58 protein-coding genes (1 of these 58 only partly in view) are annotated in these 54,597 nt (G+C 64.5%); 47 read left to right on the forward strand and 11 right to left on the reverse strand.

The window, feature by feature from the left end; genetic code table 11:
• From EBS11_RS10920 to EBS11_RS11010, 19 genes are all read left to right on the forward strand, one after another.
• Nucleotides 1-437 (forward strand): Tim44-like domain-containing protein (locus EBS11_RS10920; protein ID WP_290602859.1); only part of this gene is annotated, 437 nt, incomplete at its 5' end.
• Nucleotides 438-589: 152 nt separating this feature from the next.
• Nucleotides 590-1,240 (forward strand): SCP2 sterol-binding domain-containing protein, encoded by a 651-nt coding sequence (locus tag EBS11_RS10925; protein WP_290602864.1) that lies wholly within the window; start codon nt 590-592, stop codon nt 1,238-1,240.
• Nucleotides 1,237-2,808, forward strand: coding sequence for a ubiquinone biosynthesis regulatory protein kinase UbiB (gene ubiB, locus EBS11_RS10930; protein ID WP_290602871.1), 1,572 nt, complete (start codon nt 1,237-1,239; stop codon nt 2,806-2,808). The genes EBS11_RS10925 and ubiB overlap by 4 nt, the downstream gene beginning before the upstream one ends.
• A 19-nt stretch (nt 2,809-2,827) precedes the next feature.
• Nucleotides 2,828-3,430 carry a methyltransferase gene (locus tag EBS11_RS10935; protein WP_290602875.1) on the forward strand — a complete coding sequence of 201 codons (603 nt, stop codon included), beginning with the start codon at nt 2,828-2,830 and terminating at the stop codon, nt 3,428-3,430.
• 91 nt (nt 3,431-3,521) lie between these two features.
• On the forward strand, nt 3,522-3,833 hold the full coding sequence (locus EBS11_RS10940) for an FmdB family zinc ribbon protein (RefSeq protein WP_290602880.1): 312 nt from the start codon (nt 3,522-3,524) through the stop codon (nt 3,831-3,833).
• 40 nt (nt 3,834-3,873) lie between these two features.
• Nucleotides 3,874-4,509, forward strand: a complete 636-nt coding sequence (locus tag EBS11_RS10945; RefSeq protein ID WP_290602881.1) for a DUF502 domain-containing protein — start codon at nt 3,874-3,876, stop codon at nt 4,507-4,509.
• Between the two features lie 62 nt (nt 4,510-4,571).
• A complete protein-coding gene (gene aspS, locus EBS11_RS10950; protein ID WP_290602882.1) occupies nt 4,572-6,377 on the forward strand; it encodes an aspartate--tRNA ligase in 1,806 nt (601 codons plus the stop codon).
• A 92-nt stretch (nt 6,378-6,469) separates the two neighbouring features.
• The gene (gene nudB / locus EBS11_RS10955; protein ID WP_290602889.1) at nt 6,470-6,934 is read left to right on the forward strand and encodes a dihydroneopterin triphosphate diphosphatase; all 465 of its coding nucleotides are present in this window, start codon (nt 6,470-6,472) and stop codon (nt 6,932-6,934) included.
• A gap of 19 nt (nt 6,935-6,953) precedes the next feature.
• A complete protein-coding gene (locus EBS11_RS10960) occupies nt 6,954-7,247 on the forward strand; it encodes a hypothetical protein (RefSeq protein ID WP_290602893.1) in 294 nt (97 codons plus the stop codon).
• 70 nt (nt 7,248-7,317) lie between these two features.
• Nucleotides 7,318-7,620, forward strand: coding sequence for a hypothetical protein (locus EBS11_RS10965; protein WP_290602894.1), 303 nt, complete (start codon nt 7,318-7,320; stop codon nt 7,618-7,620).
• A gap of 71 nt (nt 7,621-7,691) precedes the next feature.
• Nucleotides 7,692-8,513 (forward strand): endonuclease/exonuclease/phosphatase family protein, encoded by an 822-nt coding sequence (locus tag EBS11_RS10970; RefSeq protein WP_290602900.1) that lies wholly within the window; start codon nt 7,692-7,694, stop codon nt 8,511-8,513.
• A 9-nt stretch (nt 8,514-8,522) separates the two neighbouring features.
• Nucleotides 8,523-9,686, forward strand: coding sequence for a cardiolipin synthase ClsB (clsB, locus tag EBS11_RS10975; RefSeq protein ID WP_290602901.1), 1,164 nt, complete (start codon nt 8,523-8,525; stop codon nt 9,684-9,686).
• Nucleotides 9,683-10,072 carry an RNA-binding S4 domain-containing protein gene (locus EBS11_RS10980; protein WP_290602902.1) on the forward strand — a complete coding sequence of 130 codons (390 nt, stop codon included), beginning with the start codon at nt 9,683-9,685 and terminating at the stop codon, nt 10,070-10,072. Before clsB ends, EBS11_RS10980 begins: the two co-directional genes overlap by 4 nt.
• 279 nt (nt 10,073-10,351) lie before the next feature.
• Complete coding sequence (locus tag EBS11_RS10985; protein WP_290603089.1) at nt 10,352-10,978, forward strand: TetR/AcrR family transcriptional regulator; 627 nt, start codon at nt 10,352-10,354, stop codon at nt 10,976-10,978.
• A gap of 66 nt (nt 10,979-11,044) precedes the next feature.
• A complete protein-coding gene (locus tag EBS11_RS10990) occupies nt 11,045-12,835 on the forward strand; it encodes an acyl-CoA dehydrogenase C-terminal domain-containing protein (RefSeq protein ID WP_290602903.1) in 1,791 nt (596 codons plus the stop codon).
• A 14-nt stretch (nt 12,836-12,849) separates the two neighbouring features.
• Nucleotides 12,850-15,249 (forward strand): 3-hydroxyacyl-CoA dehydrogenase/enoyl-CoA hydratase family protein, encoded by a 2,400-nt coding sequence (locus tag EBS11_RS10995; RefSeq protein WP_290602904.1) that lies wholly within the window; start codon nt 12,850-12,852, stop codon nt 15,247-15,249.
• A gap of 62 nt (nt 15,250-15,311) precedes the next feature.
• A complete protein-coding gene (locus tag EBS11_RS11000) occupies nt 15,312-15,758 on the forward strand; it encodes a YiiD C-terminal domain-containing protein (RefSeq protein WP_290602905.1) in 447 nt (148 codons plus the stop codon).
• 60 nt (nt 15,759-15,818) lie between these two features.
• Nucleotides 15,819-17,015: an acetyl-CoA C-acyltransferase gene (locus EBS11_RS11005; protein ID WP_046682137.1), complete on the forward strand. Its 1,197-nt coding sequence runs from the start codon at nt 15,819-15,821 to the stop codon at nt 17,013-17,015.
• A gap of 95 nt (nt 17,016-17,110) precedes the next feature.
• Complete coding sequence (locus EBS11_RS11010; RefSeq protein ID WP_290602909.1) at nt 17,111-17,890, forward strand: enoyl-CoA hydratase; 780 nt, start codon at nt 17,111-17,113, stop codon at nt 17,888-17,890.
• Here EBS11_RS11010 and EBS11_RS11015 read toward each other — a convergent pair.
• Nucleotides 17,887-18,486, reverse strand: a complete 600-nt coding sequence (locus tag EBS11_RS11015; RefSeq protein ID WP_290602911.1) for a TetR/AcrR family transcriptional regulator — start codon at nt 18,484-18,486, stop codon at nt 17,887-17,889. The genes EBS11_RS11010 and EBS11_RS11015 overlap by 4 nt on opposite strands.
• Nucleotides 18,487-18,527: 41 nt before the next feature.
• Here EBS11_RS11015 and EBS11_RS11020 point away from each other — a divergent pair, with 41 nt between their 5' ends.
• On the forward strand, nt 18,528-19,082 hold the full coding sequence (locus EBS11_RS11020; protein ID WP_290602914.1) for a dihydrofolate reductase family protein: 555 nt from the start codon (nt 18,528-18,530) through the stop codon (nt 19,080-19,082).
• Here the strand turns inward: EBS11_RS11020 and EBS11_RS11025 are convergent.
• Complete coding sequence (locus EBS11_RS11025; protein ID WP_290602918.1) at nt 19,052-19,855, reverse strand: metallophosphoesterase; 804 nt, start codon at nt 19,853-19,855, stop codon at nt 19,052-19,054. The two genes, EBS11_RS11020 and EBS11_RS11025, sit on opposite strands and share 31 nt — an antisense overlap.
• Before the next feature lie 137 nt (nt 19,856-19,992).
• On the opposite strand from EBS11_RS11025, the gene bla reads away from it, so the two are divergent.
• The 3 genes from bla to EBS11_RS11040 all read left to right on the forward strand — a co-directional run bounded on the left by bla (nt 19,993) and on the right by EBS11_RS11040 (nt 22,624).
• Nucleotides 19,993-20,949: a subclass B3 metallo-beta-lactamase gene (gene bla / locus EBS11_RS11030; RefSeq protein ID WP_290602923.1), complete on the forward strand. Its 957-nt coding sequence runs from the start codon at nt 19,993-19,995 to the stop codon at nt 20,947-20,949.
• 281 nt (nt 20,950-21,230) lie between these two features.
• Nucleotides 21,231-22,439 (forward strand): RtcB family protein, encoded by a 1,209-nt coding sequence (locus EBS11_RS11035; RefSeq protein WP_290602924.1) that lies wholly within the window; start codon nt 21,231-21,233, stop codon nt 22,437-22,439.
• Between the two features lie 11 nt (nt 22,440-22,450).
• A complete protein-coding gene (locus EBS11_RS11040; RefSeq protein WP_290602928.1) occupies nt 22,451-22,624 on the forward strand; it encodes a hypothetical protein in 174 nt (57 codons plus the stop codon).
• On the opposite strand, the gene EBS11_RS11045 is transcribed toward EBS11_RS11040, so the two are convergent.
• The gene (locus EBS11_RS11045; RefSeq protein ID WP_290602934.1) at nt 22,621-23,424 is read right to left on the reverse strand and encodes a metallophosphoesterase; all 804 of its coding nucleotides are present in this window, start codon (nt 23,422-23,424) and stop codon (nt 22,621-22,623) included. The genes EBS11_RS11040 and EBS11_RS11045 overlap by 4 nt on opposite strands.
• A gap of 47 nt (nt 23,425-23,471) precedes the next feature.
• Complete coding sequence (locus tag EBS11_RS11050) at nt 23,472-24,377, reverse strand: LysR family transcriptional regulator (RefSeq protein WP_290602940.1); 906 nt, start codon at nt 24,375-24,377, stop codon at nt 23,472-23,474.
• Between the two features lie 119 nt (nt 24,378-24,496).
• Here EBS11_RS11050 and EBS11_RS11055 point away from each other — a divergent pair, with 119 nt between their 5' ends.
• Entirely contained in the window at nt 24,497-25,363 is an 867-nt protein-coding gene (locus EBS11_RS11055; RefSeq protein ID WP_290602943.1) for a pirin family protein, read from the forward strand.
• Between the two features lie 97 nt (nt 25,364-25,460).
• Nucleotides 25,461-26,162, forward strand: coding sequence for an isochorismatase family protein (locus EBS11_RS11060; RefSeq protein WP_290602946.1), 702 nt, complete (start codon nt 25,461-25,463; stop codon nt 26,160-26,162).
• Between the two features lie 4 nt (nt 26,163-26,166).
• On the opposite strand, the gene EBS11_RS11065 is transcribed toward EBS11_RS11060, so the two are convergent.
• Complete coding sequence (locus EBS11_RS11065) at nt 26,167-26,922, reverse strand: transporter substrate-binding domain-containing protein (RefSeq protein WP_290602950.1); 756 nt, start codon at nt 26,920-26,922, stop codon at nt 26,167-26,169.
• Between the two features lie 248 nt (nt 26,923-27,170).
• Here EBS11_RS11065 and EBS11_RS11070 point away from each other — a divergent pair, with 248 nt between their 5' ends.
• The 3 genes from EBS11_RS11070 (at nt 27,171) to EBS11_RS11080 (ending at nt 31,504) form a co-directional block, all read left to right on the forward strand.
• Nucleotides 27,171-27,932, forward strand: a complete 762-nt coding sequence (locus tag EBS11_RS11070) for a PEP-CTERM sorting domain-containing protein (RefSeq protein WP_290602956.1) — start codon at nt 27,171-27,173, stop codon at nt 27,930-27,932.
• Nucleotides 27,933-28,012: 80 nt separating this feature from the next.
• Complete coding sequence (gene pnuC, locus EBS11_RS11075; protein ID WP_290602961.1) at nt 28,013-28,615, forward strand: nicotinamide riboside transporter PnuC; 603 nt, start codon at nt 28,013-28,015, stop codon at nt 28,613-28,615.
• Between the two features lie 330 nt (nt 28,616-28,945).
• Nucleotides 28,946-31,504 carry a TonB-dependent receptor gene (locus EBS11_RS11080; RefSeq protein WP_290602964.1) on the forward strand — a complete coding sequence of 853 codons (2,559 nt, stop codon included), beginning with the start codon at nt 28,946-28,948 and terminating at the stop codon, nt 31,502-31,504.
• A gap of 24 nt (nt 31,505-31,528) precedes the next feature.
• On the opposite strand, the gene EBS11_RS11085 is transcribed toward EBS11_RS11080, so the two are convergent.
• Nucleotides 31,529-32,335 carry a response regulator gene (locus EBS11_RS11085; protein ID WP_290602966.1) on the reverse strand — a complete coding sequence of 269 codons (807 nt, stop codon included), beginning with the start codon at nt 32,333-32,335 and terminating at the stop codon, nt 31,529-31,531.
• A gap of 410 nt (nt 32,336-32,745) precedes the next feature.
• On the opposite strand from EBS11_RS11085, the gene EBS11_RS11090 reads away from it, so the two are divergent.
• From EBS11_RS11090 to EBS11_RS11105, 4 genes are read left to right on the forward strand one after another with little or no spacing between them, the layout of a single operon-like run.
• A complete protein-coding gene (locus tag EBS11_RS11090) occupies nt 32,746-33,210 on the forward strand; it encodes a spore coat protein U domain-containing protein (protein ID WP_290602969.1) in 465 nt (154 codons plus the stop codon).
• A gap of 11 nt (nt 33,211-33,221) precedes the next feature.
• The gene (locus tag EBS11_RS11095; protein WP_290602973.1) at nt 33,222-33,959 is read left to right on the forward strand and encodes a fimbria/pilus periplasmic chaperone; all 738 of its coding nucleotides are present in this window, start codon (nt 33,222-33,224) and stop codon (nt 33,957-33,959) included.
• A gap of 42 nt (nt 33,960-34,001) precedes the next feature.
• Nucleotides 34,002-36,362, forward strand: coding sequence for a fimbria/pilus outer membrane usher protein (locus tag EBS11_RS11100; protein ID WP_290602983.1), 2,361 nt, complete (start codon nt 34,002-34,004; stop codon nt 36,360-36,362).
• Entirely contained in the window at nt 36,362-37,369 is a 1,008-nt protein-coding gene (locus EBS11_RS11105; RefSeq protein ID WP_290602989.1) for a spore coat U domain-containing protein, read from the forward strand. Before EBS11_RS11100 ends, EBS11_RS11105 begins: the two co-directional genes overlap by 1 nt.
• On the opposite strand, the gene EBS11_RS11110 is transcribed toward EBS11_RS11105, so the two are convergent.
• On the reverse strand, nt 37,366-37,602 hold the full coding sequence (locus EBS11_RS11110; protein ID WP_290602993.1) for a hypothetical protein: 237 nt from the start codon (nt 37,600-37,602) through the stop codon (nt 37,366-37,368). The genes EBS11_RS11105 and EBS11_RS11110 overlap by 4 nt on opposite strands.
• 253 nt (nt 37,603-37,855) lie before the next feature.
• On the opposite strand from EBS11_RS11110, the gene EBS11_RS11115 reads away from it, so the two are divergent.
• The 3 genes from EBS11_RS11115 (at nt 37,856) to EBS11_RS11125 (ending at nt 40,134) form a co-directional block, all read left to right on the forward strand.
• Nucleotides 37,856-38,413, forward strand: coding sequence for a helix-turn-helix domain-containing protein (locus tag EBS11_RS11115; protein ID WP_071326735.1), 558 nt, complete (start codon nt 37,856-37,858; stop codon nt 38,411-38,413).
• Between the two features lie 236 nt (nt 38,414-38,649).
• Nucleotides 38,650-39,084 (forward strand): CHRD domain-containing protein, encoded by a 435-nt coding sequence (locus EBS11_RS11120; RefSeq protein WP_290602999.1) that lies wholly within the window; start codon nt 38,650-38,652, stop codon nt 39,082-39,084.
• Between the two features lie 96 nt (nt 39,085-39,180).
• The gene (locus EBS11_RS11125) at nt 39,181-40,134 is read left to right on the forward strand and encodes an AEC family transporter (protein WP_290603000.1); all 954 of its coding nucleotides are present in this window, start codon (nt 39,181-39,183) and stop codon (nt 40,132-40,134) included.
• On the opposite strand, the gene EBS11_RS11130 is transcribed toward EBS11_RS11125, so the two are convergent.
• Together EBS11_RS11130 and EBS11_RS11135 are read right to left on the reverse strand one after the other, a co-directional pair.
• Nucleotides 40,118-40,765, reverse strand: a complete 648-nt coding sequence (locus EBS11_RS11130; protein WP_290603002.1) for an FMN-binding negative transcriptional regulator — start codon at nt 40,763-40,765, stop codon at nt 40,118-40,120. The genes EBS11_RS11125 and EBS11_RS11130 overlap by 17 nt on opposite strands.
• Nucleotides 40,766-41,227 carry an OsmC family protein gene (locus tag EBS11_RS11135; protein ID WP_290603004.1) on the reverse strand — a complete coding sequence of 154 codons (462 nt, stop codon included), beginning with the start codon at nt 41,225-41,227 and terminating at the stop codon, nt 40,766-40,768. It abuts the gene before it with no gap.
• A 107-nt stretch (nt 41,228-41,334) separates the two neighbouring features.
• Between EBS11_RS11135 and EBS11_RS11140 the strand changes: the two genes are divergently transcribed.
• From EBS11_RS11140 to EBS11_RS11190, 11 genes are all read left to right on the forward strand, one after another.
• Nucleotides 41,335-42,828: a PLP-dependent aminotransferase family protein gene (locus EBS11_RS11140; protein WP_290603009.1), complete on the forward strand. Its 1,494-nt coding sequence runs from the start codon at nt 41,335-41,337 to the stop codon at nt 42,826-42,828.
• A gap of 38 nt (nt 42,829-42,866) precedes the next feature.
• Nucleotides 42,867-43,442: a DNA-3-methyladenine glycosylase I gene (locus tag EBS11_RS11145; RefSeq protein WP_290603015.1), complete on the forward strand. Its 576-nt coding sequence runs from the start codon at nt 42,867-42,869 to the stop codon at nt 43,440-43,442.
• A complete protein-coding gene (gene mnmC, locus EBS11_RS11150; protein ID WP_290603020.1) occupies nt 43,442-45,073 on the forward strand; it encodes an FAD-dependent 5-carboxymethylaminomethyl-2-thiouridine(34) oxidoreductase MnmC in 1,632 nt (543 codons plus the stop codon). The genes EBS11_RS11145 and mnmC overlap by 1 nt, the downstream gene beginning before the upstream one ends.
• A gap of 197 nt (nt 45,074-45,270) precedes the next feature.
• Entirely contained in the window at nt 45,271-45,768 is a 498-nt protein-coding gene (locus EBS11_RS11155; protein WP_290603021.1) for a rhodanese-like domain-containing protein, read from the forward strand.
• Between the two features lie 19 nt (nt 45,769-45,787).
• The gene (gene epsC, locus EBS11_RS11160) at nt 45,788-46,774 is read left to right on the forward strand and encodes a serine O-acetyltransferase EpsC (RefSeq protein ID WP_290603023.1); all 987 of its coding nucleotides are present in this window, start codon (nt 45,788-45,790) and stop codon (nt 46,772-46,774) included.
• Nucleotides 46,775-46,781: 7 nt separating this feature from the next.
• Nucleotides 46,782-47,006, forward strand: a complete 225-nt coding sequence (locus EBS11_RS11165) for a helix-turn-helix transcriptional regulator (RefSeq protein ID WP_034784364.1) — start codon at nt 46,782-46,784, stop codon at nt 47,004-47,006.
• A gap of 103 nt (nt 47,007-47,109) precedes the next feature.
• Entirely contained in the window at nt 47,110-48,042 is a 933-nt protein-coding gene (locus EBS11_RS11170; RefSeq protein WP_092801784.1) for a family 2A encapsulin nanocompartment shell protein, read from the forward strand.
• Nucleotides 48,017-49,816: a family 2A encapsulin nanocompartment cargo protein cysteine desulfurase gene (locus EBS11_RS11175; protein ID WP_290603032.1), complete on the forward strand. Its 1,800-nt coding sequence runs from the start codon at nt 48,017-48,019 to the stop codon at nt 49,814-49,816. The genes EBS11_RS11170 and EBS11_RS11175 overlap by 26 nt, the downstream gene beginning before the upstream one ends.
• Before the next feature lie 171 nt (nt 49,817-49,987).
• Complete coding sequence (locus tag EBS11_RS11180; protein ID WP_290603035.1) at nt 49,988-50,707, forward strand: HAMP domain-containing sensor histidine kinase; 720 nt, start codon at nt 49,988-49,990, stop codon at nt 50,705-50,707.
• 11 nt (nt 50,708-50,718) lie between these two features.
• Complete coding sequence (locus tag EBS11_RS11185; protein ID WP_290603037.1) at nt 50,719-52,449, forward strand: tetratricopeptide repeat-containing response regulator; 1,731 nt, start codon at nt 50,719-50,721, stop codon at nt 52,447-52,449.
• A 64-nt stretch (nt 52,450-52,513) separates the two neighbouring features.
• A complete protein-coding gene (locus tag EBS11_RS11190) occupies nt 52,514-52,729 on the forward strand; it encodes a hypothetical protein (RefSeq protein WP_290603040.1) in 216 nt (71 codons plus the stop codon).
• 21 nt (nt 52,730-52,750) lie between these two features.
• Here the strand turns inward: EBS11_RS11190 and EBS11_RS11195 are convergent, their stop codons facing one another.
• Both EBS11_RS11195 and EBS11_RS11200 read right to left on the reverse strand, forming a co-directional pair.
• The gene (locus tag EBS11_RS11195; protein WP_290603042.1) at nt 52,751-53,467 is read right to left on the reverse strand and encodes a PhaM family polyhydroxyalkanoate granule multifunctional regulatory protein; all 717 of its coding nucleotides are present in this window, start codon (nt 53,465-53,467) and stop codon (nt 52,751-52,753) included.
• 223 nt (nt 53,468-53,690) lie between these two features.
• The gene (locus EBS11_RS11200; RefSeq protein ID WP_290603043.1) at nt 53,691-53,936 is read right to left on the reverse strand and encodes a hypothetical protein; all 246 of its coding nucleotides are present in this window, start codon (nt 53,934-53,936) and stop codon (nt 53,691-53,693) included.
• Between the two features lie 48 nt (nt 53,937-53,984).
• Between EBS11_RS11200 and EBS11_RS11205 the strand changes: the two genes are divergently transcribed.
• On the forward strand, nt 53,985-54,597 hold the 5' portion of the coding sequence (locus EBS11_RS11205; RefSeq protein WP_290603044.1) for a DUF3108 domain-containing protein. It continues 122 nt past the right edge of the window; 613 of the gene's 735 nt are visible here — the first part of the coding sequence; its start codon is at nt 53,985-53,987; its stop codon lies off the right edge, out of view.

Here is a 54,597-nt window from a genome sequence, read left to right on the forward strand (position 1 = left end):
TGCAGCCCGTCTCGTCCGGCGTAGGCCTGGACAAGCCGGCCCCGGCTGCCGCGCCATGGGGCGTACCAGGCGACTTCGACAAGGAAGCCTTCCTGCGCCACGCGAAAAGCAATTTCATTCGCCTGCAAGCGGCCTGGGACAAGGCGGACGTCAACGACATCCGCGAATTCACGTCGCCGGAAGTGTATGCGGAACTGCGCATGCAGATCCAGGAACGGGGCGCGCAGCCGGACTTTACGGACGTCGTCACCATCGATGCCGAACTGTTGGGCATCGAGACGAGCGTCAACGATTACCTGGCCAGCGTGAAGTTTACGGGCATGATCCGCTCGGCGCCTGGCGCGGCAGCGGAACCGTTCGCCGAAGTGTGGAATATGTCGAAACCCGTCAGCGGCAATAGCGGCTGGGTCTTGGCAGGCATTCAACAGTTGGGTTAATGATAATTATTTCCTGAATAGCAGCTTAAGCCCACGATCTATCTGTGGTGCTTGAGGGAGTTTTCCTGCTGAACTGGTAAGATCGAAACCGCCCACCTTGTTTGATGGGCGGTTTTTTCTTTTTGGGGGCGCGCGCGGCGCGCAGTATATAGATGGCACCATTTTCCGATCTCACCCTGATGACGCCCGTCATCGCGACCATCAACCATCTGCTGGCGCAGGAGCCGTGGGCGCGCCAGCAGTTGGCCGTGCACGCGGGCAAGCTGGCCTGCATCGACACGGGGGCCGTCGCCCTGCGCCTGCGCGTCGACAGCGCCGGCATGCTGGAGGGGGCTCCCGGTACGGCGCCGGCGGACGTGCCGGCCAACGTCACCATCCGCGTGAAATTGTCCGACCTGCCGCTGATCCTGCAAAACCGCGAGCGGGCGTTTTCCTACGTCAAGATCGAAGGCGATGCGGAATTTGCCAATGCGATTTCGCAACTGAGCAAGGGCCTGCGCTGGGAAGCGGAACACGACCTGGAAAAGCTACTCGGCCCCATCCTCGCCACGCGCCTCGTCGCCGGTGCGAAGGATGCCGTCGCCTTCGTGCGCACGGGCCAGCAAAAGCTGGCGGAAAACGTGGCCGAGTATTTCCTGGACGAACAGCCCATGCTGATCCGTCCCACCACCTTGCAAGAGTATTCCACCGGCGTGACGCGCGTGCGCGATGACGTCGAACGCCTGGCCAAGCGCCTCGCCAGACTGGAAAAGGCGGCCGCCGCCCTCCAGCCGCAGTCCTCCTTACCGGATTTGTCTACATGATATTGAAATTCCTGCGCCTGTTTAAAATCATCCGTGTTTCCATCAAGTACGGTCTGGATGAAATAGCGATTTCTGGTCTGCAAGTTCCCCGCACCGCCAAGCTGATCGACACCCTGATTTTCTGGCGCGACCTGTCGTCGCCACGGGGCCTGCGCCTGCGCTTGGCGCTGGAAGAGCTGGGACCGATCTTCGTCAAGTTCGGCCAGGTGCTGTCCACGCGGCGCGACCTGATGCCGCCCGACATCGCCGAAGAATTGGCGCGCCTGCAAGACCGCGTGCCGCCCTTCGATTCCGACCTGGCCATCGCGCAAATCACCAAGTCCCTGGGCGCGCACCCGGACCAGCTGTTTGCCCGCTTCGAGCGCGAGCCGGTGGCGTCCGCCTCGATTGCCCAGGTGCACTTCGCCACCCTGAAAGACGGCCGCGAAGTGGCCGTGAAGGTCTTGCGTCCAGGCATGAAAAAGCTGATCGACGAAGACGTGGCCCTGATGCATATCGCGGCCGGCTGGATCAGCCGCCTGTGGGCCGACAGCAAGCGGCTGAAGCCGAAAGAGGTGGTGGGCGAGTTCGACAAATACCTGCACGACGAGCTGGACCTGATGCGCGAGGCGGCCAACGCCAGCCAGCTGCGCCGCAACTTCGCCAACTCGGACCTGCTGCTGGTGCCCGAGATGCACTGGGATTACTGCTCCAGCAGCGTCATCGTGATGGAACGCATGTACGGCATCCCCGTGTCGCAGACGGATCGCCTGGTGGCGGCTGGCGTGGACTTGCGCAAGCTGTCCAGCGATGGCGTGGAAATTTTCTTCACGCAAGTGTTCCGTGACGGCTTTTTTCATGCCGATATGCACCCGGGTAATATTCTCGTGTCCATCGCGCCCGAATCGTTCGGCCGCTACATCGCGCTCGATTTCGGCATCGTCGGTACTTTGAACGACTACGACAAGGATTACCTGTCGCAGAACTTCCTCGCCTTCTTCCGCCGCGACTACAAGCGCGTGGCCGAGGCGCACATCGAGTCGGGCTGGGCGCCGAAGGATACGCGCGTCGACGAACTGGAAGCGGCCGTGCGCGCCTGCTGCGAACCCATCTTCGACCGCCCGCTGAAGGATATTTCTTTTGGACAAGTCCTGCTGCGGCTGTTCCAGACGTCGCGCCGCTTCAACGTGGAAGTGCAGCCGCAACTGGTGCTGCTGCAAAAGACCCTGCTCAATATCGAGGGCCTGGGCCGCCAGCTGGACCCGGAACTGGACCTGTGGCAGACGGCCAAGCCCTACCTGGAAAAATGGATGAGCAATCAGGTGGGCCCGCAAGGCTTCATGGAGCGCCTGCGCGCCGAGGCGCCCCGTTATGCGCACATCTTCCCGCAACTGCCGCGCTTGCTGCATCAGGCCTTGACGGTGCACGGCGAACCGCGCGAAAACGACGTGGAACTGATGAAAGTATTGCTCGCCGAGCAACGTCAGACCAACCGTTTGCTGAGCTTTATCGTGTACTTCGTGGGCGCCTTCGCGCTCGGCGCGCTGGGCTTGCAAGTGTTCATGCGCTGGCACCAATTGCCGTTTTAACTCGCTGAGGACGTAAGTGATGGCTGACTTCCAGACCCGCGATCCGCTCTCGCCCGCCTTCTGGGACGAGCGATTCGAGAAGCAATTCACGCCCTGGGACCACGGCGGCGTGCCGTCGCGCCTGCGCAGCTTTGTGGCCGGCAGCCCGGCGCCGCTGCGCTGCCTGATTCCCGGCTGCGGCTCCGCCCATGAGCTGGCCTTCATGCTGGACCACGGCTGGGATGCCACGGCCATCGATTTTTCGCCGGCCGCCGTGGCCGCCGCACGCGGGCAGCTGGGCGAGCGGGCAGGCCAGGTGGTGGAAGCGGATTTCTTTGCCTGGCAGCCCGCCGCGCCGCTGGACCTGATCTATGAACGGGCTTTCCTGTGCGCCATGCCGCGCACCATGTGGCCGCAGGTGGCGGCCCGCTGGGCCCAGTTGCTGGCGCCGGGCGCCATGCTGGCCGGCTACTTTTTCTTTGACGACAATGCCAAGGGGCCGCCGTTTGGCATTTCGCGCGAGACACTGCAGGAATTGCTGGCGCCGCATTTCGACTGCCTGGCCGACGAGGCCGTCAGTGATTCCATTGCCGTCTTCGCGGGCAAGGAGCGCTGGATGAGCTGGCGCCGCAGGGCGGACTGAGCCTGGCAGGCCCGGCGAGCGGGCAATTTCCGTAAAGGATGATGGAAAAGCTTTATAATTCAGGGTTTTTGATGATTTTCTCGGAGTAGAGATGCCGATTTACGCTTACCGTTGTGACGAGTGTGGTTTTGCCAAGGATGTCTTGCAAAAGATCTCCGATCCAGTACTGACGGTGTGCCTGTCGTGCGGCAAGCCCAGTTTCAAGAAACAATTGACGGCAGCCGGTTTCCAATTGAAGGGCACGGGCTGGTACGCGACCGATTTCCGCGGCGGCACGGCGCCCACCACGGCCATTCCGACGGGCCCGGCCGATAGCGCCAAGCCTGCAGCCCCGGCCGACAGCGCACCGGCCGCCGCGGCACCGGCGCCCGCGCCTGCCGCCGCTGCGCCGAAAGCGGACTGAAACGCGCTGTGCGCCGACCCATTCCATTATCGAGAAACCGATGCGTAAATACTTTATTACCGGATTACTGATTTTAGTACCGCTGGCCATTACCGTCTGGGTACTCAATCTGGTGATCGGCACCCTGGACCAGTCGCTGCTGCTGGTACCGGCACGTTTCCGCCCGAACTCGCTGTTCGGCTTTGACATTCCCGGCCTGGGGACGATACTGACGATAGTCATCGTGTTCCTGACGGGCCTGTTGACGAATAACCTCGTCGGCAATTATGTGGTGAAACTGTGGGAAAATTTGCTGCAGCGCATACCCATCGTCAATTCCCTGTATTCGAGCGTCAAGCAAGTGTCGGATACCTTGTTTTCCTCGTCGGGCAATGCTTTCCGCAAGGCTGTGCTGGTGCCGTATCCGCATCAGAACTCCTGGACCATCGCCTTCCTCACCGGCGTGCCGGGCGGCGATGCGGCGAACCACCTGGTGGGCGATTACGTCAGCGTGTACGTGCCGACGACGCCCAACCCGACATCAGGCTTTTTCCTGATGATGAAGCGCAGCGATGTGGTCGAACTCGACATGAGCGTCGATGCGGCGCTCAAGTACATCGTCTCGATGGGCGTGGTGGCGCCTGCGGAAGTTGTCGCTGTAACGGCCCCGGTCCCGGTACCGGCAGCCAAAGAATAAAGGCAGGCGTCCCGCGGGGACGTGGCCGGATTGAACACTCACTAACCTGAACTGAGAATTTTATGTCTATGCGTACTCAATATTGCGGCCTCGTCACTGAAGCCATGCTGGGCCAAACCGTCAGCCTGTGCGGCTGGGTACATCGCCGCCGCGACCACGGCAGCCTGATTTTCATCGACTTGCGCGACCGTGAAGGCCTGGTGCAAATCGTCTGCAACCCGGAACAGGCGGAGATGTTCAAGGTCGCCGAAGCCGTGCGCAACGAATTCTGTCTGCGCGTGACGGGCGTCGTGACCGCGCGCACGGAAGGCACCATCAACACCAACTTGAATTCGGGCAAGATCGAAGTCGTTTGCGCCGAGATGGAAGTGCTGAACGCCTCCGTGCCCGTGCCGTTCCAGCTGGACGACGACAACCTGTCGGAAACGACGCGTCTGACGCACCGCGTGCTGGACCTGCGCCGCCCGCAAATGCAGAACAACCTGCGCCTGCGCTACAAGGTGACGATGGAAGTGCGCAAGTACCTCGACGCGCTGGGCTTCATCGACATCGAAACGCCGATGCTCACCAAGTCCACGCCAGAAGGCGCGCGCGATTACCTCGTGCCATCGCGTGTGAACGCCGGCAATTTCTTCGCCTTGCCACAATCGCCACAGTTGTTCAAGCAACTGTTGATGGTCGCCAACTTCGACCGTTACTACCAGATCACCAAGTGCTTCCGCGACGAAGACTTGCGCGCTGACCGCCAGCCGGAATTCACGCAGATCGACTGCGAAACCTCGTTCCTGACGGAACAGGAAATCCGCGACCTGTTCGAGGACATGATACGCGTCGTCTTCAAGAACACCCTGAACATCGACCTGCCGAACCCGTTCCCGGTGATGGATTTCGCCACGGCCATGGGCTTGTACGGTTCCGACAAGCCGGACATGCGCGTCAAGCTGGCTTTCACGGACTTGACCGATGTCATGAAAGACGTGGATTTCAAGGTCTTCTCGGGCGCGGCCAACATGCCGAACGGCCGCGTCGTCGGCTTGCTGGTACCTGGCGGCGGCGCCATGCCACGCTCGGAAATCGATGCCTACACGCAATTTGTCGCCATTTACGGCGCCAAGGGCCTGGCATACATCAAGGTCAATGAAAAAGCCAAGGGCCGCGACGGCCTGCAATCGCCGATCGTGAAGAACCTGCACGATGCGGCATTGGCACAGATCGTGGAACTGACCAACGCGCAAGACGGCGACCTGATCTTCTTCGGCGCCGACAAGGCCAAGGTGGTCAACGACGCCATCGGCGCGCTGCGCGTGAAGATCGGCCACAGCGATTTCGGCAAGAAATCGGGCCTGTTCGAAGACGTGTGGAAGCCATTGTGGGTGGTCGACTTCCCGATGTTCGAGCATGACGAGGAAGCGGACCGCTGGACGGCAACCCACCATCCGTTCACGGCGCCGAAAGACGGCCATGAAGACATGCTGGAAAGCAATCCGGGCGCCTGCATCGCCAAGGCCTACGACATGGTCCTGAACGGCTGGGAACTGGGTGGCGGTTCCATCCGTATCCACCGTGAAGAAGTGCAAAGCAAGGTCTTCCGTGCACTGAAGATCGACGCGGAAGAAGCGCAGCTGAAGTTCGGCTTCCTGCTCGACGCCCTGCAATACGGCGCGCCGCCGCATGGCGGCCTGGCATTCGGCCTGGACCGTATCGTGACCATGATGACGGGTTCCGATTCCATCCGCGACGTGATCGCCTTCCCGAAAACCCAGCGCGCCCAGTGCCTGCTGACCCAGGCGCCGTCGGAAGTGGACGAGAAGCAACTGCGCGAACTGCACATCCGTTTGCGCGGCGCCGAGCCAAAAGTAGCAGGCTAAGCATTAACCGAGGCTGGGGTCAGACGGGGACGCCGAGTCCCGCCGGGTCTGACCCCAAAAGGCGCTGACGAGGCGCCTTTTTCATTGTTGATATGACCCATAAAATTCCCGTTTCCGTGCTGGTCGTCATTCATACGGCCGAACTCGACGTCCTGCTGATCGAGCGCGCGGGCCAGCCCGGCTTCTGGCAATCGGTGACCGGTTCCGTCGACGCCGTCGACGAGCCGCTGCTGCAGACGGCCGCGCGCGAGCTGTGCGAGGAGACCGGCATCGTCGCCGATGGCGAACGCATCGTGCTGCGCGACTGGCACCTGGCGAACGAGTACGAGATCTACCCCATCTGGCGCCACCGCTACGCGCCGGGCGTGACGCGCAACACGGAGCACGTCTTCAGCGTGCAGGTGCCGCGCGACGTCGTCATCACCCTGAGTCCGCGCGAGCACCTGCAGTACGCCTGGCTGCCGTACCTGGCGGCGGCCGACCGGTGTTTTTCCTCTTCCAATGCGGAAGCCATTTTGCTGCTGCCGGCCATGACGGGCCTGGCACGGCCTGCCTGACCCACCGAGAAAGTCTTTCATGTTGAACTGGATTCATTTGACGACGCAGCAGAAACTGCTGGGTACCGTGGGCATCGTTTTCTGCCTGTGTTTTATTTTCCTGCTGTTTAGCTCCACCCTGCCTGGCCGCACGCCGCCCATCGGCATGCCCCTGATGGCCATCGGCTGGCTGCTGCACCCGGGCGCATTTGCCCCGGGCAAGCGCACGGTGGCCTGGCGCGGCGCCCCATTGCTGGTGAAGATCGTCTGGGCGGCCGGCATCACGGCGCTGATCGTCAGCGTGACGGCGGGCGTGGGCCGCATGCTGGCCTGAGGCTCTATAAACTATTGTCATATGGTATTATTGCTTTAATGGTAATTTTACTTCATGACGAAAGGTTTGCATGCTGAACTGGTCTCAACTTTCTTTTCAGCAGCGCCTCTTGGGCGCCATCTTCCTGTCCTGGATTTTTGGCGCCTTGTACGCCGTGTGTTTTCCCGATCAGCCCCAGGTCCGCTTGCCACAGGCCGGTTTGCCCTTGCTGATGCTGGGATTTCTCCTGCACCCCCGCTGCTTTGCCGGCGGGCGGGGCGCCTTCAGCTGGAGCAGCGCCCCCAGGCTGGTGAAAGGCTTGTGGGTGATCGGCATGGTGGTGGGCAGCATCAGCGCCATCGATAGTTTGCTGCTGGCGATGGTCGGCAGATAAAGTGGGACTTGGGTGCGCACGCGCACCTACGCCGGCGCCGCGCGGGGCTTGTCTGGGAGTAGAATCAATGCATGAAAATCCGCGTAGCAACTTATAATATACACAAGGGCGTCTCGTCCGTACGGGGCTTGCCCCGCGTGCATGCTTTAAAGCAGGCGATTGCCCTGTTCAATGCCGATGTTGTTTTTTTGCAAGAGGTGCAGGGCAAGCACGACCGCAATGCGGCCCGCTATGGTGCCGAGAAAAACGGCCACAAGCATTGGCCGGAAGCGTCGCAGCATGAATTCTTTGCCGGCGCCGAACACCATTCCGCCTACGGCATGAATGCCGTGTATGACCATGGCCACCATGGCAATGCTCTGCTGAGCAAGTTTCCCATCGCCTCGCAAACCAACCACGACGTCTCCGACCACGCCTACGAACAGCGCGGCATCCTGCATTGCGTACTCAGGACGCCGCAGGCCGACGTGCACTGCTACGTGGTGCACCTGGGTTTGTTCGAATCGGGACGGGGGCGCCAAACGCAGGCTCTCATCGATGCCGTCATGGAATCGGCGCCGAATGGCGAACCCGTCATCATCGCGGGCGACTTCAACGACTGGCGCAACACGCTCAGCGACAAGCTGCGCAATGCACTGGGCGTGGTGGAAGTGTTCGACCAGCGTGCGTCGAACTCGGCCTTGGGCGACCTCGTGCGCACCCTGGCGCGGCGCCAGACGAAAACCCCCGTGCCCGTGCCGGCACGTACCTTTCCCGCCGCCTTGCCGTGGTTCCGCCTGGACCGCATCTATGTGCGCGGTTTCCACGTGGAAGGCGCGCAAGTGATGCACGGCACCCTGTGGGCAAAACTGTCGGACCACGCGCCGATAGTTGCTGCTTTGAAACTCGCGTAGACTGCCGGCATGCGCACAGTCAATTTCATCGCCCACAACGACATCAAGCTGCTGTATTGCGGCACCGATTACTTTCCCGCCTTGATCGCCGCCATTGATGGCGCGCGCGCGGAAGTCTATTTTGAAACGTATATCTTTGCCGACGATGCGACGGGCACCCTGGTGCTCGATGCCCTGAAGCGTGCCGCCGCGCGCGGCGTGCTGGTGTGCATGATCACGGACTGGTTCGGCACGGGCAACCGCCGGGTCAATGTCATGCATGCGCAGCTGGAAGCGGCCGGCGTGCACCACCGCATCTTCAACCCGTGGTTCCGGCGCGGCATCACGCGCACGCACCGCAAGATCTGCGTGGCCGATGGCGAGATCGCTCTCGTGGGCGGCATCAACATCAACGACGACATGTTTTGCGACTACGACCACAATATCAGCCTGGAAGCGCCCCGCTGGGACTTCGCCGTGCAGGTGAAGGGGCCGCTGGTGGACGCCATCCATGAAGAGGTGCAGGCGCAGTGGGCGCGGCTGGGCAAGATGAACCTGGTGCGGCGTATCAAGCTGTACCGCAAGATGCGCGTCGTCAGCAAGGAGCTGGCGAAGAACCCCGTCGTGGCCGGATTCGTCGTGCGCGACAACCTGCGCAACCGCCGCACCATCCAGCGCGCCTACCTGCAGGCGCTGGGCCAGGCGAGGAAAAGCGTGATGCTGGCCAACCCGTATTTCGCGCCCGGCCACAAGCTGCGCCGCGCCCTGGCCCAGGCGGCCCAGCGGGGCGTCGACGTGGTGCTGCTGATCGGCGTGGGCGAATTCCGCATGCAGGATGCCGTGGCGCACTCGTTCTATCCGAAGCTGCTGGCCGCCGGCGTGAAGATCGTCGAATACCGCAAGACGCAGCTGCACGCCAAGGTGGCCGTCGTCGACGATGACTGGGCGACGGTCGGTTCCAGCAACATCGATGCGCTGAGCCTGTTCCTGAACCAGGAAGCGAACGTGGTCATCAAGGACGTTGCGTTTGCGCAAAGCCTGCGCCAGCACATCGAGCAGGGCGTAGCGGACGGCATCGTCATCCACCAGGATGATTTCAAGCACATCGGCCGGTTCCGCCGCATCGGCTATGAAGCGGCGTTTCTTGTGTACCGGCTGGTGATGCGCATTTTTTCAGTAGGCAAGTACGCATGAGCGAGTTGACAACGGTAAGGCTGGACAAATGGCTGTGGGCGGCGCGCTTCTTCAAGACGCGTTCGCTGGCCAGCGAGGCCGTCGACACGGGCAAGGTGAAAGTGGGCGGCGAAAAGGTCAAGCCGGCGCGCAGCGTGCGCGTGGGTGACGAGCTGGCCATCGACAATGGCGCGGAGACGTGGGAAGTGGCCGTGCTGGGGCTGTCCGACAAGCGCGGCGCGGCGCCCGTGGCGCGCTTGCTGTATGGGGAAACACCGGCCAGCATCGCCCGCCGCGAACAGCTGGCGGAAGAACGCAAGCTGTTCCGCGAGCCGGGCAGTACCATCAAGGGGCGGCCGACCAAGCGCGACCGCCGTCAACTGAACAAGGCTGGCGGCCTCGACTGAGGTACGCCGCCAGCGGCGCTGGCTGGGCAAACCCGGGGCAATCCCGGGCGAAACCCGTGTTTGCCGCCCCGAAAGTAGCACCAATCACGCGGCCGAAGAATGCTGCGCTGCACCAATAGAACGCCGGCTCTAAAGTTCCCGTTTGACTTTTATGTTGTAGTGGATAATAGTACGAGCGTTCGGATTTTTTCGGAGCGTGCTTTTTTTGCCCGCGCTCCCATCCGCCAGATCGGCAACATCACTTTGAGAACGGACCTCTTGAATACTTCAGTCAAATTCATGCGCAAGGGCGAACTGACCCGGGCAGCCATTCTCGACGTGGCGCTGGACCTGTCCAGCCGCGACGGCCTGGAAGGCCTGACCATCGGCTTGCTTGCGGACAAAATGAACATGAGCAAGTCGGGCGTGTTTGCCCACTTTGGCTCGCGCGAAGACTTGCAGATGGAAGTGCTCAAGCTCTACCACTATCGTTTCGAGCAGGAAGTTTTTTTCCCCAGCATGAAAGAGCCGCGCGGCATCGCCCGCCTGCAATCGATGTTTGCGCGCTGGGTCAAGCGGGTCAGCGTGGAAATCGCTTCCGGCTGCATCTATATCAGCGGCGCCGTCGAGTATGACGACCGTCCCGGCCCCATCCGCGAAGCCCTGGTGGCCATGGTGCGGGCCTGGCAGGGCGCGCTGCTGCGCTGTGTCGAGCAATCGATCGCCACGGGCGACCTGAAAGCGGACACGGACGCCCAGCAGCTGGTGTACGAGATGTATGGCCTGATCCTGGCCCTGCATCACGATGCGCGCTTCCTGCGCGTGCCGGGCAGCATCGAACGGGCGCAAGCGGGCTTTGTCCGCCTGCTGGCGTCGTACCAGAATCCCGCAGCAGCCAGTCAAGAAGCAGCCGTCAGAAATCAGTAGTTTTCGCAGCAACGAACACGCAATTTACCAGTACACACTTTAGCCAAACGCCTTCAGGAGAAAATTATGGGTCAATACGTCGCGCCAATCCGGGATATGCAATTCGTCCTGCATGAGTTCCTGCAAGTGGAAGAAGAACTGAAGCAGATGCCGCATTACGCCGAAGTCGACGCCGACATCATCAACCAGGTGCTGGAAGAGGGCGGCAAATTCACTTCCGAAGTATTGTTCCCGCTGAACCACTCGGGCGACCGCGAAGGCTGCCACCATGACCCCGTCACGAAAAGCGTGACCACGCCGAAAGGCTTCAAGGAAGCCTACAAGCAGTACGTCGAAGGCGGCTGGGCGGCACTGGCCTGCGATCCGGAATACGGCGGCCAGGGCTTGCCCGTCGTCTTGAACAATTCGTTCTATGAAATGCTGAACTCGTCGAACCAGGCCTGGTCCATGTACCCTGGCCTGTCGCATGGTGCCTACGAGTGCCTGAAGGAACACGGCACGGACCACCAGAAGGAAGTCTACCTGCCGAAGCTGGTGTCGGGCGAATGGACGGGCACCATGTGCCTGACCGAACCGCACTGCGGCACCGACCTGGGCCTGCTGCGCTCGAAAGCGCTGCCTGAGGCGGACGGTTCCTGGACCATCACCGGTAACAAGATCTTCATCTCGGCCGGCGAGCACGACATGTCGGAAAACATCCTGCACCTGGTGCTGGCCCGCGTGCCGGACGCACCGGAAGGCTCGAAAGGCATCTCGCTGTTCCTGGTGCCGAAGTTCCTGCCGAACGCGGACGGTTCCGTCGGCGAACGCAATCCGATCACCTGCGGCGCCATCGAAGAAAAAATGGGCATCCACGGCAATTCGACCTGCCAGATGAACCTGGACGGCGCGAAAGGCTGGATCATCGGCCAGCCGAACAAGGGCTTGAATGCCATGTTCGTCTTCATGAACGCGGCCCGCCTGGGCGTGGGCATGCAGTCGCTGGGCCTGACGGAAATCGCCTACCAGAACGCGCTGATCTACGCCAAGGACCGCACGCAAATGCGTTCGCTGTCCGGCATCAAGAACCCGGAACTGCCGGCCGACCGCATCATCGTGCACCCGGACGTGCGCCGTATGCTGTTGACGGGCAAAGCCTACGCCGAAGGCGCGCGCGCCTTCACCTCCTACGTGGCGCTGCAGATCGACCGTGAACTGCACCACCCGGACGCCGACGTGCGCAAGGAAGCGGCCGACGAAGTGGCCCTGCTGACGCCCGTCATCAAGGCCTTCATCACCGACAATGCCTGGATCGCCACCTCGGACGCCATGCAGGTGTTCGGCGGCCACGGCTACATTGCGGAATGGGGCATGGAGCAGTATGTGCGCGATGCGCGCATCAACATGATCTACGAAGGCACCAACACGATCCAGTCGCTGGACCTGCTGGGCCGCAAGATCCTGGGCGACAACGGCGCCAAGCTGCGCAAGTTCGGCGAGAAGATCAAGGCTTTCGTCGAAGACAATGGCACCGATGAAGCGATGAGCGAATTCGTCACGCCACTGGGCGACCTGGGCGACAAGGTCACCAAGCTGACCATGGAAATCGGCATGAAGGCATTCCAGAATCCGGACGAAGTGGGCGCGGCATGCGTGCCTTACCTGCGCGTCGTCGGCCACATGATCTACAGCTACCTGTTCGCGCAGATGGCCAAGATCGCCCTCGAAAAAGAGTCCAGCGGCGACACCTTCTACACCGCCAAACTGGCTACCGCACGTTTCTACTTCGCCCGCTTGCAGCCTGAAACGGCAACCCTGATCCGTCAGGCGCGTTCCGGTTCGGCCAACCTGATGGCACTCGACGCAGACCTGTTCTAAGACTTGAGGAAAATATGACCAATTTCATCGTTAAAAAAGTAGCCGTCCTCGGCGCCGGCGTGATGGGTGCGCAGATCGCCGCCCACTGCATCAACGCGAAAGTGCCGGTCGTGCTGTTCGACCTGCCGGCCAAGGAAGGTCCGAAGAATGGCATCGTGCTGCGCGCCATCGAGAACCTGAAAAAGCTGTCGCCTGCGCCGCTGGGCAACAAGGATGACGCCGCGCTGATCCAGGTGGCCAACTACGAAGACAACCTGGACCTGCTGGCCGGTTGCGACCTGATCATCGAAGCCATCGCCGAGCGCATGGACTGGAAACATGACCTGTATCAAAAGGTTGCGCCGCATATCGCGCCGAACGCGATCTTCGCCTCCAACACTTCCGGCCTGTCGATCAACAAGCTGGCCGACGGCTTCGACGAAACCCTGAAAGCGCACTTCTGCGGCGTGCACTTCTTCAATCCGCCACGCTATATGCACCTGGTGGAACTGATCCCGACGACGTCGACGAAGCCGGAAATCCTCGACCAGCTCGAAGCCTTCCTGACGACCACCCTGGGCAAGGGCGTCGTGCGCGCCAAGGATACGCCGAACTTCATCGCCAACCGCGTCGGCATCTTCGGCATGCTGGCGACGATGCATGAAGCGGAAAAATTCGGCCTGTCCGTGGATGTCGTCGATGACCTGACCGGCGCCAAGCTGGGCCGCGCCAAGTCGGGCACCTTCCGCACGGCGGACGTGGTCGGCCTGGACACCATGGGCCATGTGATCAAGACCATGCAGGACAACCTGGCGGACGACCCGTTCTTCAGCGTGTACAAGACACCGGCCGTGCTGGCGTCGCTGGTCGAAAAAGGCACCCTGGGCCAGAAGAGCGGCGCGGGCTTCTACAAGAAGGTCGGCAAGGAGATCCAGCGCCTGGACTTCGCCACCGGCGACTACGTGACCGGCGGCGGCAAGGCTGCCGACATCATCGCCCGCATCCTGAAGGAAAAGGACCCGGTCAAGAAGATGAAGGCGCTGCGCGAATCGACCAACCCGCAAGGCCAGTTCCTGTGGGCGATCTTCCGCGACGCTTTCCACTACATCGCCATCCACCTGGACACCGTGGCCGACAACGCGCGCGACATCGACTTCGCCATGCGCTGGGGCTTCGGCTGGAATGTCGGCCCGTTTGAAACGTGGCAGGCATCGAACTGGCTGCAAGTGGCGAACTGGGTCAAGGAAGACATCGACGCCGGCAATGCGCTGTGCAACGCGCCGTTGCCAGCGTGGGTCTTCGAAGGTCCGGTCGCTGAAAAAGGCGGCGTGCATACGCCGGAAGGCTCGTACTCCGCCGTCTCGAACAGCTTCGTGCCCCGTTCGACCCTGTCCGTGTACGACCGCCAGCCATTCCGCGCGCCAGTGCTGGGCAGCGGCGCCATCGACGGCAAGACGGCCGGCACCACCGTCTTCGAAGACGAATCCGTGCGCGTCTGGCATACGGGCGACGATGTATTGATCATCTCGTTCAAGACCAAGATGCACGTGATCGGCGAAGGCGTGATCAACGGCCTGAAACTGGCCCTGGCCGAAGCCGAGAAGAACTTCAAGGGCCTGGTGATCTGGCACGCCGACGCAGCCGAAGGCGGTGCCTTCTCGGCCGGCGCTGACCTGCAATCGGCCCTGCCTGCATTCATGCAGGGCGGCGTGAAAGCCGTCGATCCGATCATCGCCGAACTGCAGAAGACCTTCATGTCGCTGAAATACGCGAACGTGCCGGTGATTGCCGCGGTGGCGGGCCTGGCGCTGGGCGGCGGTTGCGAACTGGCGCTGCACTCCTCGAAGCGCGTGGCTTCGATCGAGTCCTACATCGGCCTGGTGGAAGTGGGCGTGGGCCTGATTCCTGCCGGCGGCGGTCTGAAGGAAGCGGCGCAGCGCGCCTACAAGGAAGCCAAGGGCAACGACATCCTGCAATTCCTGAAAACGGGCTTCACCAATGCAGCCACCGCCAACGTGTCGAAATCGGCGCTGGAAGCGAAGAAAATGGGCTACCTGAAGGAAGACGACGTGATCGTGTTCAACGCCTATGAGCTGTTGCACGTGGCCAAGGTCGAAGCGCGCGCCATGTTCGACGCGGGCTTCCGTCCGCAACTGCCGTCGCTGATCCAGGTGACGGGCCGTTACGGCTGGGGCACCATCAAGGCGCAGCTGGTCAACATGCGCGACGGCGGCTTCATTTCGGCGCACGATTTCAAGCTGGGCGAGATGATCGCCGAGATCGTATCGGGCGGCGACGTGGACCAGGGCAGCTTCGTCAGCGAACAGTGGCTGCTGGATATGGAACGCAAGGCATTCCTGGAGCTGTTGAACCATCCGAAAACCCAGGAACGGATCATGGGCATGATGCAGACCGGTAAGCCGGTACGCAACTAAGCACAGCGTCGATGACGATCCTGTCCCTCGTATTTACAGTATTACTGCGCGTGAGGCCAAGCATGGTGTATGACCGTATCAAACAACAGATGATGGACACCTTGCCCTTCGTGCGGCTGCTGGGGATCAGCATCGACGAGATCGGCGCCGGCACCTCGAAGGTGTCGATGCCGGAAGATCCGAAACTGAATAATCACCTGGGCACGCAGCATGCGGGCGCCTTGTTTACCCTGGCCGAAACGGCTTCCGGCGCGGCCATGGCGGGCGGCTTCGCCGAGCTGATACTGGGCTTGCGCCCGGTGGCCAAGGAGTCGCGCATCCAGTACCAGAAGGTGGCCAAAGGCGCGACGCGCGCCGAAGGCCGGGTACCGGGCGACCTGGCTGCGCTGAAGGCGCAGCTGGCGCAGGATGGCAAGGTGGCGTTTCCCGTGGAAGTCGATATCTTCGACTCTGAAGGCACGCTGGCGGCACAGGTGACGGTGGACTGGTATCTGTCGCAGAAGCGATAAGCCTCCACCCCGGACATTCGACAGAACACGAACTTCGTTCAACATCTTTGAAAGAACAAAATGAGCAAACAACTTCAAGACGCGTACATCGTCTCTGCAACCCGCACCCCGATCGGCAAGGCGCCGCGCGGCATGTTCAAGAACACCCGCCCGGACGACCTGCTGGTGCGCGTGTTGCAATCAGCACTGGCGCAAGCCCCTGGCCTGGACCCGGCATTGATCACCGACGCCATCATTGGCTGCTCATTCCCGGAAGCGGAGCAGGGCTTCAACATTGCGCGTAACTCGGTGCTGCTGGCCGGCTTGCCGAAAACCGTGGGCGGCGTCACCGTCAACCGCTACTGCGCTTCGGGCATCACGGCCATTGCCATGGCGGCCGACCGCATCCGCGTGGGCGAAGCCGACGTGATGATCGCCGGCGGTATCGAATCGATGTCGATGGTACCGATGATGGGTCACCACCCATCGATGAACCTGGACATGTTCAGCGACGAAAACATCGGCATGGCTTACGGCATGGGCCTGACGGCAGAAAAAGTGGCGCAGCAATGGAAAGTGTCGCGCGAACAGCAGGACGCGTTCTCCGTCGAATCGCACCGCCGCGCCATCGCCGCGCAGCAAGCCGGTTTCTTCAAGGCGGAAACGACGCCAGTGGAAATCATCACGCGCACGCCGAACCTGGCTACCGGCCAGGTCGATGTCACGCGCCGCACGGTCGACACGGACGAAGGCGCGCGCGCCGATTCGTCGATGGAGTCGCTGGCCAAGCTCAAGCCCGTCTTCGCCGCCAAGGGTTCCGTCACGGCCGCCAACAGCTCGCAGATGTCCGACGGCGCCGGTGCGCTGCTGATCGTCAGCGAGAAGATTTTGCGCGAGCACAACCTGACCCCGCTGGCGAAATTCTCCTCGTTCGCCGTGCGCGGCGTGCCGCCGGAAATCATGGGCATCGGTCCGAAATTCGCCATTCCCGCAGCGTGCGCCGCCGCCGGCATCACGCAGGACCAGCTGGACTGGATCGAGCTGAATGAAGCGTTTGCCGCGCAAGCCTTGGCCGTCATCGGCGACCTGGGCCTGGACCCGGCCAAAGTGAACCCGATGGGCGGCGCGATCGCCCTGGGCCACCCGCTGGGCGCCACCGGCGCCATCCGCGCCGCCACCGTGATCCACGCGCTGCAGCGCACCAAGCAGAAGTACGGCATGGTCACGATGTGCGTGGGCGCCGGCATGGGCGCGGCCGGCATCTTCGAGCGCGTCTGATGACACAGGCGTCGTGACGCAAGAGGTCAGATTGGATTAGTCAAAACTTGGGCGCTGGGGATTACCCTGGCGCCCTTTATCTTTTTGGAGACGACATGGATATTTTGTGCAGCACGAGCGAGGGCATCCTGACCCTGGAATTCAACCGCCTGGAACGCAAGAATGCGATCACGGGCGCCATGTACCAGACCCTGGCCGATGCGCTGGTGGCGGCGGAGAGCGACGACGCCGTGCGCGCCATCCTGATCTGCGGCAAGCGCGAGATTTTTACGGCCGGTAACGACCTCGACGACTTCATGAAGACGGCGCGGCCAAGCGACGGCTCGCTCGACCATGACCGTCCCGTGTTCCAGTTCATGCGCGCCCTGTACGGCAGCAGCAAGCCCGTGGTGGCGGCCGTTTCCGGCCCCGCCATCGGCATTGGCACGACGCTGTTGATGCACTGCGACCTGGTGTATGCGGCCGACAACGCCAGCTTCTCGATGCCGTTCACGCAGCTGGGCCTGTGCCCGGAATTCGGCTCCAGCCTGCTGCTCACGCAATTGGCCGGCTACCCGCGCGCGGCGGAAAAACTGATGCTGGGCGAGTCCTTCCCCGCGCAGGAAGCGCTGGAAATGGGCCTCGTGTCGAAAGTCGTGCCCCTGTACGACCTGATGACGTTCGCCCAAGGCCAGGCCGCCAAGTTGGTGGCCCTGCCAGCGGCCTCCATCCGCGCCACCAAGCGCCTGATGAAGCAAAGCCGCATGGAGCCGATGAAGGCCGCCATCGCGGACGAAAACAAACTGTTCAGCGCCATGCTGGGCGGCGCCGAGGCGAAGGAAGCGTTTACGGCCTTCTTCCAGAAGCGCAAGCCGGATTTCAAGCAGTTCAATTAAGCGCTTGCTTCAATACTGGCCTGCATGCCGGCCAGGATCAGGGAAACCGAGGCGTGCCAGTGCGTCTCGCCCACCGGCCTGCCGGCCAGCGCATAGCCATGCAGGAAATCGACGAGCGCATCGCGCCCGCGCAAGCGGGTTTTTTTGTCCAGCGCCAGGTCATCGACGGCCAGCTCGAACAGCGCCGTAAACCGGTCGGCCACGTCGGCTTGCGTGACCAGCCCGCGCGCCATCAGGCGCACGAAATAGGGCGTCGTGCTGACCAGCTCCAGGTACAGCGCGCACAGCGCCAGTACACGCCGCCGGGGCGCCTGGCGCCGCGTAAACGGCGGCTGGCGCGGATCGAGCGCGGCGAAGCGTTCGACCATCAGGGCCAGCAGTAACTCTTCTTTCCCTGCGTAATAGTGATACAGCGCCATGGCATCGACGCCCAGGCGCTGCGCCAGCGCGCGCATGGAAAACGCTTCGCCTTGCTCTTCCAGCAGGGACAGGGCCGCCTGCAGGATGCTGGCGCTGTCCAGCGCGGGTGCGGCGCGGCGCGGACGCCCGGCGCGGCGCACGGGATTTTTTGAGGCTTGAGTTTTTGGCATTTGCATGGGCATAATTCTACACTGTAGAATTAATTGGAGGGCACATCATGCAACAACCTTTCGTCAGCGTCTTTCTCGGCATCAGTCTTGATGGCTGCATCGCGGGAGAAGACGGCGACCTGTCCTGGCTGGCCGAACTGGCGCCAGACTCGCCCGAGGCCACCGGTTATACGGCCCTGATGGCGCAGGTCGATACCTTGCTGATCGGGCGCACCACGTATGACGCCGTGCTGGGCTTCGAGCCGTGGCCGTATGCGGGCAAGCGCGTGCTGGTGCTCAGCCACCGCGACTTCGCGCCGCGCCATGGCGAAGAGCGCCGCGAAGACAGCGTGGCAGCGGTGCTGGCGCAGCTGGCGGCCGAAGGCTGCCGCCACGTCTACCTCGATGGCGGTGCCGTCATCCGCGCCGGCTTGCGCGAAGGCGTCATCGACAGCCTCACCTTGTCCGTGCTGCCCGTGGTGCTGGGCAGGGGCGTGCGCCTGTTCGAGGATGGCTTGCCGCGCAGCGACTGGCGCCTGGAGGGCACGCGCCAGCTGCCCAGCGGCGTGGTGCAGCTGCGTTACGGAAAACGTCAAGCCACGGTGGCCAGCTCGACGATGTAGCCCGGGTCGTAACGTTCATTCTCCGGCATGCCATCGGGCCGCCTGTAGCCGCACGGGTTGCAGACGACGCGGCATGCCTCGATGCGATAGTCGAGCGAGGCGTGCATGTGGCCATGCACCCACAGGTCGGCCTGCGCCACCAGCGCATCGAGCTGCGAGGCAAACGCGGGCGAGCCCAGGTTGCTCGCGTACCGCTCTTCCACCGACAGCATCGACGGCGCCATGTGCGTGATGACCACCGTCCTGCCGTCGAAGGGCTGCGCCAGTTGCCGCTCCAGCCAGGCCTTGTGCCGCGCGTGCAGCTGCGCCGTGTCGGCCGCGCACAGGAGGCGCGGCGCATCGCCGCCCGTGCTGATGCGCTTGTAGTCGGGCATATAGGCTTGCGCCGCATTCTGGGCTTCTTCCTGGCGCTCGGCGCCGAACAGCAGGAAGTCCGTCCACAGCGTCGCGCCGAGAAAGCGCACGCCGTCGAGCACCACGGCGTCGCCATCGAGCAGGCGGATGTTGGCCCCATGCGCATTCGCGCTGGTACAGGCGTCGCGCACGGCGTCCTGCATGTGTTCGAGCTGATGCCCATATCCCTCGTGGTTGCCATGTACGTACAGCACGGGCAGGGCGCCGAAGGTGCGCGCGGCCCAGGCGATGGCGTTGCTGCCCGTGTCGATGTCGCCGGCCAGGATCACCGCGTCGGGGCGGCTGGCGGCAAGGTCGATGGCGGGAGTGTCGTCACCCCAGACTTCCAGGTGCAGGTCGGACAGGATCAGCAAACGCATGGCAATAGGGCGGCTGGGCGCGCGGCAGTGGATGGACCTCTATCGTAGCGCATGTCGCCGCACAGGCCTGCTTGACCGCGCACGGCTGGCGACGTTACCCTGTGGCATCGTTTACCGCCATTCACCTCTGGAGCCGCATGTCGCCATTCTTCCTTTCCAAGACCTTGTTGGGTATCGCCCTGGCCACCGTGTCGCTGCCATCCATTGCACAGGCGGCCACGCCGGCCCTTGATCCCCTGACGCAGCCGATCGCTTCGCCGTATGCGGCGCAATGGAACCGCCCGCAGCAGCCGGCGCGCATCCATGGCGACACCTATTACGTGGGTGTGGGCGGCTTGAGCGTGGCGCTGATCCACACGCGCGACGGCCTGATCCTGATCGACGGCGCGCTGCCGCAATCGGTGGCCGCCATCGAGGAGCATATCCTCGAACTGGGCTTTCGCCTGCAGGACATCAAGTTCATCCTGAATACGGAAGCGCACTTCGACCATTCGGGCGGCATCGCCGCGCTGGCGCGCGACAGCGGCGCGCAAGTCATCGCCAGTCCGCTGGGGGCGCAGGCGCTGCGCGCGGGCAGGGTGCTCGACACGGACCCGCAGGCGGGCGAAATCGATGCCATGCCGGCCGTGGCCAACGTGCGCGAGATCGCCGACGGCGAAACCCTGCGGCTGGGCGGCGTGGCGGTGACGGCGCGCTACACGCCGGGCCATACGCCGGGCAGCACCAGCTGGACCTGGGTGTCGTGCGAAGACGCGGAAGGGCGCGAGTGCCTGAACGTGGTGTTCGGCGCCAGCCTTACGCCGGTGGCCGCCGGGCATTTCCACTTCAGCGGCGGTGCGGGACACGGCGACATGACGCCGGCCTTCCGCCGCACCATGCAGGACTTCGCCAGGCTGCCGTGCGACATCCTCATTTCCGCCCACCCCGACCATTCCGGCGCCGATGACAAACTCAAGCGCCTGCTGGAAGGCGCCGCGCCGAATCCCTTCATCGATACGCAGGCGTGCCGCGACTATGCGGCCAAAAATGAAGCCAAGCTCGATGCGCGCATTGCCAAGGAAAAAGCTGCGGCGGGCGAGGCTGCGGCAAAATGACAACATTGGCGCATGCACCATGAAAAGCGGTTGACGCACCGCAGCATACGGTGCAGAATCGGCATCCGCAGTGCAGATTAACCAGACAAAAGAAAGGATACCCATGTTCGAGCAGGCTGGCAGCAAATTGATCTACCACTAGCCCCGTGCATGACGCTCGGGGCCATCGGCAGCATTGCCGATCCCGAGCCGGTGTCCTTCAAAACCCCGGTGAGGAAACTCGCCGGGGTTTTTTGGTTTACCAGGACCCCGGCATAACGACAATACCAAGGAATACCGTTATGCCCATTCATCAGACATTGCGCGGCGCCCATGTGCCCGTGCATATTTTTACCGACGATATCGACGCGCAGGCGCTGCGCCAGCTGCAGCATATCGCCAGCCTGCCCATCGTTTATCCGCACGTGGCGGCCATGCCCGACGTGCATGCCGGCATCGGCGCCACCGTCGGCAGCGTGATTCCCACGCGCGGCGCCATCATCCCGGCTGCCGTGGGTGTCGACATCGGCTGCGGCATGAATGCCGTGCGCACGACCTTGACGGCCAGCGAGCTGCCCGACAACCTGGCGCGCCTGCGCAGCGCCATCGAAGCGGAGATTCCTGTCGGCTTCGAGCAGCACGACTGGAGCCGCGTGCAGGGCTCGCGCCATGCGCGTGCCGCGCGGCCCCTTGCCGGGCGCCTGGAGCACATCGTCGAGCGCCACCGCGGCATCGCCAAGATGCTGCGCCAGTTCGAGCGCACGTGGATCTGCCAGGCGGGTACCCTCGGCGGCGGCAACCACTTCATTGAAATCTGCCTCGACGAGGAGCAGCGCGTATGGGTCATGCTGCATTCGGGTTCGCGCGGCATCGGCAACGCCATCGGCCGCTATTTCATCGCCGCCGCGCAGAAGGACATGCGGCGCCACCAGCTGCAGCTGCCGGATGCGGACCTGGCTTACCTGAGCGAAGGCTCCACCGTGTTTGACGACTACGTGGAGGCGGTGGACTGGGCGCAGGATTACGCGCTGCTCAACCGCGGCGAGATGATGCGTCGCGTGCTCGACGTGCTGGCGAAGTTCGCACCGCCGTTCCAGCTGGACGGGGAAGCCATCAACTGCCATCACAACTACATCGCGCGCGAAACGCACGGCAACGAGGATTTGTATGTGACGCGCAAGGGCGCCATCTCGGCGCGGCAGGGGGAGCTGGGCATCATCCCCGGCAGCATGGGCGCGCGCAGCTTCATCGTGCGCGGCAAGGGCAACCCGGAATCGTTCTGTTCCTGCTCGCACGGGGCGGGGCGCAGCATGAGCCGCAGCGAGGCGAAGCGCCGTTTCAACCATTTCGACCTGGCCGAGCAGACGGCCGGCATCGAATGCCGCAAGGATGGCGGCGTGGTCGACGAGATCCCGGCTGCCTATAAGAATATCGACGCCGTCATGGCGCACCAGAGCGACTTGGTGGAAGTGGTGCATACCCTGCGCCAGGTAGTCTGCATCAAGGGCTGACAGGAGAGGATATGAAAATCAAAGTGAAAGCCTCGCCCAAGCCGCGCAACCCGCTGGTGGCGGCCGCCCGATTGCGCGGCGGCGCCGGCGCGCACCAGTCGGAAGCGTCGCCGCGCGCGGCGCGCCGGGCCGGCAAGCACCGCCTGCAGCAATGGCTGGCGGGACGGCTCAAGCCTGACGATTAGCGGGGCGGCAGCTCGACGATGAAGTCCGGATCAAAGTCGGGATTTTGCGGCGCGCCGCTGCGCGTCCTGTAGCCGCACGGGTTGCTGACCACGCGGCAGGGGCCGATGCGGTAGTCGCGCGAGGCGTGGATGTGGCCGTGCACCCACAGGTCCGCCTGCGCGGCCAGGTCGTCCAGGCGCGAAGCGTAGGCGGGCGCGCATCCTTCGCTGCCGTAGGCATCGTCGACCGATTGCAGCGACGGTGCCATGTGGCTGATGACGACTGTATGGCCATCGAAGGGCTGCGCCAGTTCGCGCGCCAGCCAGGCCTTTTGCTGCGCGTGGAACATGGCCGTGTCGGCCGCGCGCAGCTTGCGAAAGCCCATGCCGGCCAGGCGGATGCGCTTGTAGTCGTTCATGACGGCTTCCGCGTCGCGCATGGCCGCCTGCCGCGTATCGTCGCCCAGCAGGCGGAAATCCGTCCACAGCGTGGCGCCCAGGAAGCGCACCTGCTTGCCCGCCGGGTCTTTTAGGACGTGGGCATTCGCATCGAGAAAATGCACGTTCGGCGTGGCGGCGCAGGCCGCGCGCAGCTCCTGGCGCACCTTGTCCAGGTGGTGGCCGTAACCCTCGTGGTTGCCGTGCACGTACAGCACGGGCAGTCCCGCAAAGGCGGTGGCAGCCCAGGCGACGGCACGGCTGCCCGTGTCGATGTCGCCGGCCAGGATCACGGCGTCGGGACAGCTGAGCGCAAGGTCGCCTTGCGGCGCCTCGTCGCGCCATAACTCGTGATGCAGGTCCGACAGGATCAATAAACGCATGCGGTTGTCCAGACGCAGGGAGAGACCGTCATCCTACCCGAAATGGCTCACTCTTCCTGCAGCGCGGCGAAGCCCTGCGCCAGGTGGTCGATCAGCAGGCGCACGGCCGGCAGCAGGCCGCGCCGCGAGGGGAAGACGGCGTGGATGATTTCGCGCTGTGGCCGCCATTGCTCCATCAGCGGCAGCAGGCTGCCGTTGGCCACCTGCTCGACGATCAGCATGGTCGGCAGCTGCACCACGCCCACGCCGGCCACGGCCGCGTCGCGCAGGGTCAGCATGTCGCCCGTGACGAAGCGCGGCGCATGGCGCAGCTGGGCGCGCGCGCCATCGGGGCCGTGCAAGTCCCACTGGTAGTGCTGCTGCGGCGCGCCCAGGGCCAGGCTGGGCCAGTCGGCCAGGTCGGCTGGCGCCTTCGGCACGGGCGCGCCGGCGAACAGCAGGGGGCTGCCCACCATGCACTGGCTGCGCTCGGCCAGCACGCGCAGCACCAGGTCGCTGTCGGGCAGCGGCGGCGGGCGCACGCGGATGGCCACGTCGATGCCTTCGGCCACCAGGTCGACGCGGCGGTTGGTCGCTTCCAGCAGCACCGTCACCTGGGGATGGTCGCGCATGAAGCTGGCCAGCATGGGCGCCACCAGGGAGTGCAGCAGGGCGATGGGGCAGGACAGGCGCACCGTGCCGCGTGGCGCCGCGCGCGTCAGCTCGATGGCTTCCTGTGCCGCCTCCGCTTCCACCAGCATGGCCTTGCAATGCTCATAAAACGACTGTCCCACGTCGGTGACGGAGAAGTGCCGCGTCGTGCGCTGCAGCAGGCGCACGCCCAGGCGCTCTTCCAGCAGGGCGATGCGCCGGCTCAGCCTGGATTTCGGCATGCCCAGCGCGCGCCCGGCCGGCGCGAAGCCGCCATGGTCCACCACCTGCACAAAGTAATACAAGTCATTCAGGTCCTGCATGTCGCCTCCTTGATCGTTCTATTTTTGGAACGCTGATGGCAAATTTTACCGTCTACCGCCTTCATCGTTGCAAGCGTATTCTGTCTCCATCGTAATGCACACCCCAACAGGAGATCGAGATGAACAAAATTACCGGTATCTACAGCGCACCCCGCCAGCATTGGGTTGGCGACGGTTTTCCCGTGCGCTCGATGTTTTCGTACAACGGCCATGGCAGGCAGCTGAGCCCCTTCCTGCTGCTCGACTATGCCGGCCCCGCCGAGTTTGCGCCCGGCACGCGCCCACCCGGCGTCGGTTCGCATCCGCACCGGGGCTTTGAAACGGTGACCATCGTCTACAAGGGCGAAGTGGCGCACCGCGATTCGACGGGCCAGGGTGGCGTGATCGGCCCCGGCGACGTGCAGTGGATGACGGCCGGTGCCGGCATCCTGCATGAAGAGTTCCACTCGCCTGCCTTCACGCAGTCGGGCGGCACCCTGGAAATGGTGCAGCTGTGGGTGAACCTGCCGGCAAAAGACAAGATGACGGCGCCGGGCTACCAGGCCATCACCAACGACACCATTCCCACGGTGGCGCTGCCGGACGGCGCCGGTTCCGTGCGCGTCATCGCCGGCGAATTGGGCGGCCAGCATGGCCCGGCCCGCACCTTCTCGCCGATGCAGGTGTGGGACATGCGTCTGGCCCAGGGCAAGGTGACGGAGCTGCCCGTGACCAGGGGCTGGAGCACGGCGCTGGTCGTCCTGCACGGCACGGTGCTGGTGAACGGCGAGAGCGTGGTGCGCGAAGCGCAGATGGCGCTGTTCGAGCGCGATGGCGACAGCATCACCATCGAGGCGAACAACGACGCCGTGGTACTGCTGCTGAGCGGCGAGCCGATCGAGGAACCCATCGTCGGCCATGGTCCCTTCGTCATGAATACCGAAGCGGAAATCGTGCAGGCGTTCGAGGATTTCAACAGCGGCCGCTTCGCCCGTATCGAGCAGTAAGCAGCAAGCACCGAGCAGCAAGCGATACCCCATGCCGCATCCCGCGGCATGGGCATACCTACGGCGCCGCCGGAAGGCGCCATTTCAGGAGACCACCATGAGCACCCCCGCCAATTTCAACGGTTTGCCCCCGATGATCGATGCCGACGACGCCGTCATGCTGCTGATCGACCACCAGAGCGGCCTGTTCCAGCTGGTGCGCGACATCGAGCAGCACGTGCTGCGCGGCCATGTCACGGCACTGGCCAAGCTGTCGCGCCTGGCTAATATGCCGACGTTTACCACCGCGTCCGTGCCCGATGGCCCGAACGGTCCATTGATCCCGGAAATCCACCATTTCAACCCGGACGCCGTCTACATCCCGCGCACGGGCCAGATCAATGCCTGGGACAATCCGGCCTGGGTCGAGGCCATCGAAAAGACGGGCCGCAAGACGCTGCTCATCGCCGGCACCCTCACCAGCGTGTGCATGGCCTTCCCCACCATCAGCGCGCTGGCGGCCGGCTACAAGGTGTTTGCCATCATCGATGCGTCCGGCAACTGGTCGAAGATGGCCACCGACATCACCATGGCGCGCGTGGCGCAGGCCGGCGCCGTGCCGATTGATACGTATGCCGTGCTGGCCGAGGTGATGAGCACCTGGAACCGCGCCGACGCGATGGAGTTCGCCGCCATCATGACGGACCATATCGTGCCGCCATACCGCGCGCTGATCGAAAGCTACGACAAGGCGCAAGGCGTGCAGCAGCATGGCCGCGAGACGAAGCTGGAAATCCTCGAGGCGGCCGGCAAGGGCTGAAGCGTCAAGGCGCGTCGTAGCGGGCGCGTATTGCCGCCAGCGCGCCGTGCTGTTCCAGGCGGGTGATGGCGGCGTTCAGGCGCGCCAGGTCGGCGGCGCTGGTGCTGCGCGCATTGAGCATCAGGTGCACGGGCGCACGCAGGACGAAAAAGGGCAGGGCGGTCAGGGCGACGCCCTGCAAGCGCGCTTCGTGGCGCACGGCCAGCACGTCGCCCATCAGCAGGTCGGCGCGGCCCGCGTCGAGCATGCGCACGCCCTGCTGGAAGCTGCCGAAGGCATTCAGGCGGCCGGCCTGTTCCAGCATCGGCCGCGCCGCCGCGTACTGCGCGCCATACCAGCCCACTTTCGGCGCCAGCAGGGTCGCCTTGCCGCGCGCCAGCTGCGCGAAGCTGGCGGCGGGGCGCTGGCCGGCGGCATTGCCCGGTTTGCTGAACAAGCCCACGGCCTCGTCGCGGTAGGCGACGGAAAAGCGGGCATACGATAGCCGTTCGGGCGTCTCGGAGGCGGCCAGCATCAGGTCCAGCTTTCCTTGCTGGAACAGCAGTTCGCGCCGCGCCGTGGGCAATTCCGGCAAGGTGACCAGGATACAGCGCGCTTCCTTGAAGATGGCTTGCAGCAATTCCAGGTCCAGGCCCGTATAGCGGTCCTGTGCATCGCGGTACACATACGGCGGCCACTGCTCGAGCGCCATCGTCATGCGGCAGGCGGCGGCGGGCAGGGCAGCTACGCCGAGCATTGCCGCAAACAGGAGATCGCGCATGCGCATACGGTGCATCCTAGAGTTTCAACTTGATATTCAATTTGCCAGAACCGCCACGGAAGTCAAGCACGGCATCCACTTTTCCCCATGCCGTGCCTTGCCGTGGACTGACCCCGGTGGCCGTGCGCAGGACGCATCGGCAGTGCACGATGGCATTTTCTCCATAAAAATATACATTTGATAATATTAAAAAACAGTGGTTTAATTGTTTAGTTGCTAATTTTGGCAACTTCCACTTTGAGGAATATATGGCCCATCAATTGTCCGCCCTGGCTGCCGTCCTGGTTTTTTCCCTCTCATCAAGCGCATTTGCCGGCACCACGATAGCAACGCAAGGTTTTACGATTGGAGATGAATGGGGCGGGAGCCTCAAGTTGATCTCCGATAGCAACAATGTCGCCAAGTTCGACCTGACGAATATCGCCGGACTCAACTATTCCTTAACGGAGACGTATTCCTCGTCGGTTGGAGACGGGAAACTGGATTTTTTTGATGTCAGCGCGCGCGATGGCTATCGCGTGATCAGTGTCGAGTATAGCGGCGTGATCAGCGGCGCATTGATACCGGCACCGGATTACCCCGACAGTTGGCCTTATTCGTATTGGGGGGGCAGCGCCACAAACAATTCGCAGGCATATTTTGGTACCTACGGGGAAAACACGGATCCGTCGAATAATGCGCAAAAAAAGATCTTTTTCAACGATCTGAATGGCACTGTGCCGTTTTCCCTGAAAAACAGTACGGAGCTGCTGCCGCAAACGTTTAAGGTCTGGCTTGAGGTCTATGCTTGGGCTTCGGTGACGCCAGGTGGCGGGCAATGGTTTCCTGGACAAGGCGATGATGGTTATTATTCCTGGACGACACCATCGACTGCCAATCTGGGCATTATCAAACCCGTCCTGACGCTGACCTATGCCCCGCTCTCGGCCGTACCGGAACCATCCACGTATGCGATGCTGCTTGCGGGCCTGGGCCTGTGTGGCATCGCGCGCCGTCGCCGGGCAGGCTGATACGGCGCGTGTGATGCGGGGGAGCAAATCGGCTATAGTGGCGCGGTGCATCCATCCACCGCCCCGCAAAGGACCACCGCTTGACTCCCCCGCTCGAGATCGCCGCCAACGTGCTGATGACTGTGTCCATCATCCTGGCCGGCCGCAACAATATTCATTCCTGGTGGATCGGCATCGTCGGCTGCGTGCTGTTCGCCGTGCTGTTTTATCAGGTCAACCTGTACGCCGACGTGCTGCTGCAGCTGTTTTTCATCGTCACCTGCGTCATCGGCTGGCTGCAATGGCGGCGCGGCGCGGGCGGCCAGCCCTTGCCGATCACGCGCACGGGCTGGCGCAGCCTGGCGTGGGTGGTGCCGGCCGGTATTGTCGCCGTCGTCATCTACGGCCTGCTGCTGCACCGCTGGACGAACGCGTACGCGCCCTTCATCGATTCGGCAGTGTTGGTATTTAGCATCATCGCGCAATTCCTGCTGATGAGCCGGCGCATCGAAACCTGGGCATTCTGGCTGCTGGTCAATACCGTGGCCGTGCCCTTGTACTACAGCCGCGGCCTGCACCTGACGGCCGTGCTGTATGCCGCCTACTGGTTCAATGCGCTGCTGTCGTGGTACTGGTGGCGCGTGCAGGCGCGCCGCGCCGTGGCCGAGTCCGTAACTCCGGGCGCGGCAGTCGCCGACGCGTGATGTTGCTAAGTATCAAGTCCTTAGATCCAAATCGTATATACAATCAATTTTAAATTCGTTCACGCCATAAAGACGCCGAGATATAGTGGCCTTTCCCCGCTTACCGGTGTCTTTTATGTTGCGCTTTATCCCTTCTGCCAGTTTTTACGCCACCCGGCACCAGCTGACCATGCAATCCATGGCGCAGTGGATGCCGATGCGTGGCCGTCCACGCATCCCGTAATTCGCTCATAAGCCTGTCTGTTGTTTGTCCGCTGGCCTGCCCGGTCCGCGTGCCCCCGCTCGGCCTTTTTATCGGAAAAAGGCCCCCAATCCCAATAAGAGGAAACCATGTTCAAACCACTCGCCATCAGTCTTGCCATCGCCGCCGCCTTTCCATCCTTCGCTCATGCCGAGGAGGAAATGCTGCGCGTCAACGTCACCGGCTCGAATATCCGCGTCAGCGAAAAGGAGGGCGCCAGCGCCGTGCAGGTCATTACCGCCAAGGAATTGAAAGCCAGCGGCAAGACCAGCGTGGCCGACGTGCTGCGCGCCATCTCCGCCAACAGCGGCAACAGCTACAACGAACAATATACGGGCAGCTTCTCGGCCGGCACCTCGGGCCTGTCGCTGCGCGGCATCGGCCAGAAAAATACCTTGATCCTCGTCAATGGCAAGCGCGTGGCCAGCTATGCGACGGCGCAAAACCTGCAGGAAACTTTCGTCGACCTGAACAGCCTGCCGATGGCGGCCGTGCAGCGCATCGAGGTGCTCAAGGATGGCGCCTCGTCCGTCTACGGTTCCGACGCCGTGGCCGGCGTGGTCAACATCATCCTGTACAAGGAATTCACGGGCACGGACGTCACGGCGCAGTGGGGCGGCTCGACCGAGGGCACGGGCCAGCATGAAAAGAGCGCGGCGCTGCAGACGGGCTTTGGCAAGCTGGAGGAAGACGGCTACAGCCTCGTCTTCTCGATCGACGCGCAGCAGCGCGACAAGCTGCAGCAGAGCGACGTGGCGTGGATGCGCGATGCGGATTTTCGCAACCAGCAGCGGGGCAGCCTGGGCTGGGCCATCACCAATTACGCGGGCACGGACCCGACCCGCACCCTGGGCGGCGTGCGCGGACCATTGCAACTGGTCAACTATGGCGACATCACCCCCGGCAAGACGGGGCAGGTGCTGGCGTACAACCCCTCGCCCTACAAAACCTTGATTCCCGGCATCCAGCGCGTGCATACGGCCGCGCGCGCCACCTTCAAGCTCAATGCGGATACGGAAGCGTACGTCGACTTGCTGCACAGCTATTCGCGCGCCGACCAGACCTTCAGCGCGCCGCTGACGGTGAACAACGCCACGCGCGTGTGGAACAACGCCACCCAGGCGCTCGATACCATCCCCGTCGTGCTGCCCGTGGGCCATCCGAACAATCCCGGCACGACGCCCCTGCCGTTCACGGCCACCCTGTTCGACCTGGGTCCGCGCCTGAAGCAGGACAAGGTCACGTTCTACCGCGCCCTGGCGGGGCTGAAAGGCACGCTGGCGGGCTGGGACTGGGATGCGGCCGTGGGGCACTCGAGCAGCAAGCTGGAAGAAACCGTGCAGAACTTCGTCAACCGTTACGAATTCCAGAAGGTGCTGGCCGACGGCAGCTATAACTTCTTTGATCCATCGCAAAACAGCGAAGCCGTACGCAACCGCCTGCGCCTGTCGACCCTGCGTCCGGCCGAGTCGACGCTGGACACCGTCGATTTTTCCGCCGCGAAAGATCTGTGGCAGCTGCCGGCCGGTCCGCTGGGCTTTGCCGCCGGCGCGCAATGGCGCCGCGAAAAGATGGATTCGCAAACCTCGACGGCCGTGTTGTCGGGCACGGAGCTGCGCCCGGCCATCAACATCATCAACGGCTCGCGCGACGTGTCGGCCCTGTTTGCCGAATTCAATGTCCCCGTCGTGAAAGACCTGTCCGTCAACCTGGCGGGCCGCGCCGACCATTACAGCGATTTCGGCAATGCGTTTTCGCCGAAAGCCAGCGCCCGCTACCAGGCGGCACCGTGGCTGCTCCTGCGCGGCACCGTCTCGCGGGGCTTCCGCGCGCCATCCTTGCCGGAAATCACGCAAAGCACGGCCGTCAGCTACGTCAGCGTGCTCGATCCGCGCGATCCGGTCACGCCCACGCAGACGCGCGGCGTGACGGCCATCACCATCGCCAACACGGCGCTGCGTCCCGAGCGTTCGAACAACCTGAACCTGGGCGTGGTGGTCTCGCCCAGCAGCAGCTCAAGCATCGGCCTCGATTACTACCGCATCAGGCAGGATGGCGTGATCGGCACGGAAAGCGCCACCACCACCATCGCCAATGAAGCGTCGGCGCTGCAAAAGATCACGCGCGATGCCGATGGCCGCATCACCACCCTGTACCGCCAGTACCGCAACCAGGGCCAGCGCGAAGTGTCGGGCATCGACCTGGACCTGCGCCAGCGCTTCGCCGACAAGGACTGGGGCAAGCTGACCCTGGCCGGCCAGCTGAGCCGCGTGCTGCGCTTTGCGGAGCCGCTGTCCGACGGCGCGCCGCTGACGGACGGTGCCGGCACGAATTATTTCGGCTCCATCCCGAAATGGCGCGGCGTCACCTCGGCCACGTGGGAACAGGGCAAATGGTCGTCGACGCTGACGTGGAACTACGTGGGCAGCTACGCGCAAAGCACGCACCTGGATGAATCGGTGGCCGCCTTCAGCACCTTCGACGTCACCACCAGCTGGCAAGTCACGCCGGCGGCCAACGTCACCTTCATCGTGCAGAACCTGGCCAACAAGCGCGCGCCGTGGGATTACTCGGCGTCGGGCTTCGACTATACCCAGGCCGACCCGCGCGGCCGCTTCGCCTCGCTCAAGCTGAACTACAAGTTCTAAGGGCAGGGCGGACCTGGGTACGCCTCAGTGCCCGCCTGCCGCTTGCCGCTGTCCCGTCTGCTCATGCAGGCGCTGGCGGTAGGCGCTGGGCGTGACGCCCATGCGTTCGCGGAAGGCGGTGGCGAAATTGCCCGCGTTGTGGAAGCCGATCAGCAGGGCGATGTCCTGCACGTCGATTTCCGTCTGCTGCAGCAATTCCACGCCGCGGGCGATGCGCGCTTCGCGGATGAAGGCGAAGACCGTCATGCCCGTCTGTTCGCGGAACATCAGGGTCAGTTTTTCACGGTAGGTGCCCACGCTGCGGGCGATTTCGGACAGGTTGGGCAGGCTGCCCAGGTTGTCGAGGATGAGCTGCTTGACGGCGTTGACGAAGACCAGGTCCGGATGCTTCTGCGGCTCGCTCACCTCAGCCACGACGGGCAGCGTACTGTTGCTTCTACGCATCAATCCCAGATGAATATGGATGCGCGCGGCCAGTTCTTCCGGTGTAAACGGTTTCGAAATGTAGTCCACGCCGCCCACCTGCAAGCCCATGATGCGCTCCTTGGCCGCATCGGCGCCGCTGAGAAAGATCACGGGAATCTGTTCCGTCTCGGGATTGGCCTTGAGCAAACGGCACGCCGTATAGCCATCCATCTCGGGCATGCGCACGTCGAGCAGGATCAGGTCGGGATGCGTGGCCAGGGCCAGCTGGTAGCCCTGGTAGCCGTTGAAGGCGATGCTGAAACGGTAGGGCTGCTCGCTGAGCAACTCCATCAGCATGCGCTGCTCGAACGCGGAATCGTCCACGATCAAGATGTTTTTTCTGATGGGTTCGCTGGTCAATGGCATGGCATGGATGACTTAACCAAAAAGCAAGTTGTGGCTTATTATGCCTCGGTTTTTATTTTTTTTCTGCTTTTCTCGTGTTTCAAAAGAGCTTTCTCCGCAAGAAGAAGCGGCAATTTCCCAGATCGCTAATAATCCACTCATGCATTGATTTAAAGCAATGTCGCTTGTTAAAAAATCTGTTTTGCAAATGCGGCAAAAATGATGAAGTCCCAAGCTGTTGGTCTTCAGTCTTGTTTAGTTGTCCTGGTTTGCGTGCCCTAAAAAACGCCGGCAATTCCGTGACTATCCTCAGTGCCCTTACCGTATCGGAAGGGCCCGTTCATGATGTTTCGTCATCCGGAGGTTTTATGTTACGCGTTAAATTTTCCCCTGTAGTCGTCGCCGCTGGCCTTGCCCTTGGTGCCGCTTCCATGTCTGCTTCCGCCGACGCCGCCACGTATCTGAATGGCAGCGCCACTTCCAACTTCGACGTCACGTTGACCATCGTGGCCAACTGCGTGATTGCGGCGGCCCCCTTGAACTTCGGTTCGATTCAGGGCGTACTGAGTACTGCCGTGAACGTCAATACCACGGTCAACGTGACCTGCACCAATACCACGCCCTATAACGTGGGCCTGAGCGCAGGCACGGGCACTGGCTCGACCGGCACGACGCGCTACATGAGCGGTACCGGCTCGAATACGGGCACGGTGCAGTTCAACCTGTTCCAGGCGGCCGGCACCACGGTGTGGGGCAATACGCAGGGCACCAACACGCTCGGCGGTACCGGTTCCGGCGTGGTCCAGCCGCTGACCGTGTACGGACAGGTGCCCGCCCAGGCGACCCCGGCGCCTGATGCCTACAAGTCGACAATTACCGCCACCGTGTATTTCTAGACAGGGCGCATATGACGGTACGCCGCTCATTTCCTGTCTGGCTGTGGCCGGCGCCGATGCTGTATCTGGTCGGCGCCGCTTCCGTGGCCGCGGCCAATCTGCAGATTTCCCCCGTCACCATCAATTTGCGGGCGGAGCAGAACGCCGCCGGCATCACCCTGCAAAACCTCGGCGACAAGCCCCTGTATGGGCAGGTGCGCGTATTTTCCTGGGACCAGGCGAATGGCGAGGAAGTGCTGCTGCCGACGCAGGAACTGGTGGCCAGTCCGCCCATCGTGGAAGTGGCGTCGAACGGGCGCCAGACGATCCGCCTGGTGCGGCGCAGCGCCGGTCCCCTGGCGCAGGAGCGCACCTACCGCGTGTTGATCGACGAGGTGGCGCGCGAAGCGGAGTCCGAGAGCAATGGCGTGGATATCCGCCTGCGCTACTCCGTGCCCGTGTTTGTGTTGCCCAGCGGCATGCCTGGCAAGGAAGTGTTGGCGTGGCAGGTGTTTCGCAAGGATGGCGCGTGGATGTTGCGTATCAACAATAGCGGCAATTTCCATGCGCAGATCGGCGCCACGTCGTTTGTGAATCCGGCCGGCAAGGATTTTGGCATCAGCAAGGGATTGTTTGGCTACGTGCTGGCGGGGCGCATGCGCGAATGGCGCCTGCCCGTCGCCAGCGATGCCGCGCTCGACGGCGTGCTGACGATTTCGTCCAACGTGAATGCAAAGGCGATCATTGCCAGGACATCGACGCCACCTTGATCAACGCCGCCATGGCGCATGCTTGCTCAACCGGGTTACACCATGATGTGGTCACTGACATGGCAGGCCTGCTGGACGGTAGTCATGATGGCGGCTGCCTGCGGCGCCAGGGCGGACGGCGTGGAGCGCGCCCCCGCCTCGGACGATGATGCCGGCCAGGCCAGCACGGACGTGGATCTGGCGGCACCGAGAGAACTCTATCTGGAGGTTAGTGTGAATGGCGAAGCAAGCGGACTGATCTTGCGTTTTACCCAACAGGGTAAGCGCTTGCGCAGCAGCGTGGATAACTTGCAGCAACTGGGGCTGGACCCGGCGCGCCTCGGCGTGTCGGGCCAGCTCGATGTCGCGCTCGATGCCATTCCCGGCCTTGCCTATGACTATGATGCGACGCGCCAGAGCGTGTCGCTGCGCATCAGCGACAGCCTGCGCGTGCCCTACAGCATCAATGCGCATACGGCCGAGCGCGCGCCGAAGTCCAGCGTGACGCCTGGCGCCGTGCTCAACTACGAAGCTTACACGGAGCTGGGGCAGACGCGCCGCGCGGCCCTGTTCAACGATTTCCGCTACTTCAATGACAGCGGCGTCTTCAGCAGCACGGGCACCCTGAACGTCATGGCGGGGCAGCGCCAGTACCTGCGCTTCGATACCTTCTGGAACCATTCCGATGTCGATACCCTGCAATCGTGGCAGGTGGGCGACCTGATTTCCTCCTCCCTGAGCTGGAGCCGCGCCGTGCGCATGGGCGGCTTCCAGTGGCGCAAGAATTTCCAGCTGCGCCCCGACCTGCTGACCTTTCCCGTCACGGCGGTAAATGGCACGGCGCTCGTGCCGTCCTCGCTCAGCCTGTACGTGAACGGCGTGCAGCAGTATGCGGCGAGCGTGCCCAGCGGTCCTTTCGTGCTGAACCAGGTGGCCGGCATCAACGGCGCGGGGCAGGCCACCGTCATCACCCGCGACGCGCTGGGCCGCAGCGTGGCGACGACCTTGCCCCTGTATGTGGACACGCGCATGCTGGCCAGCGGCCTGAGCGACTATTCGGTCGAGGCGGGCGTGCTGCGGCGCGACTACGGCCGCAGTTCCTTCGGCTACCAGAAGCGGCCCGTCGCCAGCGTCACGGGGCGCTATGGACTCAGCGACACCTTGACGGTCGAGGGCCACGCCGAAGCGGGGGCCGGCGTGCTGAATGCGGGCGGCGGCGGCCTGCTGCGGCTGGGCCAGGCAGGCGTGATCAACGGCGCCATCGCGGCCAGCAGCGGGCATGGCCAGGGTATCCAGGCCAGCCTGGGCTACCAGTACCTGGGTCCGCGCTACAGCATCGATGCGCAAAGCACGCGCGCCAGCGCCCGCTACGGCGACCTGGCGTCGGGCGACGGCAGCCCCGTCGTGCGCGCGGCCGACCGCGTGTCGCTGACGCGGGCACTGGCGGCAGGGCAAAGCATGAATCTCAGCTACATCGGCTACCGCACGGAGGGGGAACCCACCTCGCGCATCGTCACCCTCGGCTATTCCGCCTCGCTGTTCCGCGGCGTCTTCCTCAGTACCAGCGCCTTCCAGGACTTGAGCCAGCACCGCAACCGGGGCTTTTATATCGGCCTGAGCATGGTGCTGGACGGCAATATTGCCACCAGTGCCAATACCAGCCGACAAAATGGCGTCAGCAGCCATAATGTGGGCGCGCAGCGCACGGCCGATTTTGGCGGCGGCTTCGGCTGGGGCGTGCAGAGCGGCATGTCCGGCAGTTCCAGCTATCGCCAGGCGCAGGTGGAATACCTGGGCAACTATGGCCGCGTGACGGCGCGCGCGCAAAGCGATGCCATGAGCAATGCGGCGTCGCTGGGCGCTTCCGGCGCGCTGGTGCTGATGGATGGCCACATGGAGGCGGCGCGCCAGGTGGGCAGCGGCTTCGCGCTGGTATCGACGGGCGGCGTGGCCAATATTCCCGTGTTGCATGAAAACCGCCAGATCGGCGTGACGGGCGGCAGCGGCTACCTGCTGGTGCCTAATCTGAATGCCTATGGCGACAACCAGATCAGCATAGGCACGGATGCCCTCGACGTCGATGCGCGGGTGCCCGTGACGAATCTCAGCGTGGTGCCGCGCAGCCTGTCCGGCGTGCTGGCGTCGTTTCCTGTGGAGCGCTACAGCGCGGCCACCGTCATCGTGCAGGGCGCGGACGGCAAGCCGCTGGCCACCGGCTTGCCGGTGCTGCACGTGCAAAGCGGCAAGCGCACCGTGGTGGGCTTCGACGGCATCGCCTTCGTCGACGACCTGGCCGCCCAAAACCAGTTGCGCATCGGCGAAGGCGACAGCCTGTGCACGGTCAATTTCCCGTATGTGCGCCCGGCAACAGGCGGCCTGCCCGTCATCGGCCCGCTGCGCTGCGTCGCCGGAGGGAGCCGCTGATGCGCCGCCTGCTGACCTTGCTTGCCATTGTGCTGGGCTGCCTGCTGGCCACGGCGGCGCGCGCCGATGTCTGCTCCGTCAGCGTCAACGACGTCGACTTCGGCCAGGTGACGCCGATTTCCGGCGGCGACTACACGGTCACGGGGTCCGGTACCCTCAGCTGTACCTTTTCCACCTTGAGCCTGGGGGTGCTGCTGACGCCGAATGCGCGCGCCTGCCTGAACCTGGGCATCGGCAGCAATTCCCTGGCGGCCGTGCCGCGCACCCTGGGCAACGGCGCGGCCCGCATGCAGTACAACCTGTATGTCGACGCGACCTATTCGCCGGCGACGATCTGGGGCGGGCCGGGCGTGACGGGCGCCACCACCTCATATCCGCTGCAGCTGTCGGCCGGCCTGCTGACCCTGGGCGGCACCTACACGAAGAATTTCAATTTCTACGGCAAGATTCCCGCCGGGGCCGCGCTGGCGGGCGTGCCGACGGTCAGCAACAGCAATACCGTCTACACCTCCAGCTTCAGCGGCGCCGGCACCATGACCTACGCCATGTATGGCTTGCTCAACGATCCCGGCACCTGCCTGGGCAACAGCGCCAGCTTCAGCTTCACCGTGAATGCCACGGCGATCAATAACTGCACTATCACGGCCGCGCCGATGGCATTCACCACCGCGACGGTGCTGAACGGGCCCGTGCGCAGCACCAGCACCCTGTCGGTGCGCTGCGTGAATAACAACGCCTACCAGATCGCCCTGAACGGCGGCACGGTGGCGTCCAGCGTGGCGGCGCGAAAAATGAAGAATACGACGGGGCCGGCCACGATCGGCTATGAATTATCGGGCAGCCTGGATGGCCCCATCTGGGGCGATGGCACGGCCGGCACCAGCATGGTCAGCGGTACCGGCACGGGCAGCAGCCAGCCCGTGACCATTTATGGCCGGGTGCCAGCGCAACTGACGCCCGTTCCCGGTGACTACAAGGATACGGTGATGGCGACGATTTATTTCTAGAACGTGACGGTGACGAGGCCGCCGCCCGATGGCGTGGCGTGCTGATGCAAGAGATAGGGCGTGTTGTGACGGCATTGCACCTGCATCGGCGCGTGCAGCGTGCTGACGCTGCAGACGTCGTGGACGACGAGGCTGGCCTGGAACGATGCGGAAGCGGTGGTGCCGGCGGTGGTGGTCTGGCAGAGGGTGAGGGCAAGCAGGGCTGGCAGGACGGCAAGCTTCAAAGGAGTCATCGTGTATGCATCTGGCAAAAAACGGGCGTGGTCAGCAAGGCCGCATGGCATGGCTGACACCGTCTTCTGCACCGGGATTAGGGGAACTGAACGAGCCATGATTGTACTTGAACAAGAAAAGTGTGAGTTTGTGCGTATTTTCAAGCCGTCATCATGGGGCCGGCGACGCTTTCGATTTGATAGTAACTGATGTTTCTGTAGTGCAACTGATATTTTTTTGATTGTTGTGTTGGATCAACGTGAGGAGATGGTCATGAAACATACCAACTTTAATAATTTGCCCTGCCCGATCGCCCGCAGTCTGGGCAAGGTGGGCGAATGGTGGAGCATCCTCATCCTGCGCGAAGCGTTTTACGGCAAGACGCGCTTCGATGAATTTGAAAAAAGCCTCAAGATCGCACCCACCATCCTGACGCGCCGCCTGGCCGACCTGGTGGAAGGCGGCTTGATGACGCGCCGCCTGTATTGCGCCAAGCCGCCGCGCTACGACTACGTGCTGACCAAGTCCGGGCGCGCCTTCAAGCCCGTCCTGCTGGCGTTTATCGCCTGGGGCAACGAGAACTTCGCGCCCGAAGGCGCCAGCCTGGTGATCGCCAGCCGCGACACGGGCCTGGCCGCCGATCCCGTGCTGGTCGATGCCATGACGGGCTTGCCCATCAATGACGAGTACTACGCCTTCGCGCCAGGGCCGGCTGCCAGCGACAGCATGCGCAGCATCATCCTCGACGCGGAAAAAAGCAGCGGCATCGCGCCCAAGCCGAAGGCGCCAGCCGCCAACCGCGGCTGGGTGGCGGAAGGCCATCTGGCCTGAGGCACCGGCCGGCGTGGCATCAGTTTGGCGTAAAGCAAAACGGGCGACGCAGCATGGCGTTATTCTTGCACCCAGAGCCTGTCCCGGTGGCGTGATTCCGCCACCGGGGCCGGTTCCGGCTACCGTCCCGCCATGCATGGCCAGGACGGGCGCCAGGCAGCACAAGTGCGGCGCGGACCCGGCTGAGCGGGGCAGGGCGCCATCCGTGACCCGATGTCCGTTGAAGGAGTATGGCGATGAAAGTATTGCAACGACACGGCGGCGCCGCCGTGCTGGCGCTGGCGGCCCTGCTGGGCGCCTGTTCCCATGGGCCGCACCATCCCGGCGAGCATGACGTCACCCTGACGGGGGCGCAGGAGGTGCCGGCCAACACCAGCACGGCCAGCGGCAGCAGCAATATCCGCGTGGCGCCAGGGGGCGGCGTGTCGGGCGGCGTGCGCTACACGGGCCTGGTCGCCACCGTGGCACATATCCATGAGGCACCCGTCGGCGCCAATGGACCCGTCATCGTGCCGCTGCTCAAAACCGGCGAGGGCATGTTTGCCGTGCCGGCCAACACCGTGCTCACGCCGGCCCAGTATGCGAGCTACCAGGCCGGCAACCTGTACGTCAACGTGCACAGCGCCACCTATCCGGCCGGCGAGATCCGCGCCCAGCTCAAGGCGAAGTAGGACGCCAGCGTTTTCTTCGAAACCTCCTTGGGCCGCGCAAGCGGCCTTTTTTTGCGCCGGCGGGACGGCGCGCGGGGCACGCTACAATGGCGCTCCATGCTGACCATCCTTGCCATCACCTTTCCCTTCTTCGCCCTGGTGCTGTGCGGCTACCTGGCCGTGCGCCGCGCCTTGCTGCCGCTGGCCGCCATCGGCGGCTTGAACAGTTTTGTCCTGTACTTCGCGCTTCCCTGCATGCTGTACCGCTTCGGCGCCGCCACGCCCATCGCGCAGCTGCTCGACGGCAGCGTCTTCGGCGTCTACCTGCTGTGCGCCCTGATCATGGTGGGCGTCACCATGGCCATGACCCTGAGCCACCGCATCGACTGGAACAACGCGGCCTTCGGCGCGCTGGTGGCGGCCTTTCCGAACACGGGCTTCATGGGCGTGCCCCTGCTATTGACCCTGCTGGGTCCCCGTTCCTCCGGCCCCGTCATCGTCAGCATCGTCGTCGACATGCTCATTACCAGCTCGCTGTGCATCGCCCTGTCGCGCATCGGCAGCGGCGGCGCGCAGGGCGGCCGCGCGGCCGTGGTCAACGCCCTCAAAGGCATGGCGGGCAACCCGATGCCGTGGGCCATCGTGCTGGGCGCCTTGTCCTCGTGGCTGGAGCTGGCCTTGCCCAGGCCCCTGATGCAGACGGTGGGCCTGCTGGCCGATGCCGCCTCGCCGGTGGCCCTGTTTACCATCGGCGCCGTGCTGGCCCGCTCGCAGATGAGCACTGCCGATCCCGCGCCGCTGGGCGAATATGTGCCGGTGGCGCTGAAAAAACTGCTGCTGCACCCGCTGCTCGTGTGGGGCATGGGCCATGCGGCCATCGCCCTGGGCGCACCGCTCGACCCGTTTGCCCTGACCTGCATGGTGCTGGTGGCCTGCCTGCCCAGCGCCAGCAACGTCACCTTGCTGTCGGAGCGCTTCGGTGCGAACACGGCGCGCATCGCCCGCATCATTCTGGTGTCGACGGCGCTGTCGTTCCTGACGTTTTCGGCGGCCGTCAGCTGGCTGGCGTGATGTTGGCGGCGATCAGCGCGCCCAGGGCTTGCGCCGCACCGGGTTGATGGTCCAGCGCCAGGCCGTGCGCCATGCTGGCCTGGTCCTGCATGCTGCGGTTCTGGCCCAGCTTCCATTTGCCTTCCAGGCGCGCGAGGGGAATCTCGATGCCGACGATGGCCTTCAACATCTTGCCGATGTAGTCGGCCGGCGCATCGCTCACCCGCCACGGCGCGGCTTGATCTGCCTCATGGCGCGCCGTCAGCCGCTCCACCAGTGCCAGCAGCCACGCCGCATCGTCGATGGCGCGCAAGGGGCCGTGGGCATGCACGACCGCGTAGTTATAGGTGGGGACTTCCTTGCCGCTGCGCTGCTTTTCCTCGTACCAGGCGGGCGTGATGTAGGCCTGCGGTCCCTGGAAGATCACCAGCGTCCCGGCCCCGTCGGCGCGCCACACGGGATTGGCGCGCGCCACGTGGGCGCGCAGGATGCCGAAGGGCGCTTCAGGCGTGGGCGGGGCGATCTCGAACGGCAGATGGTCGGCGCACAGGCCATCGGCGCCGTGGCGCACGAGTGCTCCCAGCGGATGCGCCCGGATCAGGCCATGCAGCACGTCGAGGCGTTCTTCGCGGAAGGTCGATGGCGTGTACATCTAGGCAGCTCTTTCCACGACCACCTCGGCCGTCAGCGAATTGGCGATATAGCAGCGTTCATGGGCGTCGTGGTGCAGGGCGGCCAGGGCCTCGGGCGAGGGCTGCGTTCCCGCGAAGGCGATGCGCGGGCGCAGCACGATGCGCGTCATGGCCAGGCGTCCGGCGCCATTCTTGCCCAGTTCGCCGACGGCCTCGTCGCGGTAGTCGTCCACGATAAAGCCGCGCTGCGCCGCCAGCGACAGGAAGAACAGCATGTGGCAGCTGGACGTGGCGGCCACCAGCGCTTCTTCCGGGTCGACATTGGCGGCCACCGACATGGGCAGCGGCACGGACAGGGGCGAGGACGAGGCGGGCACCGTCAGGCCGCCGTCGAACTGCCAGGCGTGGCCGCGGCTGTAGCGCTGGCCGGCGAAATCCTGGCCGTCACGCTGCCAGGCCACGGTGGCGAAAAACTGCTGCATGGAGGCTCCATGTTGTAGGGGATAGTATCGTCATCTTAGCGCCAGTCTTGGCTATTTAAAACAGCCAATAAGTGCTATCTTGAAGCTACCAATTCATGATTGCCGCCATGCCGACTTCCCATGTGAACTCCCTCATCGCCGCCCTGCCGCTCGACCGGGGCGCCGCCGAGCCGCTCTTTCGCCAGCTGTATGGCGCCATCAAGGCCGCCATCCTCGACGGGCGCATGGGCCCCGGCATGCAGCTGCCGCCCACGCGCGCGTTCTGCCGCCTGCTGGCCGTGTCGCGCCAGACGGTGCTCAATGCGTATGCGCTGCTGGCGGCCGAAGGCTACCTCGATGGCACCGTGGGGCGCGGCACCTTCATCAGCCCTGATGTGCCGTTGTCCGTGCCCCCGTCCGCCGCGCCGGCGCCCGGCACGCCCGGCCTGCTGCGGCCCCTGTCGGCGCGCGGGCAGGGCGTGGTGACGGCCATGCGCCAGGTGGCGATACACCGTGGCCCGCTGCGCGCCTTCCGCGTCGGCATGCCGCGCATCGACCACTTTCCCTTCGACGTGTGGACCCGGCTGGAAGCGCGGCGCTGGCGCCGCCCCGACCACCAGTTCGGCTACAGCGACCCGGCCGGCTTCCTGCCGCTGCGCGAGCTGCTGTGCGTGTACCTGAAGGCCTCGCGCGGCGTCCGCTGCACGCCGCAGCAGATCGTGATCACCTCGGGCTCGCAGCAGGCGCTGTTCCTGCTGTCGACCATCCTGCTGGCGCCGGGCGACGCCGCCTGGATGGAGTCGCCCGGCTACCGGGGCGCCAGCGGCCCCCTGCGCGCGGCCGGCGCGCGCGTCTTTCCCGTGCCCGTCGATGCGCAGGGGCTGGACGTGGCGTACGGCGTGGCGCACTGTCCGCAGGCGAAGCTGGCCTATGTGACGCCGTCGCACCAGATGCCGCTGGGCGTGAGCATGAGTCTGCCCCGCCGCCTGGCCCTGCTGGCCTGGGCCGCGCAGCACAAGGCGTGGCTGGTGGAAGACGACTACGACAGCGAATACCGCTACACGGGCGCGCCGCTGGCGTCCCTGCAAAGCCTGGACCGGGCCGGCTGCGTGGTGTACGTGGGCACCCTGTCGAAAGTGCTGTTTCCGGGACTGCGCCTGGGCTACATGGTGGCGCCGCCCGCGCTGGCCGAGGCGCTGGCGCAGGCCAAGGCCGTGATGGACCGTCATACGGCCATCGTGCCGCAGATGGCGCTGGCCGACTTCATCGCCGAGGGACACTTCGGCCGGCATATCCGCCGCACGCGCGACAGCAACGCGGAACGGCGCGACCTGCTGTTGCGCGGCATCGCGCGCGAACTCGACGACCAGCTCGCGTGCGGCCCGGCCGACAGCGGCCTGGAACTGTGCGCGTATTTCCGCGGCGCTCACGAGGAAGAGGCGGTCGCGCGGGCCGGGCTGGAACGGGGCATCGAACTGCGCCCGCTGGGTCACTATGCCGACCCGCAGGCTGGCGCCGCCTGTGCCACGCCGGCCGGGTTGCTGCTGGGCTTTGCCGCCATTCCCCCGGCCGAGCTGGCGCACGGCGTGCAGGAACTGGGGCGCATCCTGCGCGGCCGATAATCTATACTGGCAGCTGCCCGCACACGAAGACCACGACCATGACGAAGACCGCGACCATTACACGCTGCTCCTGGGCCAATCCGGCCAATCCCCGCTATCTCGATTACCACGATACGGAGTGGGGCGTACCCTGCCACGACGAGCGCCGCCTGTTCGAAATGCTGAACCTGGAAGGCGCGCAGGCGGGACTGAGCTGGGAAACCATCCTCAACAAGCGCGACACCTACCGCGCCGCCTTTGATGGCTGGGATGCGGAGAAGATCGCCGCCTACGGTCCCGAGAAGGTGGCGCAGCTGCTGGCGGACCCCGGCATCGTGCGCAACCGCCTGAAGGTGGCGGCCGCCATCACGAATGCGCAAGCCTACCTGCGCCTGCGCGCGGAAGGCCTGACGCTCGACGGCTTCCTGTGGGCCTACGTCGACGGCCTGCCCATCGTCAACAGCTGGCAAGCGGGCGAGTTTCCCGCGAAGACCCCCTTGTCCGACCAGTTGTCGAAAGACCTGCTCAAGCGGGGCTTCAAGTTCGTCGGCTCGACCATCATCTACGCCTACATGCAGGGCATCGGCATGGTCAACGACCACGCGCCCGCCTGCTTTTGCCGCGCGGGGCGCTGATGCGCCGCGCGCTGGTCCTGCTCGACACGGATTTCGACGGCGCCCGCTTGCATGCCGCCTGTGCCGCGCATGGCGGGCGGCGCCTGCACTACATCGCGCTGGCGCCGCGTCCCGTCGATGCCAGCCATCTGCCGGAGGAATGGCGCAGGCAATGGCCGCCCTGCGTGCCGGGCCAGCATCGCATGGTCTCGCGCGACGGCCTGGTGACGCTCGATGTGCTGGCCGGCGATCCCGAGGCCTGCCTGGCGCAGCTGGCGGCGCGCATCGATGCCGTGCACCTGGCGTGGGTGCCAGCAGCGGTGGCGGTGCTGGCGCGGCTGATGACGGACGGCGGCCAGCTGCAGGCCGTGCATCTTGACGAGGCGCAGCGCGCGGCGCTGCAGGGAAACGGCTTTGTCTTCGACGAGAGCCGCCTGCGCGCCACGTTCTATGCGCGGCGGGGAGAGCACGTGGCCGTGGCGGCGCCCGAGCGGCGCGCCATCGTCATCGGCGCGGGCGTGGCCGGCGCGGCCGCCTGCGAACGGCTGGCCGCGCGCGGCTGGAAGGTGACCCTGATCGAACGCCACGCGCAAGCGGCCAGCGAGGCGTCCGGCAACCTGGCCGGCATCTTCATGCCGCAGCTGTCGAAGGACGACAATATCGCCACGCGCCTGGTGCGCGCCGCGTATCTGTATTCGCTGCGTTACTGGACGGACCTGGGCGGCATCGGCGCCGCCTTCGAGGGCGCGCAGTGCGGCGTGCTGCAGCTGGCGCGCGATGGCGCGCATGCGCAGGTGCAGCGGCAGATCGCCGCCAGCGGCATGTATCCCCCTGAATTCGCCCGCTGGCTGGAAGCGCCAGAGGCGGCCGCCATGCTGGGCGCGCCGGCACCCGACGGCGCCTGGTGGTTCGGGCAGGGCGGCTGGGCGCGTCCGTCCTCCGTCTGCGCGGCCATGCTGGACGCCTGCGGCGCCCTGCTGACGCGGTGCTTTTCCAGCAGTGCGCTGGGCCTCGAACGTGTGGCGGACGAATGGCGGGTGCGCGATGCGCAAGGCAGCCTGATTGCGGCCGCGCCCACGGTGATTCTGGCCGCCGGCACGGGCGCCGTGCAGTTCGGGCAGGCGGCCGGCCTGCCGCTCGACGCCGTACGGGGACAGGTCACGCACCTGGCCGAAGGCAGCCTGCCATCGCTGCCCTTCGTCGTCTGCCGCGAAGCCTACATGACGCCGGCGCACGGGGGCATCGTCTGCGTGGGCGCCAGCTATGATGCGGACGCGGATGCCAGCGTGCGCGCAGCGAGCCAGCACGACAACATCGGCAAGGTCGCCGCCATCCTCGGCGTGGCCCCGTTCGAGGCGCCGCTGGCCGGGCGCACGGGCTTTCGCTGTGTGGCACCGGACCGCCTGCCGCTGGCGGGCGCCTTGCCCGACCCCGGCGTGCCGGGGCGCTGCGAGCGCCTGCGCGACGTGCCCCGCTGGCCCGGCCTGCATGGCTTGCTCGGCTACGCCTCGCGCGGCCTGATCTGGGCGCCGTTGGCGGCCGAGCTGCTGGCCTGCCAGCTGGAGGGCGAGCCGCTGCCGCTGGAACGCCAGCTGGCCGAGGCGCTCGATCCTGCCCGTTTTTTGTTGCGCGAGCGCCGTAGGGCTTCCTGATTGCACCCAGAAGCGAGCTCCGGGGTCGGACCCTGTGGGGGAATATGCCGCAATGGGGCATATTCCGATTCCGAAGGAACTGACCCCATATACGTTTTTCAGCTTTCCAAACTCTTTTTAATTTGTTTTCCGAACAACATAAGTTCGCTACAGTGGACGCGTGCTTGTCTTTGATGACGGAATAAAGAGGTGGAACGATGGCTGCTGCAGAACTGATTTTCGATCCCCGCGCCGCGCACGGCGAGGCGGCGTTTGACGAAGTGCTCAATCTCGCGCGCACCCAGGCGCAGGCGCAGGGCTTGCCGTATGCGGGCATCGTCAGCGCGCAGGATGCGTGGCAGCTGGTGCAGGCCGGCAAAGCCGTGCTGGTCGACGTGCGCACCAATGAAGAACGCACTTTCGTCGGCTACGTGCCCGCCTCGCTGCATGTGGCGTGGGCGACTGGCACGGCCATGAACCGCAATCCGCGCTTCACGCGCGAGCTGGAAGCGAAGGCGGGCGGCAAGGAGGCCGTGGTGCTGCTGCTGTGCCGCAGCGGCAAGCGTTCGGCGCTGGCGGCCGAAGCGGCGGCCAAGGCAGGTTTTTCCAGCGTCTTCAATATCGCACAAGGCTTCGAGGGCGACCTTGACGCACATCAGCAGCGCGGCCACAGCGGTGGCTGGCGCTGGCATGCGCTGCCCTGGCTGCAAGACTAATCCACCCCTCAGGACCACCATGAACCAGCGTGCCTTGCCTCCCGCCTCCCTCGCCGCGCAGCCGCAATGGGAGCTGCGCCAGATCGTCGATGAATTGCGCGCCGTGCGCGAACGCTGGCGCGACGGCTTATTGCGCCACCAGGAGTGCGGTGCGCGCGAATTCCCCTCGCGCCAGCACCTGCGCGACATCGTCACCGCCCTGTGCGCGGCGCTGTTTCCCATGCGTCTGGGGCCGCTCGACCTGCAGCAGGAGAGCGAGGATTTCTTTGTCGGCCACACGCTCGACACGACCTTGACGGGCTTGCACGAACAGGTGCGGCGCGAACTCAGTTACCACGCGCGCCAGCATGGCTTGCAGCAGACGGTGTCCATCGAACAGCAGGCGCTGGCCATCGTGCAGCGCTTTGCCCGCGCGCTGCCGCGCATCCGCGCCCAGCTCGACACGGACGTGGCGGCCGCCTTCCATGGCGACCCGGCCGCGCACAGTGTCGATGAGGTGCTGCTGTGCTATCCGGGCATCCTGGCCATCATCCATTACCGCCTGGCGCACACCCTGTATGCGCTGGGTGCGCCGCTGGTGGCGCGCATCATCGCCGAAGTGGCCCATTCGCAGACGGGCATCGACATCCACCCGGGCGCCGTCATCGGCAGCAGTTTCTTCATCGACCACGGCACGGGCGTGGTGATCGGCGAGACGGCCATCATCGGCGAACGGGTGCGCATCTACCAGGCCGTCACCCTGGGCGCCAAGCGCTTTCCCGCCGGCGAGGACGGCGTACTGAAAAAGGGACTGGCACGCCACCCCATCGTGCAGGACGACGTGGTCATCTACGCGGGCGCCACGATACTGGGCAGGGTGACCATCGGCCAGGGCTCCGTCATCGGCGGCAATGTCTGGCTGACCCGTAACGTGGCCCCCGGCAGCAACATCACGCAAGCCCACAACCAGCAGGAGGCGCCAGAATTGCAGCCGCCCTTGCATCCCGCTTTTGCCCACCACCCATGAGGACAGCATGTTGATCAAACAGTTTGGACTGGCCGTGCGCCAGTTGCGCGAAGGGCATGGCTGGTCGCAGGAGCGGCTGGCCGAAGCGGCCGACCTGAACCGCTCCTTCATCGGCGAAATCGAACGGGGCGCCGCCACGCCGTCGCTGCTGACGGTGGAAAAGCTGGCCGGCGCGCTGGGCATCGGCCTGGCGGGCCTGATGGCCCGCTGCGAACCGGAACTGGTGGATTAATGCGGGCCTGGTGGCGATAGCATGTTGAGCAAATGAGAGGGGCGCCCGATACTTTATTTGTTTTCCGGATAAGCATATTCACTTTTCTCATTAGGAGTCGTCGATGGCCGAAGCAACCCCCGATAGCCAGTTTGCGCTGGGCGATAACGCCGCGCGCCAGCTGGCCAATGCCAGCAAGAGCGTTCCCCAGCTGTCCACCATCACGCCGCGCTGGCTGGTGCACCTGCTGCAATGGCTGCCCGTGGAAGCGGGTATCTACCGCCTCAACCGCGTAAAAAATCCCAAGGACGTGCGCGTGGCCTGCTCGCAGCGCGACGAATCGGAACTGCCGCAAACCTTCGTCGACTACGACGAGCAGCCGCGCGAGTATTTTCTCAATGCCGTCAGCACGGTGCTCGACGTGCACACGCGCGTGTCGGACCTGTACAGCAGCCCGCACGACCAGATCAAGGAGCAGCTGCGCCTGACCATCGAGACGATCAAGGAGCGCCAGGAAAGCGAATTGATCAACAATCCCGATTACGGCCTGCTGGCCAGCGTGCACGACGACCAGCGCATCTTCACCCTGACGGGCGCGCCCACGCCGGACGACCTCGACGAACTGCTGACGAAGGTATGGAAGGAGCCGGGCTTCTTCCTCGCCCACCCGCTGGCCATCGCCGCCTTTGGCCGCGAATGCACGCGCCGCGGCGTGCCGCCGCCCACCGTCAGCCTGTTCGGTTCCCAGTTCCTCACGTGGCGCGGCGTGCCGCTGGTGCCATCCGATAAGCTGCCCATCGAGGACGGCAAGACGAAGATCATTTTGCTGCGCGCGGGCGAACAGCGCCAGGGCGTGATCGGCCTGTTCCAGCCCGGCCTGGCGGGCGAGCAAAGCCCGGGCCTGTCCGTGCGCTTCATGGGCATCAACCGCCACGCGATTTCGTCCTACCTGATTTCGCTGTATTGCTCGCTGGCCGTGCTGACCGACGATGCGCTGGCCGTACTGGAAGACGTGGAGATCGGTAAATACCATGACTACCCAGACACCTACAAGTGATGGCGCGGCGGCCTTGCCCGCCGTCCCGTTTTTGCCCGATGAAGCGACCCTGAACCGCCTGGCGGGCGAATTCTTTGCCCGTTTTCCGGGCTTGGACAAGTCGCCCAGTCTTGGCGGCTCGGGCAGCGTGCTCGATGCGGCGCCCCGCTATGCGAACCGCCCGCCGCCGCAGCCAGGTCCTGCGTTCGCCGCCATCGCTCCCGGCGTGGCGACGGCGCAGGTGCCGCCCGTGACGGCGCCGCTGGAAGCGCCGGTTGCGCCGGCGCCCGCGTTCGTGCCGACGCCGCGCTTGTCGGCGATCAATGCACCCGCAGCGCCATCGCCGTATTATTTTCTGGGTGGCGCGCATGGTTATCCCGCGTCGGGCAATGGCCTTGATGGTCTGGCGCGGCAGGGGCTGGGGCAGGCCGCGCCCGATGATCTGCGGGGCCTGTTTGCCACGCCGCGGCAGGCGCCCGCGCGCCAGCTGCCCGTGGCGCCATCCGGCGGCCCGCCCGCGTTCTATTTCCAGACCGAGCTGCCGGCGCAGCAGCAAGGGCATGGGCAGGCGCCGGCGCCATTCGACGTGCATGCCGTGCGGCGCGATTTTCCCGTGCTGGCCGAACGGGTCAACGGCAAGCCGCTGGCCTGGTTCGACAATGCGGCCACCACGCACAAGCCGCAGTCGGTGATCGACCGGGTGTCGTATTTCTACGCGCACGAGAATTCGAACATCCACCGCGCCGCGCATGCGCTGGCGGCGCGCGCCAGCGATGCGTACGAGGCTGCGCGCGCCAAGGTGGCGCATTTTCTGGGCGCCGCCTCGGCCAATGAAATCATTTTCGTGCGCGGCGCCACGGAAGGCATCAATCTGATCGCCAATACCTTCGGGCGCAAATACATAGGCAGCGGCGACGAAATCATCGTCTCGCAGCTGGAGCACCACGCCAATATCGTGCCGTGGCAGCAACTGGCGGCGGAGAAGGGCGCGACACTGCGCGTCATCCCCGTCGACGACAGCGGGCAGATACTGCTCGATGAATTCCGCAAGCTGCTCAACGGGCGCACGAAACTGGTGTCCGTGACGCAGGTGTCGAATGCACTGGGCACGGTGACGCCCGTGGCGCAGATCATCGCGCTGGCGCATGCGGCCGGCGTGCGCGTGCTGGTCGACGGCGCGCAGGCCGTGTCGCACCTGCGCGTGGACGTGCAGGCGCTGGGCGCCGATTTCTACGTGTTTTCGGGGCATAAAGTGTTCGGCCCGACGGGCATCGGCGCCGTGTACGGCAAGGCGGACTTGCTGGAGCAGCTGCCGCCCTGGCAGGGCGGCGGCAACATGATCGCCGACGTGACGTTCGAGCGCACCGTCTACCAGGGCGTGCCGAACCGCTTCGAGGCGGGCACGGGCAATATCGCGGACGCCGTGGGCCTGGGCGCAGCCATCGATTACGTGCAACGCATCGGCCTGGACAACATCGCCGCCTACGAGCACGCGCTGCTGGACTACGCCACGCATCACTTGCAGGCCATTCCCGGCGTGCGCCTGATCGGCACGGCGCCGGACAAGGCCAGCGTGGCCTCGTTCGTGCTGGCCGGCTACGCGCCGGCGGAAGTGGGGCAGGCCCTGAACGAAGAGGGTATCGCCGTGCGCTCCGGCCACCACTGCGCCCAGCCTATCCTGCGCCGCTTCGGCGTGGAAGCGACCGTGCGGCCCTCGTTCGCCTTCTACAACACCTACGAGGAGATCGACCGCATGATCGCCGTGGTGCGCCGCCTGGCGGCTGCCCGTCGCTGACGCTGTTGCTTCACCGTCCGATGCCGTCCCTGCGCCAGCGGGGGCGGCATTGTTGCGTCATGTCACGGACTTTGCGCGCGGCTGGCTGGCGCCCGCGGGCGGGCGGTATAATTTATCCTTGGCAATATTTGAGCCGCGGCGCCGTGCCGCCGGCGCCCGAGGAGATATCCGGTGGAAGATCAACACAGCTCGCCCGAGCTTTTCCTGTTCCTGGCGTCGACCGTGCACGACATGAAAAATTCGATCAGCGTTGTCAGCGGCACGCTGGAGTCGCTGCTGGCGGCCGAGCAGGCGAAAGCGTCCCCGCAGGCGGACCCCGCCTACCTGCAGATGGCGCAGATGCTGTACCAGACCAAGCGCCTCAACGATAACCTGATCCAGCTGCTGGCCCTGTACAAGGAAGTGGGCAAGCCCGGCTACCCCTTCGACGTGCAGCCGCAGCTGGTGGGCCAGGTGATCGACCAGGTGGTGGACCAGGAAAAGATCCTGCTGGCGTCGAAAGGCATCCGCCTGGAGACGGCCTGCCCGCCGGACCTGATCTGGACCCTGGACGAAGACCTTGTCATCGGCGTGCTGGCGCATGCCATCAACAACGCCATCCGCTACACGCGCGACACGATCCGCCTGTCCGTGCGCGAGGCCGGCGGCCTGCTGGAGCTGCGCGTGGAAGACAATGGCGAAGGCTATACGCAAGCCTTGCTCGACGCGGGCAGCGCGGCCATGGACGGCATGGCCGCCGGCGTGAACTTTTCCACCAACAGCACGGGCCTGGGCCTGTATTTTTCCAGCGAAGTGGCGAAGATGCACAAGCACCGGGGGCAGGGCGGCAGCATCGCCCTGGAAAACGGCGGCGCCCTGGGCGGCGGCTGCTTCATCCTGCGCCTGCCCTGAACGAGGACACCATGGCAACCGACAGCCACGCCACCGCCGCCGAAGCGGGCAGCACCGATTGGGCCGACAAGCATTACCTGCTGGTCGACGACTTCATCGGCATCCGCATCCTGCTGCGCGAATCGCTGCGCAACCTGGGTGCGCGCCATATCGACCAGGCGGCCAGCGGCGGCGAAGCCATGAAGCTGCTGGCCAAGACGCGCTACGACGTGGTGCTGTGCGATTACAACCTGGGTGAAGGCAAGAACGGCCAGCAGGTGCTGGAAGAGACGCGCGTGCGCAACCTGACGGCGCCGTCCAGCGTATGGCTGATGGTGTCGGCCGAGAAAAGCGTGGAATCCGTGATGGGCGCCGCCGAGCACCAGCCGGACGCCTACCTGATCAAGCCCATCACGGAAGGCGTGCTGCTCACGCGCCTGAACCGCGTGTGGCACAAGAAGCAGGTGTTCCGCGAAATCGACCAGGCCTGCATGGAAAAGGATTATCTGCGCGCGGCCAAGCTGTGCGACGCGCAGATCGAGGTCAACAAGCTGCACGAGCTGGAACTGCTGCGCATGAAGGCCAGTTTGCTGCTGAAGAGCGGCGAGCCGGAAAAGGCCCGCGCCGTGTACGAAAAGGTGCTGGCCGAGCGCGACTACAGCTGGGCCAGGGCGGGGCTGGGCAAGATCCGCATGAACAATGGCGAGCACGAGGCGGCGCGGCAGATCTTCCAGGGCGTGATCGTGGAAAACAAGTACTACATCGATGCCTACGACCAGATGGCCGTCGCCTACCAGCTCATGGGCCAGCACGAGGAAGCGTGCGGCGTGCTGGAAAAGGCGGCGCGCCTGTCGCCCAATTCCGTGCCGCGCCAGCGCAACCTGGGCCAGGCTGCCTTAAAAATAGGCAATGTCAGCATGGCGGAAAAGGCTTTCCGCAAATGCATCTCCATCGGCGAATTTTCCGTCATGAAGACGCCGGACGCCTACCTGGGCCTGGCGCGCGTGTGCGGCCTGAAAAAGGATGCCAAGGAAGCGCTGCAGTGGCTGCTGCTGGCGCAACGCGAATTCTCGCCCGAGCAGATCGGCTTGCGGGCGAAGATCACGGAAGGCATGGTGCACCACGAAACGGGCGATTACCGGCGCGCGCGCAAGTGCGGCGACGAACTGGAAGCCATGCTGGCCGAAGACCCGGCGCGGCCCGAGAAAAGCATCTGCATGGAGCTGGCGACCCTGCTGTTCGCCGTCGGCGTGAAGGATGCGCCGGCCGGCCTGCTGTGCTACGTGGTGAAGAACAACCACGACAACCAGGTGGTGCAGGACGAGGTGCAGAAGATCTTCGACAAGGCGAAGATGGGCGACGAGGGCACGAGCCTGATCATCGCTTCGCGCAAGGAAGCGTCGGACCTGATGAACAAGGGCGTGCTGCTGTGGAAGACGGACAAGCTCAACGAAGCGGTTGCCTGGATGCGCGCGGCGCGCGAAAAGCTGCCCAACAACCTGCGCATCCTGTTCAATTCCGCGCAAATCATCGTGTCGTTCCTGCAGCAACGGGGCTACCAGGCGGACTTGGCGGCGGAAGCCATGGAAGTGTTGTTGTATGTAGACAAAATTGCACCAGGGCAGCAGCGCTTCGCCCAATTGATGGAGCAGCTGGTGCACCTGACGCCTCCGCCCGAGATGCAGGAGGTGGCCGTGGTACTGGAAAAAGCCCCGCCGGGGCCGGAAAAAGGGGGAAAAGTCGTGCGCCAGCGTCCCGGATGATAAACTAGGGGCCAGCGTGGGTTCGCCTGCGCTTGAGTTGCTTTACAACAATAAGGAAGAAACTATGCGTGATGTGGTCAATGAAGTATACAAAAAGATGAAAGTCGGCGCCGTTGCCTGGGTACGCCCGGTGGCCGCCAAGGGAGACACGCTGGAAACATTCCAGTCTTCGTACGAGCACGCCAAGGCGCTGGCCGACGAAGGCCTGATCACGATCGGTGACGTAAAACGCCAGGCCGACAACCTGATCGAGGCGATCCGCATTCATCGTATCGCCTGATCATATCGTTGACTTGAAGGGCTAGGCCTTGCCTGGCGCCTTAGCCTTGGGCGCCGCGCGCTTTGCCGGCGCCTTGCGCAGCGGGGCCTTGGCCTTGGCTGCCGTGGCGGCTTCCGCCGGCTTGGCGGATTTGCCTGCCGCTGGCCTGGCCTGGCTGCCGGCGCCGAAGCTGGCCGCCGCCGCACTGGCCGCGTCGGGCGACATCGCCGTCGACACGGCCTGCTTGAACTGATCTTGTAACAAATTCCACCAGGCACTTGGATTGGCCAGCTGGGCTGCCGCATGGCTGCCGGCGTCGTTGGGCGCCGCCGCGGCCGGTTCCGGCGCGGGTGCAGGCGCGGGAGCAGGCTTGGCTTCCGGCGCGGGCGCTGCCGGCTGCTGGAAAAACGCGGAAGCATAGGGCACGGATTCAAACAGGGATTTCTCGCTGGCACCGGGCTGGGTGATGGCGGCCGCCAGCGATGCGCCCATCGATTTCAGGGTGGCAATCGTGCCGCGCTGCACTTCCAGCGCCTGGATACTGCCGCGCAGCATGCTGGTATTGAGGTTCAGCCAGGCTTCGACGGCCTTCAGGTCATTGATTTTCTTGTCCAGCTCTTCCACCGACATGGTGGGCGCCGTGATGCCGGGCACGCCCATGCCGGGCACGCTCATGCTGCCCCACAGGTTCTTGACGAAGTCGAGGGTGTCGGTCACAACTGCTGCGCCCGGCATCTGGGGCATTTGCGGGTTTGCCATGCGAAATCTCCTGGTAGGTGGATGTGCCTAGCGTAGCAGATATCAGCTTGCAACTGACGCAAAGTGGCCAACATTTTCTTACATAAAACCTCAAGAGTTGAGCACGGGCAAGAAGCAGGAATGCGGGTGAAAGCGTTACACTAGCGCTCATGATGCCCGCTTCCTTTTTCTCGCCACCGCGCCGCCGAACCGTTGTCTTTGTCGCGGTCATCGGGGTGCTGCATTACGTGGCGCTGGAATGGCTGACTTCGCATGCGGGCATGGTGCCGCTGCGGCCGGATAATACGCAGGTCGTCAGCATGGCGCTGCTTGCCGAGGCGCCCAAGCCGCTGCCGGTGGTCCCGCCGCCACCGCCGCCGCCCGTGCCCGAGCCCCGGCTGCCGCCACCGCCGCCGCCGACGGCATTGCCGTCGAGCGACACGCCCGTGCTGACGGCGCCGGCCAGCGATGTGCCGGCAGGCCCGGCCACGCCGGCACCGCCCGCGCGACCGCCGTCACGGCGCCGGCACCCGCCGAAGTGGCGCCGCCCGCGCCGCCACCGCCACCGCCGCCCGTCGTGGAGCAGGCGCGGCATTACAAGACGAACGCGCCCGCGTCGGCCCGCTTCGACCTGCACGTGGACCGGCGCGATGCGGACGGCACCAAGTGGCAGGGCGTGGCCGCCATGGCGTGGGACAACAAGGGCGATAGCTACCAGCTGAAACTGGAAGTGGGCTTGAGCATGCTGATCACGCGCATCAACCTGCTGGTGCTGACCAGCGAAGGCGTGATCGATGCGAGCGGCATCGTGCCCGTCACGGCCACGGAAAAGCGCAAGGGCCGGGCGCAAACGGCCACGCATTTCAACCGCGACGGCAAGGTCATCACCTTTTCCGCCACGACGGCCACCGTGCCATGGCAGGAAGGGGCGCAGGACAAGGCCAGCGTGCCGTTCCAGCTGGCCGCCATCGGCCGCGCGGACGTCAACCAGCTGGCCGGCAATATCGATATCCTCGTCGGCGAGGAAAGGGAAGCGACCGTGTTCCGCTTCCAGCTCGTGGGCGAGGAAGAACTGGACACGCAGATGGGCCGGCTGGTGACGTGGCATCTGCGCCGGCCGCCCAAGCCGGGCACGTATTCGTCGCAGCTCG

The sequence above is a fragment of the Janthinobacterium sp. genome (assembly GCF_009923995.1).
Lineage (GTDB): Bacteria > Pseudomonadota > Gammaproteobacteria > Burkholderiales > Burkholderiaceae_D > Janthinobacterium.

What these genes read in the sequence shown, in the direction of transcription:
- EBS11_RS11025 (WP_290602918.1), bottom strand. Translation starts at nt 19,855, where the DNA reads ATGCGTTTGCTGATCCTGTCCGACCTGCACCTGGAAGTCTGGGGTGAC.
- EBS11_RS11125 (WP_290603000.1), top strand. Translation starts at nt 39,181, where the DNA reads ATGCTGACCATCCTTGCCATCACCTTTCCCTTCTTCGCCCTGGTGCTG.
- EBS11_RS11130 (WP_290603002.1), bottom strand. Translation starts at nt 40,765, where the DNA reads ATGTACACGCCATCGACCTTCCGCGAAGAACGCCTCGACGTGCTGCAT.
- EBS11_RS10990 (WP_290602903.1), top strand. Translation starts at nt 11,045, where the DNA reads ATGGGTCAATACGTCGCGCCAATCCGGGATATGCAATTCGTCCTGCAT.
- mnmC (WP_290603020.1), top strand. Translation starts at nt 43,442, where the DNA reads ATGCGCCGCGCGCTGGTCCTGCTCGACACGGATTTCGACGGCGCCCGC.
- EBS11_RS10970 (WP_290602900.1), top strand. Translation starts at nt 7,692, where the DNA reads ATGAAAATCCGCGTAGCAACTTATAATATACACAAGGGCGTCTCGTCC.
- aspS (WP_290602882.1), top strand. Translation starts at nt 4,572, where the DNA reads ATGTCTATGCGTACTCAATATTGCGGCCTCGTCACTGAAGCCATGCTG.
- EBS11_RS11165 (WP_034784364.1), top strand. Translation starts at nt 46,782, where the DNA reads ATGTTGATCAAACAGTTTGGACTGGCCGTGCGCCAGTTGCGCGAAGGG.
- EBS11_RS11045 (WP_290602934.1), bottom strand. Translation starts at nt 23,424, where the DNA reads ATGCGTTTATTGATCCTGTCGGACCTGCATCACGAGTTATGGCGCGAC.
- EBS11_RS11100 (WP_290602983.1), top strand. Translation starts at nt 34,002, where the DNA reads ATGATGTGGTCACTGACATGGCAGGCCTGCTGGACGGTAGTCATGATG.
- EBS11_RS11185 (WP_290603037.1), top strand. Translation starts at nt 50,719, where the DNA reads ATGGCAACCGACAGCCACGCCACCGCCGCCGAAGCGGGCAGCACCGAT.
- clsB (WP_290602901.1), top strand. Translation starts at nt 8,523, where the DNA reads ATGCGCACAGTCAATTTCATCGCCCACAACGACATCAAGCTGCTGTAT.
- EBS11_RS10965 (WP_290602894.1), top strand. Translation starts at nt 7,318, where the DNA reads ATGCTGAACTGGTCTCAACTTTCTTTTCAGCAGCGCCTCTTGGGCGCC.
- EBS11_RS10925 (WP_290602864.1), top strand. Translation starts at nt 590, where the DNA reads ATGGCACCATTTTCCGATCTCACCCTGATGACGCCCGTCATCGCGACC.
- EBS11_RS10985 (WP_290603089.1), top strand. Translation starts at nt 10,352, where the DNA reads ATGCGCAAGGGCGAACTGACCCGGGCAGCCATTCTCGACGTGGCGCTG.
- EBS11_RS11065 (WP_290602950.1), bottom strand. Translation starts at nt 26,922, where the DNA reads ATGCGCGATCTCCTGTTTGCGGCAATGCTCGGCGTAGCTGCCCTGCCC.
- EBS11_RS11140 (WP_290603009.1), top strand. Translation starts at nt 41,335, where the DNA reads ATGCCGACTTCCCATGTGAACTCCCTCATCGCCGCCCTGCCGCTCGAC.
- EBS11_RS11155 (WP_290603021.1), top strand. Translation starts at nt 45,271, where the DNA reads ATGGCTGCTGCAGAACTGATTTTCGATCCCCGCGCCGCGCACGGCGAG.
- EBS11_RS11050 (WP_290602940.1), bottom strand. Translation starts at nt 24,377, where the DNA reads ATGCAGGACCTGAATGACTTGTATTACTTTGTGCAGGTGGTGGACCAT.
- EBS11_RS10995 (WP_290602904.1), top strand. Translation starts at nt 12,850, where the DNA reads ATGACCAATTTCATCGTTAAAAAAGTAGCCGTCCTCGGCGCCGGCGTG.
- EBS11_RS11190 (WP_290603040.1), top strand. Translation starts at nt 52,514, where the DNA reads ATGCGTGATGTGGTCAATGAAGTATACAAAAAGATGAAAGTCGGCGCC.
- EBS11_RS10935 (WP_290602875.1), top strand. Translation starts at nt 2,828, where the DNA reads ATGGCTGACTTCCAGACCCGCGATCCGCTCTCGCCCGCCTTCTGGGAC.
- EBS11_RS11010 (WP_290602909.1), top strand. Translation starts at nt 17,111, where the DNA reads ATGGATATTTTGTGCAGCACGAGCGAGGGCATCCTGACCCTGGAATTC.
- EBS11_RS11115 (WP_071326735.1), top strand. Translation starts at nt 37,856, where the DNA reads ATGAAACATACCAACTTTAATAATTTGCCCTGCCCGATCGCCCGCAGT.
- EBS11_RS11035 (WP_290602924.1), top strand. Translation starts at nt 21,231, where the DNA reads ATGCCCATTCATCAGACATTGCGCGGCGCCCATGTGCCCGTGCATATT.
- EBS11_RS11095 (WP_290602973.1), top strand. Translation starts at nt 33,222, where the DNA reads ATGACGGTACGCCGCTCATTTCCTGTCTGGCTGTGGCCGGCGCCGATG.
- EBS11_RS11110 (WP_290602993.1), bottom strand. Translation starts at nt 37,602, where the DNA reads ATGACTCCTTTGAAGCTTGCCGTCCTGCCAGCCCTGCTTGCCCTCACC.
- EBS11_RS11020 (WP_290602914.1), top strand. Translation starts at nt 18,528, where the DNA reads ATGCAACAACCTTTCGTCAGCGTCTTTCTCGGCATCAGTCTTGATGGC.
- EBS11_RS11055 (WP_290602943.1), top strand. Translation starts at nt 24,497, where the DNA reads ATGAACAAAATTACCGGTATCTACAGCGCACCCCGCCAGCATTGGGTT.
- EBS11_RS11005 (WP_046682137.1), top strand. Translation starts at nt 15,819, where the DNA reads ATGAGCAAACAACTTCAAGACGCGTACATCGTCTCTGCAACCCGCACC.
- EBS11_RS11120 (WP_290602999.1), top strand. Translation starts at nt 38,650, where the DNA reads ATGAAAGTATTGCAACGACACGGCGGCGCCGCCGTGCTGGCGCTGGCG.
- EBS11_RS10960 (WP_290602893.1), top strand. Translation starts at nt 6,954, where the DNA reads ATGTTGAACTGGATTCATTTGACGACGCAGCAGAAACTGCTGGGTACC.
- EBS11_RS11000 (WP_290602905.1), top strand. Translation starts at nt 15,312, where the DNA reads ATGGTGTATGACCGTATCAAACAACAGATGATGGACACCTTGCCCTTC.
- EBS11_RS10940 (WP_290602880.1), top strand. Translation starts at nt 3,522, where the DNA reads ATGCCGATTTACGCTTACCGTTGTGACGAGTGTGGTTTTGCCAAGGAT.
- EBS11_RS11195 (WP_290603042.1), bottom strand. Translation starts at nt 53,467, where the DNA reads ATGGCAAACCCGCAAATGCCCCAGATGCCGGGCGCAGCAGTTGTGACC.
- EBS11_RS11135 (WP_290603004.1), bottom strand. Translation starts at nt 41,227, where the DNA reads ATGCAGCAGTTTTTCGCCACCGTGGCCTGGCAGCGTGACGGCCAGGAT.
- EBS11_RS11070 (WP_290602956.1), top strand. Translation starts at nt 27,171, where the DNA reads ATGGCCCATCAATTGTCCGCCCTGGCTGCCGTCCTGGTTTTTTCCCTC.
- EBS11_RS11060 (WP_290602946.1), top strand. Translation starts at nt 25,461, where the DNA reads ATGAGCACCCCCGCCAATTTCAACGGTTTGCCCCCGATGATCGATGCC.
- EBS11_RS11170 (WP_092801784.1), top strand. Translation starts at nt 47,110, where the DNA reads ATGGCCGAAGCAACCCCCGATAGCCAGTTTGCGCTGGGCGATAACGCC.
- bla (WP_290602923.1), top strand. Translation starts at nt 19,993, where the DNA reads ATGTCGCCATTCTTCCTTTCCAAGACCTTGTTGGGTATCGCCCTGGCC.
- epsC (WP_290603023.1), top strand. Translation starts at nt 45,788, where the DNA reads ATGAACCAGCGTGCCTTGCCTCCCGCCTCCCTCGCCGCGCAGCCGCAA.
- EBS11_RS11175 (WP_290603032.1), top strand. Translation starts at nt 48,017, where the DNA reads ATGACTACCCAGACACCTACAAGTGATGGCGCGGCGGCCTTGCCCGCC.
- EBS11_RS11080 (WP_290602964.1), top strand. Translation starts at nt 28,946, where the DNA reads ATGTTCAAACCACTCGCCATCAGTCTTGCCATCGCCGCCGCCTTTCCA.
- EBS11_RS11105 (WP_290602989.1), top strand. Translation starts at nt 36,362, where the DNA reads ATGCGCCGCCTGCTGACCTTGCTTGCCATTGTGCTGGGCTGCCTGCTG.
- ubiB (WP_290602871.1), top strand. Translation starts at nt 1,237, where the DNA reads ATGATATTGAAATTCCTGCGCCTGTTTAAAATCATCCGTGTTTCCATC.
- EBS11_RS11145 (WP_290603015.1), top strand. Translation starts at nt 42,867, where the DNA reads ATGACGAAGACCGCGACCATTACACGCTGCTCCTGGGCCAATCCGGCC.
- EBS11_RS10980 (WP_290602902.1), top strand. Translation starts at nt 9,683, where the DNA reads ATGAGCGAGTTGACAACGGTAAGGCTGGACAAATGGCTGTGGGCGGCG.
- EBS11_RS11015 (WP_290602911.1), bottom strand. Translation starts at nt 18,486, where the DNA reads ATGCAAATGCCAAAAACTCAAGCCTCAAAAAATCCCGTGCGCCGCGCC.
- EBS11_RS11090 (WP_290602969.1), top strand. Translation starts at nt 32,746, where the DNA reads ATGTCTGCTTCCGCCGACGCCGCCACGTATCTGAATGGCAGCGCCACT.
- nudB (WP_290602889.1), top strand. Translation starts at nt 6,470, where the DNA reads ATGACCCATAAAATTCCCGTTTCCGTGCTGGTCGTCATTCATACGGCC.
- EBS11_RS11085 (WP_290602966.1), bottom strand. Translation starts at nt 32,335, where the DNA reads ATGCCATTGACCAGCGAACCCATCAGAAAAAACATCTTGATCGTGGAC.
- EBS11_RS11040 (WP_290602928.1), top strand. Translation starts at nt 22,451, where the DNA reads ATGAAAATCAAAGTGAAAGCCTCGCCCAAGCCGCGCAACCCGCTGGTG.
- EBS11_RS10945 (WP_290602881.1), top strand. Translation starts at nt 3,874, where the DNA reads ATGCGTAAATACTTTATTACCGGATTACTGATTTTAGTACCGCTGGCC.